This window comes from Frigidibacter oleivorans (assembly GCF_003993775.1).
Lineage (GTDB): Bacteria > Pseudomonadota > Alphaproteobacteria > Rhodobacterales > Rhodobacteraceae > Frigidibacter > Frigidibacter oleivorans.
On sequence record NZ_RJRZ01000003.1, the window covers coordinates 106,923 to 163,796 of the forward strand.

The following is a 56,874-nucleotide window of genomic DNA, read 5'->3' on the forward strand; positions in this document are numbered from 1 at the left end:
GTGCCGCAGGTCGATTGCCCGCCCCGTGTCACGATGTCCACGATCTCGGTCATCGTCGCCCCGGCGGGGATCAGATAGCTGCCGAATTTCAGCTGGCTGGCCCGGCCGGTATAGTCGGCCCCGACCCGGAAGATATAGCCCGACGAGATCGCGCCCTGCTCCTCCAGCCGGTCCGAGACGCGGCGCAGGCTGGATCCCTGATCCACCCGCAGGCAGATCGCCTGCGACAGCGGCCCCTGCCCGGTGAATTCCCGCTTGCCCCAGGCGATGACGCCCGCCACCGCGATCAGCAGCACGATGGCCAGCGTCAGGAAGTTCGAGGCGATGGAGCGCCACATCAGGCCGACACCTTGCCGAGCACCAGCGAGGCATTGGTCCCGCCGAAGCCGAAGCTGTTGGACAGCGCCACGTCGATCTTGCGATGCACCGCCGTGTTCGGGGCGAGGTCGAGCCTCGGTTCCACCGCCGGATTGTCGAGGTTGATCGTCGGCGGCGCGACCTGGTCGCGGATGGCGAGGATGCAGAAGATCGCCTCCACCGCCCCGGCCGCGCCCAGCAGATGCCCGATGGCGGATTTGGTCGAGGACATGGTCGCGCTCGCCGCGGCATTGCCCATCAGCCGCTCGACCGCGCCCAGCTCGATCGTGTCGGCCATGGTCGAGGTGCCATGCGCGTTGATATAGTCGATATCCGACGGCTGCAGCCCGGCCCGGGCCAGCGCCGCCTGCATGCTGCGGAACCCGCCCTCGCCATCCTCGCTGGGCGCGGTGATGTGATAGGCGTCGCCCGACAGGCCGTAGCCCAGCACCTCGGCATAGATCTTCGCGCCGCGCGCCTTCGCGTGCTCGTATTCCTCCAGCACCACGACCCCCGCGCCCTCGCCCATCACGAACCCGTCGCGGTCGGCGTCATAGGGGCGGCTGGCCTTCTGCGGCTCGTCCGCGCGCTTGGTGGACAGCGCCTTGCAGGCATTGAACCCCGCCACGCCGATTTCCGAGATCGGGCTTTCGGTGCCGCCGGCCACCATCACATCGGCATCGCCGAAACCGATCAGCCGCGCCGCATCGCCGATGGCATGGGCGCCGGTCGAACAGGCGGTGACCACCGCATGGTTCGGCCCCTTGAAGCCGTATTTGATGCTGACCTGGCCCGAAACGAGGTTGATCAGCGCACCCGGAATGAAGAAGGGCGAGACGCGTTTCGGCCCCTTCTCCTTGATCAGCAGCGCCGTCTCGGCGATCGAGGTCAGCCCGCCGATCCCCGACCCGATCATCACGCCGGTGCGCCGCCGATCCTCCTCGGTCGCGGGCACCCAGCCCGAATCCGTCACCGCCTGCGTCGCCGCCGCGATCCCGTACAGGATGAAGTCGTCCACCTTGCGGCGGTCCTTCGGCTCCATCCAGTCGTCGGGGTTGAAGGTCCCGTCCATGCCGTCGCCGAACGGGATCTCGCAGGCGTATTTCGTGACCACGTTCGTGGCATCGAAGCGCGTGATCGGCCCCGCCCCGGACTGCCCGGCGATCAGCCGCTTCCAGGTTTCCTCGACCCCAGAGGCCAGCGGCGTGACCATGCCCAAGCCCGTGACGACCACCCGACGCATGCGGCTTCTCCGTATATATCCTGCCTCTGGCGCCCTGATACTAGGCTTGCCCCTGCCGCGCAACAATGCCCAGGACCGTGGCCAGCAGTTGCGCGGCGGTCAGCGCGCCCTGCCCGTCGATGTCGCGGGCCGGCATGAATTCCACCATGTCGAAGGCCACGATGCGGCCGCGCGCCGCGGCGCCCGCGACCAGATCGACCACGTCCCAATAGCCCAGCCCCCCGGCGGTGCGGCCGATGACGGCGGGCATGATCGCGGGATCGAGCGCGTCGCAATCGAGGCAGACCGCGATCTCCGCCCCTTCGGGGATCGCGGCCAGCGCGCGGGCGATGCCGTCCCGCACCACCGCGCGCGCCGGCACGAAGGTGACGCCCCAGTCCTCGGCATCCTTGCGGTCGCCCGGCCGGGCCGAGCCGATGCCGCGCTGGCCCACCTGCACGATGCCGCGCACATGCGGCAGTTCCGAGGCGCGGCGCATGGTCGAGGACAGGCCCAGCCTCTCGCCCTCCACCGCGTCGCGCCAGTCCACATGCGCGTCGATCTGCAGGATCCAGATCTCGCGCCCCGTCAGCGCCTCGAGCATCGGCAGCGGCACGGAATCGTCGCCGCCCAGCAGGACGGGCACCCCGCCCCGCGCCAGCACCGCCGCCACCGCGTCGCGGATGCGGGCGCGGTTAGCCTCGCCCTCGCCATCCACCTGCGGCAGGTCGCCCAGGTCGGTGACGCGGGCGCCTGCGGGCAGCACCGGCCCGCCGAGGTCGAAATTCTCGTGCCCGAGGCTGGCCGCATAGGCCGCGCCCCCGGCCCGGATCGCCGCGGGGCCGTCCATGCAATAGGCGCCGACGCTGGCATAGCTGGTGCAGGCCCCGGCGCCGATCAGCGCGACGCCGCCCGCGAAGCCGTCGAGATCGCCCTGCGGCAGGCCCATGAAGCCGCCGCCCGCCCTCGCCCCGAACATCCGCCCCAGATCGGGTCCCCTACCGGCCATCCTGCCCTCCATCCGTCATCCGGCGGCAGGATGGGGGCGGCGGGGCGGAAATGTCTAGCCGGGCGAGCGGCGGGCGAGCGCGGCGGGGGCCGTCTGCCCCCCTCTTGGCCTTGCGGCCAATTCACCCCCCGAGGATATTTTCGAACAGAAGATGGGCAGGCGGCGCGGCGGCGGCGGGGCCGCCCTTGCGCGGGCGGCGGCGAGGCATTATCGGCTTGCCATGACCCAGCACCAGCGCCTCCTCATCGTCGATTTCGGCTCTCAGGTCACCCAGCTCATCGCGCGGCGGCTGCGCGAGCTGAACGTGTTCTGCGAGATCCGGCCCTTCAACAAGGTGACCGATGCCGCCCTCCGGGCGGACCCGCCGCGCGCGGTGATCCTGTCGGGCGGGCCCGCCTCGGTGACCGAGGCGGACAGCCCCCGCGCCCCCCAGGCGGTGTTCGAGATCGGGGTGCCGGTGCTCGGCATCTGCTATGGCCAGCAGACGATGATGCAACAGCTGGGCGGTCACGTCGAAAGCGGCCATCACCGCGAATTCGGCCGCGCCTTCGTGCAGCCGGCCGAGGGCCATCGCCGCGAGGGCCTGTTCCGGGGCCTGTTCGAGACCGGCCGCGAAGAGGTCTGGATGAGCCATGGCGACCGCGTCACCCGGCTCGCCCCCGGCTTCGAGGTGATCGGCACCTCGGCCAACGCGCCCTTCGCCATCGTCGGCGATGCCGCGCGCCACTTCTATGCAGTGCAGTTCCACCCCGAGGTGCATCACACCCCGAACGGCCGTATCCTGCTGGAGAATTTCGTGCGCCTCGCGGGCTTCGCCGGCGACTGGACCATGGCCTCCTACCGCGACGAGGCGGTGGCGAAGATCCGGGCGCAGGTGGGCGACCGCAGGGTGATCTGCGGCCTGTCGGGCGGCGTCGATTCCTCGGTCGCGGCGGTACTGATCCACGAGGCGATCGGCGACCAGCTGACCTGCGTCTTCGTCGATCACGGCCTGCTGCGGCTGAACGAGGCGGAAGAGGTCGTGACGATGTTCCGCGACCACTACAACATCCCGCTGATCCATGCCGATGAAAGCGAGCTGTTCCTCGGCGCGCTGGAAGGCGTGTCGGACCCCGAGGTCAAGCGCAAGACCATCGGCCGGCTGTTCATCGACGTCTTCCAGCGCGAGGCCGCCCGGATCGAGGGCGCCGAATTCCTCGCCCAGGGCACGCTCTATCCCGACGTGATCGAAAGCGTCAGCTTCTCGGGCGGGCCCTCGGTCACGATCAAGAGCCATCACAATGTCGGCGGCCTGCCGGAAAAGATGGGGCTGAAGCTGGTGGAGCCGCTGCGCGAGCTGTTCAAGGACGAGGTGCGCGCGCTCGGCCGGGAACTGGGCCTGCCCGACAGCTTCATCGGCCGCCACCCCTTCCCCGGCCCCGGGCTCGCCATCCGCTGCCCCGGCGAGATCACCCGCGAAAAGCTGGAGATCCTGCGCCGCGCCGATGCCGTCTATATCGACCAGATCCGCAAGCACGGCCTCTATGACGAGATCTGGCAGGCCTTCGTGGCGATCCTGCCCGTCCGCACCGTGGGCGTGATGGGCGACGGGCGCACCTATGACTTCGCCTGTTCGCTGCGCGCGGTGACCAGCGTCGACGGGATGACCGCCGACTACTATCCCTTCACCCACGACTTCCTGGGCGAGACCGCGACCCGCATCATCAACGAGGTGCGCGGCATCAACCGGGTGATGTACGACATCACCTCGAAGCCGCCGGGCACGATCGAGATGGAATGATTTTGGCCGATCCGGCAGTTCGGTCAGCCCGAGCCGTGTGCCGACATTGCCAGCTATAGGGCCGGGACAGTCACGCACGCCGCTGACGCTTCAGGAACCCTCGTCGTCCGCGTAACGCCATTCGCGGGCCGCCTCCTCCAATCCTCGCAGCAGCGACCGGATCCGCGCGGGGGTATGCTGTCGTTCCAGACGAACCGCATGGATCGCCGTCTCGCCAACGCGCCACGCGCGCAACAGCTCGACCACGCGTCCCTCGCGCAGCGGCCCCAGCCCAATCCAAGCCGGCACCCAGGCCAGCCCGAGGCCCAGCCGCATCATCGCCCAGATCGCGCTCAGATCCTCGACGACGATGCGCGGGCGGGGCAGCAATTGCACCGGCGCGCCGTCGGCCGGATTCACGAATTGCCATGCCTGCAAACGACCGGATCCGGGGTCGCGATACCCGATCTGATGATGCGCGGCCAGGTCGGCCGGCGATCCCGGCGCGCCCATCAGTTCCACATAACGCGGTGTCGCGCACAGCACCCAGGGGAAGCTGCTCAGCCGCGTCGCGATCAGGTTCGGCTGACCTGCGAGCGAGCCGAGGCGGATCGCGATGTCGATCCCCTCCGCGGCAAGGTCGAGCGTGCCGTTGTCGACCTTGAGTTCAAGCTCGATGTCCGGGTTCGCCCGCAGCAGCGCCGGGATCTGCGGCGCCAGCCTGGCGCGGATCAGGGGCGCGGGCGCGCTGAGCCGGATGCGCCCGCCCGCGCCGCTCGCGGAGGCGTGGTCCAGCACCGCCTCAAGCCGCTCCGCTTCCCGAAGAAGCTCCCGTGCGCCCTCCAGCAGTCGCTCGCCTTCCGGCGTCAGCGAAATCGCATGCGTGGTGCGGTTGAGAAGGCGTATGCCCTGCGCCTGCTCGAAGCGCGAGACGGCTTTAGACATGGCAGAGGTCGTCGTGCCGGCGCGCCGCGCGGCCTCGGCGAATGATCCCGCGTCGGCCACGCGCGCAAAGTGCAGCAGGTTGATCAGTCGCTGGAAATTCGGCGGTGTGGACACGATGGCAACACAGTCCTGCTTGAGCTCTGGCTACCACTATCCGCAAACCGCATGATATTCCACAGCGGCAACAAGGAGCATGACATGCCGCAAGGACTTGAACTCGATGACACCGCGCTGGACGAGGCGGAACAGGCGATCGGCGACGGGCCGGTCGTCATGGTCAATCTCCTGCGCTTCCGGGATGTGCCCGATTATCCTGCCGGATTTGCCGACGCCAAGGAGAGCGCGCAGAGCGGCTATTACGAGGGCTATGTCGGCGGCTTTCGCAAGACCTGCGAGGAACTTGGCATAACGCCGCAGCTCCTCTTCGCCGGCCCGCGCGTTCACAGCCTGCTTGCCGGTCCCGACGACAACTGGGACGAGATCGCCGTTGTCCGCTACGAGCGGTTCGGCGATCTCAGGAAGATCCTGGAAAGCAGCACCTACGCCCGTCTGGCCAAGCCGCACCGGTTTGCCGTTCTCGCTGACTGGCGCTTCATCGCCACGCGGGCCCGCTGAAACGGCATTGGCCGTGTTTCGAAACGGGTGCCGCGAGTCGTGGCGCCCTCGCACTCGGGCGGGAACGCCAACTCCCGTCTGTCCCCACCCGCATCGCCGACCATTCGGCGGGCGGGTTTACCGCGGACCGCGTCGGGGCCTGTCCTGACGGAGGCCCGCCATGCCTCGCGCCGGATTACATCAACCCCTCCTCCGCCGCCTGATGGACGGTCCGCACGACGGGCCGGAAACCCAGACTGCGGGCCAGCGAGACGTCCATATGCAGGCGCCACGGATCCTCGAGCGGGGCGGAGGATGCGTCCATCGTGCCACCGACCAGACCGACCAGTTCGTAGATCGACGTCGGTGCCTCATCGGCGATGTTGACGATCCGTCCGTCCATCGCGCCTGTCAGCGCCAGGGTCATGGCGGTGGCGATATCGCGATGATGGACCAGGCTCATCCGCTGCGCGGGATGCATCTTGAAGCCGGTCGCTAGGCGCGGCAGGTCTTCCAGATGCCCGTCCTTGTCGCCGTAGACGAAGCCGAACCTCTGGATGTTCCACCTCAGCCCGCTGTCGCGCAGCGCCTTCTCGGCGGCCAGCTTGCTGGCGGGATAGGCCTGCTGCGGATCGGCGGCATCGTCCTCGCGCCCCGGATGGGGGCTGGTGGCGTCGTAGATATTGGATGTGCTCGACAGGATGAAGCGCGCTTGGGGTGCCCGCGCCCTTGCCGCGGCAATGAGGTTGCGCGTTCCGTCGAGGTTGCTCTTCCAGATCAGGTCGGTGTCCGGCGTCCGGAACACCGCTGCGAGATGGATGATGGCCGATACGCCCTCCATTGCCGCATGGAGCGAGTCGGGATCGAAGAGATCCGCCTCGACCGTGCTGACGCCGGCCGGCGCCTCTTTCCCGCCCCGCATCAGAGCGCGGCAATCTGCACCCGCCCGGACCAAGCGCGGAAGGAGACGGGTTCCGACGAGACCGGCTGCACCGGTGACGAGGACGGTCATGGGTATGTTCCTTTCTGGAGAAGGGTTTCGAGCCTCTGCGTCGCGGTCTGGAGAACCTCGATTGCCGTGGCGATCCGGGCGTCGTCGATGCCGTCAAAGGCCGCCGCGCGGATGAAGGTCAGATCGGGCAACTCACCCCAGAGCTTCGCGCCCGCGGCTGTCAGGCGCAGCAGCTTCTGCCGCTGGTCGGCCTGGTCGGTCTCTTGCTCCACGAGGCCCTTGCGCAGGAGCGTGGCGACGATGCCGGTCATTGTTGCCCGCTCGATCGCCAGCAGCCGCACGAGATCGCGCTGCAGGGTCGGGCCCTCGGTTGCAAGCTGGTACAGCACGTACCACTGGACCGACCCGAGATCGTAAGGGCGCAGGACGGTATCCATGACCGCCCGGCCGGCAAAGTAGCAGCGTTTGGCCCATGCTCCCACGAGCGCGCGGCCAGAGTCTTCCGGAACGTCGGCCACTGTGGCGCCTTTCTGTTTGTTTGGTAGCTAGCAAATACGCTAGGCACCAAACAAATGTCAATGGCGCGATGTTCGGGCGCGACGATGGCCCCCCTGTCCCGGCATCGGATCGCGTCCGGCGCGTTGCGGACCGGTCAGGCGGGCAGCGCCCGCGTCGCCGTTTGCAGGTGATCCAGGAAGGCGCGCACGGCCGGATTGCTCCGCCGGCTTTCCGGCCACAGCGCACTGATCCCGTGCCTCTCGACGGCGCAGTCCTCGAGGACGGGCACCAATGCGCCGCGGGCGACATGGGGGGCGGCGATGAAGCTGGCGATGATGCCGATGCCGCCGCCCGCGATGACGGTCGCGATCACCGCTTCGCTGGCATCGACGATCACGCCGGAAGACGGGACGATCTCGATCTCGCGGCCGCCGGTCCGGAAGGGCCAGCGGAACAGTTGCCCCGTGCTCTGGAAGCGCAGGTTGACGGTATCGTGCGCCGCGATCTCGTCGGGGTGCCGCGGGACCCCGCGCGCGGCAAGATAGGAGGGCGCGGCAAAGGCGCACAGCCGCAACGGCGCCAGCCGGCGGGACAGCAGCCGGGAATCGGCCAGGTCGCCCAGCCGGACGGCGATGTCGATCCCCTGCCCGACGATGTCGACGAGATGGTCGTCCAGCCGAAGGTCGATGGCGACCCGCGGATGGGCTGCCCGGAACGCGGGCAGGCCGGGGGCGATGAGGTGCAGCCCGATCGGCAGCGAGGCGGCGATCCGCAGGGTTCCCGACGGTTCGGCACGGGCGGCGGTGGCGACCTGCTCGATCTCTTCGGCATCGCGCAGCAGCCTGAGCGCGCGCTGATGCAGGTCGCGGCCTTCCGCCGTCAGCGTCAGCGAACGGGTCGTGCGGGTGAACAGCGCCAGGCCGAGCTGCTGTTCCAGCCGCTGGATGCTCTTGCTGACGGCAGAGGGCGACACGCCGAGCGATTGTGCCGCGGCAGTGTAGCTGCCGAGCGAGCCCGCCCGCGCGAAGGCGAAGAGACCGGTGAGCCGGTCGATGGCAATTCGTTCCGTCATGGCACAAGTGAAGCGAATATAAGGCTGACTATCAATCCTCTTCCCGCAGTTTACCTCCGGCACAACGTGAAACGCCCGAAGGAGCTTGAGATGGATGAGATGATGAAGGCGGTCCGGCTGCATGATTTCGGCGGCCCAGAGGTTCTGGTCTACGAGGTTGCGCCGAAGCCTGTCCCCGGGCCGGGCGAGGTTCTGGTCCGGGTCCGTGCCGCCGGGGTCAACCCGCCCGACTGGTATCTGCGCGAGGGTTACCGGATGCTGCCGCCGGACTGGCAGCCGAAGATGACATTCCCCATCATCCCCGGCACCGACATTTCCGGCGTGGTGGAGGCGGTGGCCGACGACGTCACCGGTTTCGTCGCCGGAGACGAGGTCTATGCGATGGTCCGCTTCCCGAGCGGGCTGAACGGGGACAGCCGCGGCTATGCGCAATATGTGGCGGTGCCGGCGTCCGAGCTGGCGGCAAAGCCCGCGGGCATCGACCATGTCCATGCGGCCGCCGCACCGATGTCGCTGCTGACGGCATGGCAGTTCATCATCGAGCAGGGGCACGAAGTTCCCAATCCGCTGCAGCCGCACCCGCATGTGCCGGTGCCGCTGAAGGGCCGGACGGTGCTGGTCAACGGGGCCGGCGGCGGGGTGGGCCATCTTCTGGTGCAGCTTGCCCGGTGGAAGGGCGCCCGGGTGATCGCCGTCGCATCGGGCAAGCACGAAGGGATGCTGCGCGACCTCGGCGCCGACGAATTCCACGACTACACCCGCACCGCGGCCGACGAGGTGCTGCGGGATCTGGACCTGGTCGTCGATGCGGTGGGCGGGCCGCAAAGCCGCCGTTTCCTGCGCACGCTGAAACCCGGAGGCGCGCTGTTTCCGGTCTTCGGCCTCGGCTATGACGATGGCGGCGAGGCCGGGCGGCTCGGGGTGCAGGTGTCGACGACGCAGGTGAACTCGAGCGGGGCGCAGCTGGCCGAAATCGCCCCGCTGCTGGAGGACGGCACCATCCGCGTGGTCATCGACAGCACCTTCCCGCTGGCCGAGGCGCGCCGCGCGCATGAACACGCGGCGAAGGGCGGCCTGCAGGGCAAGATCGTGCTGACCGTGGACTGACGGCGGCGGAGCAGGCCCCGCCGCCCGTACCAGGGCCGGCAAGCGCAGGGCCGGGCTGTGCCGCCCGGCCCCCTGCCCGCTCAGTTGCCCTCGCGGGCCTTGCGGGCGAAGTCGTTGAGCGCGGCCAGCGTCGCGTCGAACCGGCCCTCGGCCTCGGCCCGGCGCTGGAAGCCCACACGCTCCACCAGGATTTCGGCGGGCGTCGGCTGCCGGGCGAACAGGGCCATCACCTCGTCGATGAACGCGGTCAGCGGCAGATAGCCCTCGCGGTTCGACTGGCCGGGGGTCAGGTCGGTCTGCACCGCCGGCGGCACCAGCTCGATCACCTCGACCCGCCCCGCCAGCGCCGCGCGCAGCGCCACGGTATAGCTGTGGATCGCGGCCTTGGTGGCGGAATAGGTGGGCGCCGCCACCAGCGGCACAAAGGCCAGCCCGGAACTGACATTGACGATGGCCGCGTCCGGCCGCGCCGCCAGATGGTCCACCAGCGCGTCGATCATCCGGATCGGCCCCAGCAGGTTGGTGGTCACCGTCGCCTCGGCATCGGTGAGGTCGCGTTTGCTGTCCAGCGGCTCGAACCGCATGATGCCCGCGTTGTTCACCAGCACGTTCAGCGCCGGAAACTCTGCCGTCACCCGGGCCGCGAACTCCGCCACGCCATCGGCGCTGTCGGTGTCGAGCGTCATCGCATGGATGCGCGGCCGGTCGCCCCGGGCCGCCTGCAACGCCTCCATCCGCCGGCCGGCGATGATGACGGTATTGCCCGCGTCGTGAAAGCGATGTGCCAGCGCCGCGCCGATGCCGGAACCGCCGCCGGTGATCAGCATGGTGTTTCCCGATGTCTTCATGGTCATGGCCTCCTGTGCCGGTTGCGTCTTGTCGGGGCAGGAGGTAACGCCCATACTCTCCAATGCGAAGTAGGCACCCGAAAGATTTGTACTTACCGAAAGGAGAGTGTCATGCGCAAGGCAGCGGCCGACCCGGCGATCGAGGCGCGGCGGAACGGCGCGATCCCGGACGAGGTCGACCCCGCGCTGCAGGCGCTGGTGGAGGAGATCATCGGCAAGGTCGCCGACAAATGGACGATGCTGGTGCTGGAGACGCTGGAGGAACATGGCACGCAGCGTTTCACCCAGCTGGCGCGGCAGGTGACCGGCATCAGCCAGAAGATGCTGACCCAGACCCTGCGGCAGATGGAACGCGACGGGCTGGTGCGGCGCACCGTGCATCCGGTGATTCCGCCGCATGTGGACTATGCGCTGACGCCGCTCGGCGCGGGGCTCAGCGCCGCCTTCTGCGGGGTCTGGATCTGGGCCGAGACCCATCGCGAGGATATCCGGCAGGCGCGCGAGGCGTTCGACGCCACACAGGCCGGGGCGGCGACACGGGCCTCGCGCTGAGAAAGGCCGCAACCGCCGGATCGGGCCGGGGCGGGACACAGTGCCGCCATAGTCTTGACCCGGCCGCTCAGGTAGAGTGCACTGCGGTCGAACACCCGCAGCGCGCGAGGCTGGTCGAGGGGTCATCCATGACGGATGTTGCACGGCACCTGCAGGTCCTGGCCGATCGGACCGATGTCCTGATCGCGCTTTATGACGGCTTCGACCGTCTGCGCTATGCCAATGCCGCCTTCCGGCTGGCGATCGGGATCGAACCCGACGAGGAACCCACCTGGGCCGAAATCGTGCGCCGCAACCACGCCCAACGCTGCGGCGTGGTCATCGACACCGACGATATCGACGGCTGGGTGACGGCGGCCCAGTCCCGCCGCGGCAAGACGCCCTTCCGCTCGTTCGAGACCGACCTGCAGGACGGGCGCTGGCTGCTGATGACGGAAACGGTGCAGCCCGATGGCTGGATGCTGTGCATCGCCAGCGATATCAGCAGCCTGCGCACCGACGAGGGCAAGATCCGCCAGGATCGCGACCGCGCGCTGCGGGCGGCGCATACGGACGAGCTGACCGGGATCGCCAACCGCCGCTTCGTCACCCAGCGGCTGGAGGATCTGCTGCAGCGCGCGCCCGCGGATCCCGCCGCGCCCGGCTGCGTCTGCATCCTCGACATCGACCATTTCAAGTCGATCAACGACCGGTTCGGCCATCCGGGCGGCGACATCGTGCTGCGGGATTTCGCCCGCCAGATCCATGCGCTGGTGCGGCGCAGCGACTGTTTCGGCCGGATCGGCGGCGAGGAATTCATGCTGCTGCTGCCCGAGACCGGCCTGTCCGAGGCGGAACTGATCGTCGAGCGGATGATGTCCGCCGTGCGCCGGTCGCAGCCCTTCGGGCCGGGCAAGCCGCTGAGCTATACCTTCTCGGCCGGGATCACCGAAGCCCGGCAGGGAAAGTCGGCGGGGCAGATCTATTCCCGCGCCGACCGCGCGCTGTACGAGGCGAAGATGGGCGGGCGCAACCGTATCGCGCTGGACCAGCGCTGGCCGCAGCGGCGGATGCCAGGCGCCTGAGCGGCGGCATCCGCACCGGGCCCCTCTTGCGGCCCGTCAGATGTCGAAGACCACGCCCTGCGCCAGCGGCAGTTCGCGGCTGTAGTTCACCGTGTTGGTGGCGCGGCGCATATAGCCCTTCCAGGCGTCCGAGCCGCTTTCGCGGCCGCCGCCGGTTTCCTTCTCGCCGCCGAAGGCGCCGCCGATCTCGGCCCCCGAGGTGCCGATGTTCACGTTGGCGATGCCGCAATCCGACCCGGCGGCGGACAGGAACGTCTCCATCTCGCGCAGGTCGGTGGTGAAGATCGAGGAGGACAGGCCGGCCCCGACTTCGTTATGTGCGTGAAGAACGGCGTCGAAGTCGCTGTATTTCATCACGTAAAGGATCGGCGCGAAGGTCTCTTCCAGCACCGGGCCGGTCTGCGCCGGCATCTCGACCAGCGCGGGGCGGACATAGAAGGCGGTGTCGGGGCCGATGCTGACCCGCTCGCCGCCATGCACGGTGCCGCCCGCCGCCCGGGCCGCCGCCAGCGCCGCCTGCATGCCGTCGAAGGCGGCGCGGTCGATCAGCGGGCCGACCAGCGCCGTGCTCTCCAGCGGGTTGCCGATGCTGACGCTGGCATAGGCCTTCACCAGCCGCGGCACCAGCGCGTCATGGACGCTGTCATGCACGAACAGCCGGCGCATCGTGGTGCAACGCTGGCCCGCCGTGCCCATCGCGCCGAAGGCGATGGCCCGCAGCGCCATGTCCAGATCGGCCGAGGGGCAGACGATGCCGGCATTGTTGCCGCCGAGTTCGAGGATGCTGCGCCCGAAGCGCGCCGCGACCTTCGGCCCCACCGCCCGGCCCATCCGGGTGGAGCCGGTGGCCGAGACCAGCGCCACCTTCGGGTGATCGACCAGCGCGCCGCCGACATCGGCCCCGCCGATCAGCACCTGCGACAGGTCCGCGGGCGCGGCGCCGAAGCGGGCCGCCGCCCGGTCGAAGATCGCCTGGCAGGCCAGCGCCGTCAGCGGCGTCTTTTCCGAGGGCTTCCACACCACCGGATCGCCGCAGACCAGCGCCAGCGCCGCGTTCCAGGACCAGACCGCCACGGGGAAGTTGAAGGCCGAGATCACGCCGACCACGCCCAGCGGATGCCACGTCTCCATCATCCGGTGGCCGGGGCGTTCGGTGGCGATGGTCAGCCCGTAGAGCTGCCGCGACAGGCCGACGGCAAAGTCGCAGATGTCGATCATCTCCTGCACCTCGCCCAGACCTTCGGAGGGCACCTTGCCCGCCTCGATCGACACGAGCCGCCCCAGATCGGCCTTGGCGGCACGCAATTCCTCGCCCAGCAGGCGGATCAGCTCGCCCCGCTTCGGCGCGGGCACCAGCCGCCAGTGCAGGAAGGCGGCGTGGGCGCGCTCGATGGCAGCGGCGGTGCTGTCGGCGGTGTCGGGCACCAGCGCCGCCACCTGTTCGCCGGTGACGGGCGAGAAGCTGGCCATGCTGCCGCCCCGGTGGCGCGCGCCGTCCACCCCCAGCCGGTCCAGCAGGCGGGCCGTCTCTTCGGGCAGGGGCAGGGAATGTCCGTCTTTCATCGCGTCACCTCGGTCTGTCGCGGCGGGTCCGGCCCCGCGCTCGGTCGGGTGGCAACCTGCGCCATCCGGGCGGGCGGGTCAAACGCTTCGCGCCGCCGCCTCGGGTGCAGCGGCTCCATCCGCCTCCTGCTCCGCCGCCCGCAGCCGGTCGAACCAGCGCCGCAGGCAGGCCAGTGCCTCGGGCTCGTCGAGAAAGGGGATATGGCCCCGATCCGGCACCTCGGCGAACTCCATGTCGGGGCGCCGGCGGCACATCTCCTCGGCCGTCGCCCGGCTCAGCACGTCGGAATTCGCGCCGCGGATCAGCGCCAGCGGCAGGCCGGCGCAGGCGTCGAACAGCGGCCAGGCATCGGCCGGGGGCGCGGCCATCGCGGTGTCGAAGGACTGGCGCAGCGCCGGGTCATAGGTCAGCCCGACCTGCCCGTCGAGCTGGCGGTAATGGCGCACCGTCTCCTCCTGCCAGCGCAGCGCCGGCACCCGGGCGAAGCCGGGCATCGCCGCCCCCATCCTGTCGGCCACCTCGTCCAGCGTCTGCACCGTCGGCAGCACCCCCAGATAGGCACCGATCCGCATCAGCCCGTCGCGTTCCAGCACCGGCCCCACATCGTTCAGCGCGAGGCCCGACAGCCGGGCGCGCGCCATGGCCGCGATCACCATGCCGATCAGCCCGCCGCGCGACGAGCCGATCACCGCCACCCGGTCCAGCCCCAGATGGTCGATCAGCGCCAGCGCGTCGCGGGTTTCCTGCGGCAGGTTGTAGCTCTCGGCCCCGGTCCAGTCCGATCCGCCCCGGCCCCGGCTGTCCAGCCGGATCAGCCGGATGTCGCGCGGCAGGTGGCGGGCCATGTAGTCGAAATCGCGCCCGTCCCGGGTCAGCCCGGCCAGCGCCAGAACCGGCATCCCCTCGCCCTCGTCGCGATAGGCGAGGCTCGCGCCATCCTCGGCCCGGAACGTCTGCATCCCGCCTTCCTCCCTGCAGGACCGTCCGGCCGGTCGTCTCAGGCCAGTTCCATCTCCGGCACCGCATCGGGGACGACCAGCGCCGCCTCGGTCGCGGCGCGGATATCGTCCACCGTCACCCCCGGCGCGCGTTCGCGCAGCACCAACCCCCCCTCGCCCGGTTCGATCACCGCGAGGTCCGTCACCACCAGATCGACGCGCCGGCGCGCCGTCAACGGCAGGCTGCAGCGGGGAACGATCTTCGACTGGCCCCTGGCGGCATGCTGCATGGCGACGATCACCCGCGCCGCGCCGGTGACGAGGTCCATCGCCCCGCCCATGCCCGGCACCATCTTGCCCGGCACCTTCCAGTTGGCCAGATGCCCGGCCTCGTCCACCTGCAGCCCGCCCAGCACCGTCATGTCCAGATGCCCGCCGCGGATCAGGCCGAAGCTCATCGCGCTGTCGATCGAGGCCGCGCCCGGCACGGCCGAGACGAAGCCGCCGCCCGCATCGGTCAGGTGCGGATCCTCCATCCCCTCGGGCGGCCGCATCCCCAGCCCGATCACGCCGTTTTCGGCCTGGAAGAACACCCCCAGCGTGGCAGGCACGTAATTGGCCACCAGCGAGGGCAGGCCGATCCCCAGATTGACCAGCATCCCGGTGCGGATCTCGCGCGCGACGCGGCGGGCGATCAGTTCCTTGGCATCCATCCTCGCCCCCTCCTCAGCAGCCGGCACGGATCAGCAGATGATCGACCAGCACCCCCGGCGTCTTCACCGCATCGGGGGCGATCACCCCCACCGGCACGATCGCCTCGGGCTCGGCGATCACCGTCCGCCCCGCCAGCGCCATCACCGGGTTGAAGTTGTGGGCGGTCAGCAGATAGCTGAGATTGCCCACGTAATCCGCCTGCCAGGCCGCCAGCAGGGCGAAATCCGCCGTCAGCGGCTTTTCCAGCAGGAAGGGCTTGCCGTCCACCTCGACGACCTGCTTGCCCTCCTCGACCTCGGTGGACAGGCCCGTGGGCGTCAGCACCCCGCCCAGCCCCATGCCGCCGGCGCGGATGCGTTCGACCAGCGTGCCCTGCGGCACCAGTTCCACCGCGATCTCGCCCGCGATCATCTTCGCCTGGGTTTCCGGGTTCAGCCCGATATGCGAGGTGACGACCCGCGCCACCAGCCCGGCCGAGACCAGCTTGCCGATGCCCTTGCCGGGCATGGCGGTGTCGTTGGCGATGATCGTCAGCCCCCGGGGCGCGCGGGCCACCAGCGCGTCGATCATCCGTTCCGGCGTGCCCACGGCCATGAAGCCGCCGATCATCAGGCTCGCCCCGTCAGGGATCAGCTCGGCCGCCGCCTCCGGCCTCAGCACGCCCTTCATGCCGCATCCCTTTCCGTCAGGCCGGCCGCGGCACGGGCCGCGCGCGCGATCACCAGTTCCTCGTCGGTGGGCACCACCATCACCGTGGTCCGCGCCAGTTCGGACGAGATGACCAGCGCGTTTTCGGTGTTGCGGGCATGGTCGATCTCGATCCCCATCCAGCCCAGCCTTTCGCAGATGCGGGCCCGGATCAGCCGCGAATTCTCGCCGATGCCGCCGCAGAAGACCAGCGCGTCGATGCCGCCCATCGCGGCGGCCAGCCCGCCGACCTCGCGCTGGCAGCGGAAGACGAAATAGTCGATGGCCTGCGCCGCCTCGGGCGTGGCCGCCGCCTCGAGCGTGCGCATGTCGTTCGACAGGCCCGACAGGCCCAGCAGGCCCGACTGGCGGTAGAGCAGGTCGGAAATCTCGGCCGCGCTCATCCCCCGCTGGTCCATGAGGTACAGCAGCACGCCCGGGTCCACCTGCCCGCAGCGCGTGCCCATCGGCAGCCCGTCCAGCGCCGAAAAGCCCATGGTCGAGGCGACGGAGCGGCCGCCCTGCACCGCACACATCGAGGCGCCGTTGCCCAGATGGGCGATGACCACCCGCCCCTCGGCCAGATGCGGGGCCAGATCCCCCAGCGTGCCGGTGACATAGTCGTAGCTGAGCCCGTGGAAGCCATAGCGCCGCACGCCCGCGTCATAGAGCGCGCGGGGCAGCGCGAAGGTATCGTTGACCCAGGGGTGGCTGCGGTGGAAGGCGGTGTCGAAACAGGCCACCTGCGCCACGCCGGGGAAGGCCTCCATTGCCGCGCGGATGCCGGCGAGGTTGTGGGGCTGGTGCAGCGGCGCGAAGGGTTGCAGCCGGGCCAGCGTCTCCATCACCTCGGGGGTGACGGTCACCGGCGCGTCGAAGGCGTCGCCCCCGTGCACCACCCGGTGCCCGGCGGCGAGGATGTCGAGATCGGGGAATTCCAGCCGGAAACTGTCCAGCACCATGCGCATGGCGCCGGCATGGCTGGTCAGGTCGCCCGGCGCGGCCTCCAGCGGCTGGCCGAAGGCACCCTTCAGCCGCAGCGTGCCCTCGGGTCCGATCCGGTCGGCCAGCGCCGAGGCCATGGGCCGGTCGCCCCGGCCCGGAAACAGCGCCACCTTCAGCGAGGACGACCCCGCGTTCAGCGTCAGGATGCCTTGCGTCATTTCCCCTGCCCCTTCGCATGATGCAGCGCCGCCACCGCGCAGGAGGCGAGCCGCGACATCGGGCTGTCCGACCGCGAGTTGAGGATCACCGGCACCCGCGCCCCCAGCACCAGCCCCGCCCCTTCGGCATGGCTGATGAAGGCCAGCTGCTTGGCCAGCATGTTGCCCGCGTCGAGCCCCGGCACCACCAGGATATTGGCGCGGCCCGCGACGCCGCCCTTCAGCCCCTTGGTCCGCGCGGCGGCCAGGTCCACGGCATTGTCCATCGCCAGCGGGCCCTCGACCAGCCCGCCGCGGATCTGGCCGCGATCGGCCATCTTCGACAACAGCGCCGCGTCGATCGAGGACTGGATGGCGGGATTGACCGTCTCCACCGCCGACAGCACGCCCACGCGCGGCTCCATGTCCAGCGACAGCGCCAGGTCGATGGCGTTCTGGCAGATGTCCACCTTGGTGGCGAGGTCGGGGGCGATGTTGATCGCCGCGTCGGTGACGAGGATCGGTTCCGGCTGGCCCGGCACGTCCATGACGAAGACATGGGTGAAGCGCCGCCCGACCCGCAGGCCGGCGGCCTTGTCCAGCATCGGCTTCAGCAGGTCGTCGGTATGCAGGTGCCCCTTCATCACCGCCGCCGCCCGGCCCTCATGCACCAGCGCGCAGGCCCGTGCCGCCGCCGCCGCATCGCCCGCGATGTCGATCACCTCGATCCCGGCAAGGTCCAGCGCCTCGGCGGCGGCCGCGGCGCGGATCGCCTCTTCCCGGCCGATCAGGATCGGGGTGATGATGCCCTCGCGCGCGGCCAGCATCGCGCCGCCCAGCGAATTGGGATCGTCGGGGCAGACCACCGCGGTGGGCAGCGCCGGCAGCGGGCGGGCGCGGTCCAGCAGCGCCTCGAAATGGCGGTGGCGCTGCACCACCAGCCCCGGCACCTCGATATCGCTGCGATCGAACTTCACGGTCGGAGCCAGAACCTCGGCCTCGCCGGTGACGATGGCCGCGCCGTCGGCGACCCGGTGGACCGAGGTGGCGAGCCGCACCACGCCATCGGCCAGCCGTTCCGTCACCTCGACCCGGCAGACGAGTTCCTCGCCCGCATGGGCGCGGTCGTGGAAATCCAGCACCTGCCGGCGATAGAGCGTCCCCGCCCCCGGCAGCTGCGTCCCCAGCACCGCCGAGATCAGCGAGGCCACGAACATGCCGGGCGCGATGCGTTCCGGCCGGCCGTCGCCGTCCACGTCGCTGTCGGGCAGGTGCATCGGGTTGTAGTTCCCCGAGGAGGCCGCGAAGATGTACAGGTCGTCGGGCGTGACCAGCCGGTGCAGCTCGGCATGGTCGCCGGGCTGCAGCTCGTCATAGGTCCGGTTCACCAGCCGCATCAGTTCTGACCCTCTGCCGGGGGGGCGGGGCGGCGGCGCGCAGTGCCCCGCCCCTTGCCGTTGGTGCCGTTCGCGCCGCCGTTCAGGACCTCGCCGTTCGGGACGTCGCCGTTCGGGACATCATCGCCCGCCCCGGCCGGTGCCGGAACCGCCATTTCGGGGGCGGTTTCCGGCAGGGGCGCGGGTTCGGTCGCGGGGTCCGACGGTCCGGACGCAGTCTCGGCCGTCCCGGGCGCGGGCGCAACGGCGCCGGTCGTCGCAGGCCGGTCCGCGGCGGCGGGCGCCTCGGTGCCGTGCAGCGGGTCGTCGGTCACGTCGGCGGTCAGCGGCGGCAGGCCCAGCACCTCGCGGAAGCGCTGCAGCATGGCCAGCGTCCGGGGCGACATCTCCTCGATCTCGCCGGGGATGTATTGCACCACCTGCAGCGCCAGTTCGCGGTCCGCCGGGTCGGGCAGCAGGGCGGGCAGCGTCTCGATCGCGCGGTCGGGTTCATAGGTGGCGATCAGCGTCTGCTGGTGGATGATCATCGCCCGCCGTTCCGCCCCGAGCGAGCGGAAGGGTTCGTCCTGGGTCAGCACCCGGCTGGACCGTTCCAGCCGGTCGCGCCGCACCTGCCCGCGGTTTTCGGCCAGCAGCACCAGCATCCGGATCACCGCCTCGGGGAAGCCGCCCTGTTCGATGGCGAACAGCGCCTGCGCCACCTCGGGCAGGCCGCGCAGCTCGCCCAGGCTCTTCAGCGTGCGCCGCGCCTCATGCGTGCGGCCGAAGGCGCGGGCCCAGGGCGTGCCCCAGACCGAATGGAAGATCAGCTCGTAGCTCATGTCGCGGCTGTCGCGCCAGAAGTCGATGACCTGTTCCGTCGCCTGCACCCACAGCGCCTCGGCCGCGAGGAAGGGATTGTCGGCCGCGGCCCTGGCGCGGTTCTCGCGCAGGGTGGCCGCCGCCGTCTCGACGGTCTTCATCGCCGGGTTGCGCGAGGACATCAGCGCCCGGCTCAGCCGTTGCGGATGCAGCGCGCGCGACATCTCGGCGGCGGTGTTGGTGACGGCGGCACGGATGAAGGGGCGCACCATCGCGTCATACATCTGCGCCTGCACCTCGGCGGCGCGGGCCACCGCGGCGAAGGGCCGTTCGTCATGATGCCCGTCGTCCAGCAGGGCCAGATCGGCCAGCGTCCGTTCTGCGAAGCCCACGGTGAAATGCTTGCGGCCGTCCTTTTCGGTGATGTCCTCGATCCGCATCTCGTACAGGCCCGGGGCCAGCGCCTCGATCGTCTTCAGGGTCGAGGCGACCTCGGAATGTTCCTTGTTGGCGATCTGCGAGGACACGAAGATGCCGAGGTGGCCGACCTGTTCGTGCACCATGTAGACGATGCGCTGGCCGCGGATGCGGATCTCGTTCACATCGGCATAGGTTTCCGCGATCCAGTTCAGCGCCTGCTGCGGCGGGGTGATGTTGTCGCCGTGGCTGGCGAAGACGATGATCGGCGCGCGGATCGTCTTCAGGTCCACCGGGCGGCCCGGCTCGATCCGGGCCTCGTTCTTCACCAGCCGGTTGCCGACGAAGAGCTGTTCGACGATCCAGCGGATCTCGGCCTCGGTCAGCAGGAAGAAGCCGCCCCACCATTTCTCGAACTCGAGGAAGGTGGCGTCGCCCTTGTCCACATCGCGGAAGAGGTCGGTGTATTTGCGGAACAGGGTCCGGCCGGGGTTCAGCAGCTCGAAGTTCTGCACCAGATGCGCGCCGTCGAAGATGCCGCCGCCGAGATCCGACAGGAACATCGGGATCCAGGTCCCGCCGAGCACGCCCGCATTGTAGCGCATCGGGTTTTCGCCGACCTTGCCCGACCAGGGCGCGACCGGGGCGCCGTTGACGACGACCGGCCCGGTCAGGTCCGGGTTGGTCGCGGCGAGGAGCAGCGTCGCCCATCCGCCCTGGCAGTTGCCGATGACCACCGGCCGCGAGGCCTGCGGATGGCGGCGCATCACCTCGCGCACGAAGGCGGCCTCGGCCCGGGTGACATAGGACAGGAACTGCCCGGGTTCCGGTTCGCGGCGGAACGAGACGAAATAGACCTGATGGCCCTCGCGCAGCGCCACGCCCACCTGGCTGTCGGTCTTGAAGCCGCCGATGCCGGGCCCGTGGCCGGCGCGCGGGTCGATGATGATATAGGGGCGGCGCGTGTCGTCGATGGTCACGCCTTCGGGCGGCAGGATGCGCAGCAGCACATAGTTCGACGGGAAGGGCAGGTCGCGCCCGTCCATCACCACCTCGTAGTCGTAGACCAGCACCGGCGGGCAGCCCGCGGCCTCGTGTTCCAGGAAGATGTCGCCGCGCTTGCGCAGCACGTCGGTGGCCAGCACCATGCGTTCGGCGGCGTCGCGCAGGTATTCGGACCAGGCCTGCGGCAGCCCGCCCTCGCCCTGCACCCGGCGCAGCGCCGCGACCAGCGCCTCGGCCCGTTCGACGACCTCGTGCGCGCGCTGCGAATGCACCTCGGTGATGCGCTGCGCATGGCGCGAGGCGGCGGTGGTCAGGATGCCCGAGGTGGCGGCGCCGGCCTCGAGTTCCGCCTCCGCCGCCTGCATCACCCGGCGCAGACCGTCCAGCAGGTCCGCCTCGGGCCGGGGCACCGAAGGCTGGGCCGCGGGGTCGAAGAGTTCGAAGACATTGGCCATGGCGATACCTCAGGCAGTGATGGAAAAGCCGCCGTCGATGTCGTGCACACCGCCGGTCAGGTTGCGCGCCTCGGGCGCGGCGAGGAAGGCGGCCATCGCGCCAACATCCTCGATCGTGGCAAGCTGGTGGGTGGGGGCGCGGTCGGTCGCCGCCGCCAGCAGCTCGTCGAAATGGTCGATGCCGCTGGCGGCGCGGGTGGCCAGCGGCCCCGGCGACAGCGCATGGACGCGGATCCCCGCCTCGCCCAGTTCGGCGGCGGCATAGCGCACGGCGCTTTCCAGCGCCGCCTTCACCGGACCCATGATGTTGTAGTGGCGCACGACCCGCGACGAGCCGAAGAAGCTGACCGACAGGCAGCAGCCGCCCTGCGGCATCAGCGGCTCGGCCAGCCGGATCATCCGCAGGAAGGAATGGACCGAGATGTCCATCGCCTGCGCGAAGCCCTCGGCCGAACAATCGACAACCCGGCCATGCAGGTCGGCCTTCGGCGCGAAGGCGATGGAATGGACCAGCGTGTCGAGCCGGCCCCAGCGGCTGGCGATCTCGTCGAACACGGCCTCGGTCGCGCCCGGCTGCGAGACGTCCAGCGGCAGCGCGATCTCTGCCCCCAGCTGCTCGGCCAGCGGACGCACATGTGGCTCGGCCCGGGCGTTCAGCCATGTGACCGCCAGATCCGCCCCCTGGGCGCGCAAGGCCCGCGCGATCCCCCAGGCGATCGACTGGTCGTTGGCGATGCCGACCACCAGCGCCTTTTGCCCCTGCAACGAGAACATCCTACCCCCGCACCATCCGCGACCGTCGAGGCCGCAACCGACCCGGCCACTCCGCCGCCCGGCGACCCGTGGCCTGCCATTCCCGTCCATTCTGCGCCACCGATTGTTGTGTTCTTGTGTCAGTCGCCCGGCAGAGCCGGCCTTCGGCGGACCATTTCGCATCTGCGGCATGCCGCGCCCGCCACGCGCCACCCGGACGGGCACGATTCGCGGCTCGATTCGCCGCGGCGCACTCCTTCGGCCGCCGAATCGCCGCACCGGCGCGGGAATCGCGGTTCCCCCGCAGCCCAGCGGACAGGCGCGGGCCGGCGCAGGGCGGTGAACGTTTATGCGCCGGGGGAAAGCGGCCTTGCGGCCCCTGCCCCGCACCGCGGCCCCGGCGGCGGCGCCAAGGTCGCTTTGCGCGCCGCGATTGCCGTTTCCCGGCGCGCCGCCCCGCCCGCGAAAGCGACGCCGGCCGCCCCGGCGCCGCATCCGAAAGCATCTGTTGAAATGCCGGGGGCGATTTGCTTTCGTCAGGACAACGGGACCAACGACAAAAGAACCAGGGGAGCCCCGATTTGACCGCACAACCGGCCGCAGCATCCGCTGACGGCGCCTTTGTCGAATTCGACAGGGTGCAGAAAAGCTATGACGGCGAGACGCTCGTCGTGAAGGATCTGAACCTGCAGATCGGCAAGGGCGAGTTCCTGACGATGCTCGGCCCCTCGGGTTCGGGCAAGACCACCTGCCTGATGATGCTCGCGGGGTTCGAGACGGCGACGCATGGCGAGATCCGGCTGGGCGGGCGGCCGATCAACTCGGTGCCCCCCCACAAGCGCGGCATCGGCATGGTGTTCCAGAACTACGCGCTGTTCCCCCACATGTCGGTGGCCGAAAACCTGGCCTTCCCGCTGGAGGTGCGCGGCCTCGGCAAGGCCGAGCGCGAGGCCAAGATCCTGCGCGCGCTCGACATGGTGCAGATGGGCCGCTTCGCCAGCCGCCGCCCCAGCCAGCTGTCGGGCGGCCAGCAGCAGCGGATCGCGCTGGCCCGGGCGCTGGTCTTCGACCCGGAACTGGTACTGATGGACGAACCGCTGGGCGCGCTGGACAAGCAGCTGCGCGAACACATGCAGTTCGAGATCAAGCGCCTGCACGACCAGCTGGGCATCACCGTGGTCTATGTCACCCATGACCAGGGCGAGGCGCTGACCATGTCGGACCGGGTGGCGGTGTTCAACGACGGCCGCATCCAGCAGCTGGCACCGCCGGCCGAGCTGTACGAGCGGCCGAAGAACAGCTTCGTCGCCCAGTTCATCGGCGAGAACAACAAGCTGCCCGGCACCGTCGAGGAATTCGGCGAGGATCGCGCGGTGGTGCGGCTGGCCTCGGGCGAGGTCATCGACGCGACGCCCGTCAACATCCGCAGCAAGGGCCAGCAGACGCTGGTCTCGATCCGCCCGGAACGGGTGGAGTTCAAGCCCGAGATGATGCCCGCGGGCGCCCATACGCTCGATGCCGAGGTGGTCGAGGTCATCTACATGGGCGACATCTTCCGCACCCGGCTCAAGGTGGCCGGCAGCGACGATTTCGTGATGAAATGCCGCAACACGCTGGGCCAGACCCGGCTGGTGCCGGGCCAGCATGTGCGCATCGGCTGGCACCCGCAGGACGCGCGGGCGCTGGACCCGCTGTAACAGGCGCGGCCCCAGGGGCAGGCGCGACGGACAACCGCGGAAAAAACGCGGACTCAAGACGACAGATCCAACCGGGAGTGATCCAATGAAGAAACTTCTCATCCTGTCCACCGCCCTGACCGGGCTGGCGGCCACCGCGCAGGCGGATATCACCGTCCTGTCCTGGGGCGGCGCCTACGAGAAGAGCCAGGTCGAGGCCTATAACAAACCCTTCACCGCCGAGACGGGCATCGCCATCAACATGACCGCCGCCGACAACCCCGCCACGCCGATCAAGGCGCAGGTCGAGGCCGGCAACGTCACCGTCGACGTGGCCGATGTGGAATATGCCGATGCGATCCGGCTGTGCGACGAGGGTCTGCTGGAAGAGATCGACCCCGCGATCCTGCCCGCCGCGCCCGACGGCACCCCCGCGACCGAGGATTTCCTGCCGGGCGCGCTGACCGACTGTGCCGTGGCCTCGATCGTGTTCTCGACGGTCTTCGCCTATGACGCATCGAAATTCCCCGACGCGCCGCCCGCCACCATCGCGGATTTCTTCGACACCGAGAAATTCCCCGGCAAGCGCGGCATGCGCAAGGGCGCGAAGGTCAACCTCGAGATGGCGCTGATGGCCGATGGCGTGCCGGCGGACGAGGTCTATGCGATGCTGGAAACCGACGAGGGCATCGACCGCGCCTTCGCCAAGCTCGACACGATCAAGAACGACGTGGTCTGGTGGGAGGCCGGCGCGCAGCCGCCGCAGCTGCTGGCCGATGGCGAGGTGGCGATGACCACCGCCTATAACGGCCGGATCTTCGCCGCCGCCGTGGCCGAGAGCAAACCCTTCGAGGTGGTCTGGGACGGTCAGGTCTATGAATACGACCTGTTCGTGATCCCGAAGGGCGCGCCGAACCTCGACGAGGCGCTGGAATACGTGAAATTCGCGACCGACACCCAGCGTCTGGCCGATCAGGCCAAGTGGATCAGCTACGGTCCGGCGCGCAAATCCTCGGGCCCGCTCGTCGGCCTCTACGAGGACGGCAAGACCGAGATGGCGCCGCATATGCCCACCTCGGCCGAGAACCTGACCAATGCCCTGCCCTCCTCCTACGAATTCTGGGTGGACCGGGATTCGGAGCTGAACGAGCGCTTCAACGCCTGGCTCGCCGGCTGATCCGCGCCACCGGCGCCGCCCGCCCCTGCCCCGCAACGGACGGGCGGGCGGCGCCCCCTCTTCGCGACCCGAACGGCAGGACCAGATGGCCGACATCACCGCTGACATCGCCCCCGGCCCGACCGCCGGCAGTTCCGACCCCGCCGCCGGCCGTCTGACCACGGCCGACGGCCAGCCGCTGGCCCGGGCGCTGGCGCGGGCGCAGGCGCGGTCTCGACGACGGGCGCTGCTGCTGGTGGCGCCGCTGCTGCTGTTCGTGCTGATCACCTTCGTGGTGCCGATCGGGCAGATGCTGTACCGGTCGGTGCACAACGACGCCTTCGCCCGCAACATGCCGAACCTCGCCATCTGGTTCGCCGACCATCCGGCCGGGACCGAACCCGACGAGGCCGCCTTCGCGGCGCTGGCCGCCGACCTGCAGAAGGCCCGCGCCGACAAGACGGCGGGCGAGGTCGGCACGCGGATCAACTATGAAATCTCCGGCACCCGCTCGCTCTTCACCTCCTCGGCCCGCAATGCCGACGACCTGCAGCCGCCCTATCGCGAGTCGGTGCTCGCCCTAGACGAGGACTGGGGCGACCCGCGGCTGTGGCAGGTGATGCGCGGCGCCTCCACGGCCTATACCGCCAGCTTCTACCTCGCCGCGCTGGACCTGACCCGCGACGAGACCGGCGCCATCGCCCGGGTCGAGGAAAACCGCCGCGTCTATGTCCGGCTCTTCGTCAAGACGCTCGCGCTGTCGGCGCTGATCACTGGCATCTGCCTGATGCTGGGCTTTCCGGTGGCGCATCTGCTGGCGGTGCTGCCGCTGGCGCGGTCGAACCTGCTGATGATCCTCGTGCTGCTGCCGTTCTGGACCTCGCTGCTGGTGCGCACGACCAGCTGGATGGTGCTGCTGCAGGAACAGGGCGTCATCAACAACATGCTGGTGGCGGGCGGCGTCATCGACGACGGCAGCCGCATCCGGATGATGTACAACCAGGCCGGCACGATCATCGCCATGGTGCATATCCTGCTGCCCTTCATGATCCTGCCGCTCTATTCGGTGATGCGGCCGATCAATCCCAGCTATGTCCGCGCCGCCCGCAGCCTGGGCGCCACCAGCTGGACCGCCTTCCGCAGGGTCTACCTGCCGCAGACCCTGCCGGGGATCGGGGCGGGCTCGCTGCTCGTCTTCATCCTCGCGGTGGGCTACTACATCACCCCCGCGCTGGTCGGCGGCGCCAGCGGGCAGCTGATTTCCAACCTCATCGCCTATCACATGCAGGACAGCCTGAACTGGTCGATGGCCGCGGCGCTGGCGGCGATCCTGCTGGCCATCGTGCTGATGCTCTACTGGCTCTACGACCGGCTGATCGGCATCGACAACATGAAGCTGGGCTAAGGTTCTGCCGGGGCGCGCGCGGCCCGCCGCCCCCCTGCAGCTGACCGAAATATCCCGGGGGTCCGGGGGCAGCGCCCCCGGCCGCCGGCCAAGGGAGACGACGAATGGCCCTACCGATCTACGCCTCGCCGCTGGAACGCGTCTGGCACTGGACCTATCGCGTCCTCTGCGCGCTGATCTTCCTGTTCCTGATCGCGCCGATCCTGATCGTGATCCCGCTCAGCTTCAACGCCGAGCCCTATTTCACCTTCACCGAAAAGATGCTGTCGCTGGATCCCACCGGCTATTCGCTGCGCTGGTACGACCTGCTGCTGACCTTCGGGATGCAGGCACCGGACGCGGCGCGCGACGGCGGCTGGTGGGGCGATGTCTGGCGCAACGCGACCTGGGTGCAGGTGGCGAAGAACTCGGTGGTGATCGGCTTCTTCTCGACCCTTCTCGCCACCGCACTCGGCACGCTGGCGGCGCTCGGCCTCAGCCGGCCCGAGATGCCGTTCCGCCGCTCGATCATGGCGATCCTGATCTCGCCGATGATCGTGCCGATCATCATCACCGCGACGGGGCTGTTCTTCTTCTACTCCTCGATCGGCATCCGCAACTGGGGCGTGCCCTATCTGGGCGTGATCCTCGCCCATGCGACGCTGGGCATTCCCTTCGTCATCATCACCGTCACCGCCACGCTGGTGGGATTCGACCATTCGCTGACCCGGGCCGCCGCCTCGCTGGGGGCGGCACCGGCGACGATCTTCCGCAAGATCACCCTGCCGCTGATCCTGCCCGGCATGGTGTCGGGCGCGCTCTTCGCCTTCGTCACCTCCTTCGACGAGGTGGTGGTGGTGATGTTCATCGCCGCGCCCGACGAACAGACGATCCCGCGGCAGATGTGGAACGGCATCCGCGAACAGATCAGCCCGGCGATCCTGTCGGTGGCGACGATCCTGGTGGTGGTGTCGGTCCTGCTGCTGGCCACGATCGAGATCCTGCGCCGCCGGGGCGAACGGCTGCGCGGCGTCACCCCGGCGTAAGCGCCTTTGCCAGAGAGTCTCCGCTCTCCCCTCGGCTGAGCGCCCCCGGCGGCGATACCCCCTGACGTGCAGCGCGGCACGCCCGCGAATTTCCGTTAGGGAATATGAAAATTGAACCGTATAGTCAGGCCATATTTTCGTTGATCCCGGGCCGTCGCGGCCCGCGACAGGTCATTGGTTTCGGAGGGTGTTGTGCAGTCACAACGCCGGTTTCCACCACGCTCCGACCTTGCCGCCGCCGCGGCGGAGCCGGGGTCCGTCCGGCTGATGCCGCTGCCCGGCGGCCGGGCCGGCGTCCAGCCGGGCCAGGCCCAGCCGGGGATCGGCTTTCCCGGCATCGGCCAGCTGATCCGGCGCTATGCGCTGATGATCCTCGCCATCGCCGTCCTCGGGCTGACGATCACCTACCTCTCGGTCCGCGCGCAGGAGCCGCGCTTCGAGACGGTGGCGCGGATCGTGCTGGACCCGGTCGCGACCCAGCTCGATCCCGGCGCGGCCGAGGTGCACCGGACCACCGTGTCCGATGCCGAGGTGGCGACGGAACTCGACGTGATGCGCTCGCGCGATTTCCTGCTGAAGGTCGCCGAGGCGCTGCGGCTGTTCGAGGACCCGGATTTCAACCCGGACTGGCAGCCGCCGCCCGCGGATGCCGACCCCGCCGCAGATGCGCCCGCCGACCCCGCTGCCGGCCCGCCCGCAGACCCGCCCCCCCCGCCCTCGGCCGAGGCCGAGGAGGCGGTCGTGACCAAGCTGCTGTCGACCTTCTGGCTGAACAGCACCCCCGGCTCGCTGACCATCGATATCCATGTCGCCGATACCCGCGCCGAACGCGCCGCCGCCATCGCCAATGCGCTGGCCCAGACCTTCATCGCGCAGTCGCTGGACGTGCAGCAGGGCGGGCTGCGGCAGATGGTGGAATTCCTCGAGGAACGGCTGACCGGCCTGCGGACCAACCTCGCCGAGGCGGAACTCGAATCCGCCACCTGGATCCGCTTCAACGAACTCGACAACCCCGATGTCCGGCTGGGCCTGCTGACCGATCTGGAACGCGTCACCGCGCAGATCGCCATCGCCGGCGACGACGCCGAGGTCCAGGCCGGGCTTCAGGCGGAACGGGCAAGGATCGACGCGGCGCTGCGCGACCGGTCGCAGGCCGAATTGCGGCGGGTGCGGATGGACCGCTATCTGGAAACGCTGCGCACCCGCGAGGGGCTGTTCGCCAACCGTTATGACGCGCTGCTGGCGCAGCTGTCGATCCTCGCGCCCTCGGCCCGGCAGGTATCCTACGCGCATGTGCCGCTGTCGCCCTCGGCCCCGAACCTCAACACGGCGATGGCGGGGGCGCTGGTGGGCTCGCTCGCCATCGGCTTCGTCGCGGCGATGTTCCGCGCCTCGATCGACGACCGGGCCTGGGCGGGGCGGCCGGTGGCCGAGGCGGCGGGACTGGTGCCGCTCGGCCGCCTGCCCCGGATCGGGCGGCGGCAGGCGGCGCGCCCCGGCGCCGGGGCGGCGGGGGTGCCGCTGGCACTGCGCGAGGCGGCGCGGCCGATCCTGACGCAGATCCGGCTGCAGGTGGAACGGCAGGGCGGCCGGCAGACGCCGCTGGTGCTGCTGGTCGGTTCGACCCGGCGCGGCGAGGGCCGCACGACGCTGGCGCTGGCGCTGGCCGCCGCGGCGGCGGCCGAGGGCGAACGGGCGCTGGTCATCGACCTCGACAGCCCCGGCCATGGCGCCGCCGACATGCTGGGGCTGTCGCGGTCGGCGGTCGCCTTTGCCACCGGCCCGGCCGAGGCGGCGCGGCTGATGCGCGAGATCCGGCACCACGCGGCGCCCGGGGGGCTGTCGCTGCTGGCGCCGGCGGCGGGCCGGGCGCTGCCCCGGCAACTGTTCGCGCCGCGCGCGGGGGCGGAGGGTGGAGCGGCGGCGCTGGCGGAGGCCGGCAACCCCGCCGGGCTGTTCGACCTGCTGCGCGCGGAAACGGACCTGATCGTGATCGACGCGCCGCCGGCGCTGGAAGGCGATGCCTGCCTGCGGCTCGCGGGGCTTGCCGATGCGGTGGTGCTGGCCTGCCGGACCGCCGGCACCCCCACCGCCCGCCTGCGCGAGGCGGCGGCGCTGTTGCGGCGCAACGGCTCCGATCCCTGCGGCGTGGTCGAGAACCATGGCTGACCCGCGCCCCGCCCGATCCGAAGGGGGCGCCTGATGCTGCGCCGCATCGCCCGGAACGCCAGCTGGTCGCTGTCGGCCGAGGTGATCGGCGCCGGGCTCGGCATCGTGTCGCTGGGGATCGCGGCCCATGCGCTCGGCCCCGCCGGGCTGGGGGTGTTGGCGCTGGTGCAGGCCTGGACGCGGATCGTGGACCGGCTGTGCCGGCTGGAACCGTGGCAGGCGGTGATCAAGAACGGGATCGCGGCGCTGGACGCGGGCGAGGCCGACCGCCTGCGCCGGCTGGTCAAGTTCTCGCTGCTGGTGGACCTCGCGGGCAGCGCGCTGTCGGGAACGGTGACGCTGCTGCTGGCGGCATTCGCGGCGGGGCTTTTGTCCCTGCCCGAGGGCGGGGGCACCTATCTGGCGGTGCTGGCCATCGGCCTTTTCGCCAGTTTCCGCCCCACCGGGCTCGCCATCCTGCGCATCCATGACCGGTTCGACCTGCTGGCCAAGCTGGACGTGTCGGTGGCGACGGGGCGGCTGCTGCTGTCGCTGGCCGTGCTGGCGGCGGGGGGCGGGATCTGGGCCTTCGTGCTGATCGCGCTGGCCGAAAGCCTGGGCAACGGCATCGGGCCCCTGGTGCTGGGCTGGCGGCAGCTGGCCCGGCGCGGGCATGGCCATGCGCTGCGCCTGCCGCTGCGGGGGCTGCTGCGGGAAAATCCCGGGCTGCTGCGGCTGCTGTGGAACTCCAACTTCAACGTCATCCTGCGCCAGACCGCGCAGCGGCTGGACATCGTGATCCTGTCGCAGCTGGTCGGGCCGGTGCAGATCGGCTGGTTCCATGTCGCGCGGCGGGTGTCGGACGTGTCGCTGAAATTCTCGCGCCCGCTGATCCAGGCGATCTTCCCGGAACTGTCGCGGCTGTGGGCGGCGGGCCAGCGCGACCGCTTCCTGCATGTGATCCGGCTGGCCAGCGGCATCATCGCCGGGATCTGCATCGTGGCGCTGGTTCCGGCCGCGCTGATGATGCCGCAGCTTCTGTCGCTGGCGCTCGGGCCCGAGTTCCGCGGCGCGAGCCAGATCGTCACCGTGCAGATGTTCGCGGTGCTGATCTACATGTCGGCCTCGGTGCTGAATGCGGGGCTGCTGTCGATGGGCCGCGACCGCGAACTGGTGCGGGTGACGACGCTGGGCAGCGCCGTCTTCCTCGCCGCGATCGCGCCCTTGGTGCTGGTCTTCGGCACGGTCGGCGCCTCGGTCGCGCACGTGCTGTTCAACGGCATCCTCGCCCTGGGCTTCCTGGCGGTGCTGCGGGCGGGGCTGCGCGCGGGCGGCGGGCGGATGGCCCCCCCGGGCGCGGAAGGGGGCCTCGCATGATCGCCGCGGGCGCCCCCGGCTGGCGGCCCCGGGCGGGGATGCCGCCCGGCGTGCGGGCGGTGCAGCCCGCGCGCGCGCCCTCGGAACGGCTGGAATTCGCGCTGGTGGCGCTGGCGGTCCTGTTCTCGCCGGTCAATTACCTGCGGCTCGACGCGGTCTATTTCACGCTGGCCGACGGGTTCATGCTGATCGCGCTGCCGGTGCTGATCGCCAATCGCCGGTTCAGCCTGCAACCGCTCGGCCCCTCCTCGCCGCTGTGGCTGGGCGCGACGCTGATGATCGCCACCGGGCTGATGCTGGGCTCGATGATCAACGGCGATCCGGTGGCGGGGGTGACGGGGGTCGCGCAATACATCTTCTCGCTGGTGCTGGTGCCGTTGCTGCTGGTGAACCGACCGCGGGACGAGGTGGTGCAGCTGATCGCGGTCTTCGTGCTGTCGATGGTGCTGGTGGCGCTGCATGGCGCCTGGCTGGTGAATTTCCACGAGGGGCCGACCCCCTTCATCGCCGGCAACGGCCGCCTGCGGTCGCTGGTCGAGCGCAGCAACGAATGCGCAAGCCTGATGGCGCTGGCGATCGTGTTCCTGCTGTGGCTGCGCTTCACCCGCTGGCTGCCGGTCTGGGCCTTCGCCATCGCGCTGCCGGTGCTGGGTTACGGGCTGCTGCTGACCGGGTCCAACACCGGGCTGCTGCTGACCATCGCCGGGTCGCTGGCGCTGGCCTTCCTCAGCGGGTCGATGCGGATCGGGCTGATCCTGCTGCTGTCGGGGGCAGCGGCGCTGGCGGTGACGATCCTGTGGGGCGAGCTGTTCCTGCCCGATGTCTTCGTCCGCCGGGTGCTGGGGGCGCTGCAATCGGGCGACATCGCCGAGGCGGGCACCTTCGAGGGCCGGCTGCTGCTGATGCGCGAGGCCGAGCGGATCGCCAACGACACGATCCTGATCGGGCTGGGGGTGGACGAATACCGGACCGTCAGCGCCTATAACAACCCGGTGCACAACGTCTATCTGCTGGTCCTGGCCGAAGGCGGGCTGATGGCGCTGATGGGGCTGGGGGGGCTGCTGCTGGCGGGCCTGCACGCGGGCTGGCTGGCGATGCGGCAGCCGGACAGCCGCTGGTCGGCGACGCTGACCCTGACCGTGGTGGTGATGGTGGCGCTGTGCCTGACCGGCATCCCGCATTTCTATGCCCGGTTCTGGGCCGTGCCCTGGATCCTTGCCATCGCCGCCAGCACGGCAGGCATCGGTACGGGCACCGGGGCGGGCGGGCGCGCGCTGCAACCGCAGGTTTAACGGCGCCGCTTCGGCGGGCAGACATCCCGTGCAAGTTCCTGAATTCTTTCCCGCTTGACTTTTTTGGAATGCGATTCGGCCGCGCTGTGTTACGCTAGGCCCATGTTTTAGATGACGACTTGTTTGAATGGGGTTCACGGTGATCTGGTTTCGCCCCTTGCTTTCCGTCCTTGCCATGGCCTGGCTGGCGGCCGGTGCCGCCGCAGCCGACCCCTATGCCTTTGCGGGCGGCGAGCGGATCGTGCTGCGCGTCGGCGAATGGAACAGCGTCGCGCGCAACTTCACCTCGTGGGAGGGGTTGAGCGGCGAATTCGGCGTGGCCCCCGACGGCACCATCCTGCTGCCGCTCGCCGGACCGGTCGCCGTGACCGGCAAGACGGCCGAGATGCTGTCCGACGAGATCGCCGATCTGCTGCAGCGCCGCATCGGCCTATCGCAGCGACCCGCGGTCTCGCTGGAAATTGCCGCCTACAAGCCGATCTATGTGGGCGGTTCGGTGTCGGACCCGGGCAGCTATCCCTTCGACTATGACATGACGGTGGAACAGGCCGTCGCCGTGGCGGGTGGGCTGTTCCGGCCGGCGGCGACGCTGGACCAGGGCGCGTCGCAGCGGCTGGTGCAGATGCGCAGCGAACTGGACCGGATGCAGGGCCGGATCCTGGAACTGGAGACGGCCGAGGCGCGGCTTCAGGCGGAACTCGCCGCCTATGAGGGCGACAACCTGTCGGGCCCCGTCACCTTTGCCGGGGCCGACACCCGCCACGGGCTGCTGCAGATGGACATCCTGCAGGCCAACCGCGCCGCGCTGCTGAAGCGCCGCGCCAGCCTCGCCGATCTCGAGGCGCTGCTGCGCGAGCAGATCACCACGATGACCACCGAGATCGGCCTGCGCGACCGGCAACTCGCCTCGGCGAAAGAGAACCTGCAAAGCGCCGAGTCGCTGGCCGAACGCGGGCTGACGGTGAATTCGCGGGTGAACGACGTGATGTTCACCGTCAACGATTTCGAGGCCAAGCGGCTGCAGCTGGAACTGGGCAAGCTGACCGCCGAACAGCAGCTGAACGGCGCGCTGCGGGATCAGGCCTCGCTGCTGGCCGATGCGCGGGCGAAGCGGCTGGAGGAACTGGCCGCGGTGCGCAGCGAACTGGGCGACACGCGGATCCGGCTGGCGGGCCAGCGCGACCTTTATGCGCAGGCCTCGCTGGCGGCGGGGGCGGTCATCGCCGACGCCCCGGCCCCGGTCGCGCGCTATGCGGTGTCGCGCGCCGCGGGCGGGCAGATCGAGACGCTGGAGCTTGGCCCGACCGACCGGCTGAAGCCGGGCGATACCTTGACCGTCGAGGTCGTGCTGAAGACGGGCGTGTCGAACTGACGCCGCGCGACCGGAAACCTTGGGCCAGCAAGGGGTGGCCACGAATGCAGCCAGTGAAGGTCCTGTTCCCGTTCGCCGGCGACACCGTGCTGGGCGGCAGCCATATCTCGGCGATGCAGCTGGCCGCCGGGCTGGACCGCGCCCGCTATCGGCCGCTGGTGCTGCTGCATTTCCGCGACGGCGTGGTGGGGGATCATGCGCGGTCGCTGGGGCTGGAGGTCGAGGTGCTGGCGGACATTCCGCTGCTGGGGGCGCGGGGGGGCGCGGGCAGCACGGCGACGGGCACGGCGACGGGCACGGCGACCGGAACGGGCCTTGCCGGCTATCTGTGGCGCAGCCTGCCGGCGCTGGTCCGGACGATCCGGGCCAGCGGCGCGGGGATCGTGCACACGCAGGACGGCCGGATGCATGCCAACTGGGCGCCGGCGACGCGGCTGGCCCGGCGCCGCCATGTCTGGCACCACCGGCAGGATCCCGGCGCCTTCGGGGTGAACCGGATCGCGCCGCTGCTGGCGGACCGCATCATCTCGGTCTCGGAATTCTCGCGCCCCTCGCACCCGCTGCGCCCGCTCGGCGACCGGCTGCAGGTGGTGCGCAGCCCCTTCGACACCGGCATCGCCCGGCCCGACCGCGCCGCCTGCCATGCCGAACTCGCGGCCGAGATCGGGGCGCCGGCGGATGCGGTACTGCTGGGGTATTTCGGGCTGCTGAACGCCCGCAAGCGCCCGGTGCATTTTGTCGAGGCGGTGGCGGCGATCCGCGACGCGCTGCCCGGCCGGGCGGTGCACGGGCTGATCTTCGGCCAGCCGGAACGCGCCGGGGACGGGCTGGACGCGGCCTGCCGGCAGCGGGCGCGGGATCTGGGGCTGGCGGACCGGCTGCACCTGATGGGCTTTCGCGCGCCCATCGACCGCGCGATGGCCGGGGTCGACGCGACGCTGGTCACGGCACTTGGCGAACCCTTCGGCCGCACGCTGATCGAGGCGATGTGCCTTGGCACGCCGGTGGTGGCGACGCGGCATGGCGGCAATCCCGAGGCGATCGAGGACGGGGTGACGGGCTTCCTGGTCGATCCGGCCGACCCCGCGGCCTTCGTGGCGCCGGTGCTGCGGCTGCTGTCGGACCCGGACGGGACCGCGCGGCTGACCGCGGCGGCGCGCGCGGCGGTGATCGGCACCTTCGGCACCGAGGCGCATGTCACGCGGATCATGGAGATCTATGACAGCCTGCGCCCGGCGGCCGGCATCGCGGGACCCGGCGGACGGGAAGGTGCCTATGCGTGATCCCGACTTCCTGATCATCGGCGCGGCGAAATGCGCCACGACCTGGCTGCAACGCTCGCTGCAGCGCAGCCCGGCCTTCGCCATGCCGGACCCGGAGCTGCACTACTTCTCGGAACAGTTCGACCGGGGGCCGGGATGGTATCGCGACCAGTTCGCGTCCCTGCCCGGGGCGGCGCGGCCGGGGGCGGTGCTGGGCGAGAAATCCAATTCCTACCTGACCCATCCCGAGGCCGCCGCCCGCATCCGCGCGGCCCTGCCCGAGGCGCGGCTGATCGTGCAGATGCGCGATCCGGTGGCGCGGGCCTATTCCGACTATTGCATGCTGCTGCGCCGGGGCAGCGTCGGGCGGGACATCGCCGCCCATCTCGACCCGCGGCTGGCGGCGGACGGGCGTTTCGTCGATCACGGGCGCTATGCCCATCACCTGCGCCGCTTCCTCGACCTCTTTCCGCGCGACCGGCTGCTGCTGCTGTTCTACGAGGACATCGCCCGCGATCCGGCGACGCAGCTGGAGCGGCTGGCACGGCATGTCCGCCACGACGGACGGCTGGAACCGCCGGTGATCGAGAAGGTCAAGGACAGCGGCGCGGCGGTGGTGCCCCTGCCCCTGCGCCGGATGCTGCGCCCGTTGCGGCCGCTGCTGGACCCGTTCCGCGACACGACGGGGATGCGCAACCTGCGCGGGCTGCTGGCGCGGCCCGTCAGCTATCCGCCCTTGACCCCCGACCTCGCGGCGCGGTTGCGCGACCACTATGCCGATGACATCGCCGCGCTGGCCGCGTTGACCGGGCGCGACCTGACGGCCTGGCTGGGGGGCGCGGCCATGCGGCCGGCGGAGGGGCCGGCGGAGGGGCCGGCTTCGGGACCGTGGCGGGCGGCGGGATGACGATGCATGTCATCACCAACTTCGCCGCCAGCGGCGGGGCGGAAACGATGCTGGCCCGGCTGCTGTCGGTGGCGGAGGGGCCGCAGACAGTGGTCTCGCTGATTGAATCGTCCGATCGCAACACCGGCCTCGCCGCCAATCCCCGGGCGCGCTTCGTCGATCTGGGGGCGCGGCATGCGGCGCAGATGCCGGGGGCGGCGCTGCGCCTCGCGCGGCTGATCCGCGAGGACGGGGCCGACACGATCATGTGCTGGATGTATCACGGCCAGATCATCGGCACGCTGGCCGCGCGGCTGTCGCGCCGGCCGGTGCGGGTGATCTGGAACGTGCGGCAGGCGCTGGACGATCCGGCCGCGCTCAGCCGCAGCACCCGCCTTGCCGTCCGGCTGGCGCGGCTGCTGTCGCCGCAGGCGGCCTGCATCGTCTACAACTCGGACCGCGCGCGGATCCAGCACCGCGCCGCGGGCTTCGCCGCCGGGCGCGACATGGTGATCCCGAACGGGGTGGTGGTGCCGCCGCCGCGGCAGGAACCGCCCCGGCCCGCGCGCCGCTTCGGCATCGCCGCCCGCTTTCACCCGCAGAAGGATTTCGACACCTTCTTCGCCGCCGCCGCGCAGGCGGCGCAGCGCCGGCCCGACCTGCATTTCGTCGCGGCGGGCCACGGGCTGGACCCGTCGAACCCCGCCATCGCCGAGATGATGCGCCGCCACGCCCTGCCCGCCGACCGGATCGAGCTGCGGGGCGAACAGCGGGACATGGACGGTTTCTATGCCGGGATCGACGCGCTGGTGCTGTCGTCGCGGACCGAGGGGTTTCCGAATGTGGTGGCCGAGGCGATGGCCTGGGGCCGGCCGGTCGTGGCGACGGCGGTGGGCGATACCGCCGCCATCATCGGCGACAGCGGCGTCGTGGTGCCGCCCCGGCGGCCCGACCTGCTGGCCGGCGGCATCTGCGACCTTGCCGCCCGCCCGGCGGCCGAGATCGCGCAACTGGGCCGCACCGCCCGCGCGCGGATCGAGGCCGACTTTTCGCTGGGGATGATCGCGGAACGGTATGACAGGCTGCTGCGTCAGGGGGGCCCCGCGCCCCTGACCGGGGCCGCCATGTGCGGAGACGGCGGATGATCGGAGCGCGGACCTATTTCGACAGCGAGGCGGACCAGCTCACGCCCCGGGCCGAAGCCGAGTTCTACGGCTGGCTGAAGATGCGCAACGCCACCTTCAAGACTACCTGCCAGAACCGGTTCCGCGAACTGGATGCCGAGATCGCGGCGCTGGTCGCGGCCGAGCGGACCGGCCCGGTCGAGGTGCTGGACGTGGCGGTATCGGCCGGCACCAGCACGCTGGAGCTGAAAGAGGCGCTGACGGCGGCGGGACTGGCGCCGCGCATCTGCGCCACCGACCTCTTCCTCGAAGGGCGGCTGTTCGATCTGGCGCCGGGGCTGACGGTGCTGACCGACCGCAGCGGCTGGCCGCTGCAATATCAGCTGGGCCGCCGCGCGATCCGGCCCTGGGTGCGGCGGCTGGACCTGCTGACGCTGACCGCGCCCCTGCGGCTGGCGGCGGCGCGGATGATCGCGCCCCGGCTGGGCCGGATGGTGGCCGAGGGCAAGGGCCGGCGGGTGACGCTGGCCTCGCGCCGGGTGGCGGACTGCCCCGACATCGAGCTGATAGAGGATGACATCCTGCAGCCGAGGGGCGCCTTCGCCGGCCGGTTCGACCTGATCCGCGCCGCCAATATCCTGAACCGCAACTATTTTCCCGAGGCACAGCTGCGGGGCGCGGTGCGGAACCTCGCAGGCTACCTGCGCGGGCCGGGCAGCCTGCTGCTGGTCACCCGCACCGACGAGGCGACGGCGCGCAACGATGCCACGCTGTTCCGCCGCACCGATGCCGGGCGGCTGGCCGAGGTGCGGGGCTTCGGCAAGGGGTCCGAGATCCGGGAGCTGGTGCTCGATGCGCTGTAGAAGGATGTGGGCGGCCGGTCTGGCGGCGCTCTGCGCCACGGGCCCCGGGCTGGCGACGGTCGCCGCGGACGAGCTGGCCTTCCCCGGGGCCATCGGCTTCGGCCGCAGCGCGACGGGCTGGCAGGGGGGCGAGGTGGTGGCCGTCACCACCCTGGCCGACGAGGGCTCGGGCAGCCTGCGCGCCTGCGCCGAAAACGGCGGCACCCCCCGGATCTGCGTCTTCGACGTCAGCGGCACGATCACGCTGGACCGGCCGATCCTGCCCGGGTCCAACCTCTACATCGCCGGGCAGACCGCGCCGGGCGCGGGCATCCAGCTGCGCAACGGCCAGTCCGGGCAGGCGCCGCTGGTGCTGGTCAACGTGCATGACATCGTGATCCGCTTCCTGAAGCTGCGCCCCGGCCCCAGCGTGGAGCCCTCGCCCGTGGTCGATGCGCTGTCGATCGAGAACGGCTCGCGGCTGTATTTCGGCAACCTGTCGCTGATGTTCGCGACGGACGAGAATTTCAGCCTGCAGGTCACCCGCTCGACCGTCGCCGACATCACGCTGGAACGCAGCATCGTGGCCTTCGGGCTGAACCACTCGACCCATCCCGAGGGCGGCCATTCCAAGGGCGCGCTGATCTGTTCCCGGGACGGGCTGGAAAACGACTGCGGGCGGATCACGCTGTGGGGCAACCTCTTCGCCCATAACCGCGACCGCAACCCGGATGTGAACGGCACCGGCATCGGGCCGGTCGAGGTGGTCAACAACATCTTCTACAACCCGATCAGCCAGTTCACCGAGCTGTACGACATCACCGGCAACCTCGACCTGATCTATGCCGGCAACCTTGCCATCGCGGGGCCGAGCACGACGCAGAATGCCGCGACCGCGATCGAGGTGTTCGATTTCTCGCCGGAGAACCGTGTCGCGCTCAGCGTGCAGGACAGCCTTGCGATGCGCCGCCCGCATTGCAGCGACACCGCGCCCCTGCCGATCCTGGCCGAGGCGGTGACGGGCGAGGTGCTGGACCCGCCGCGCGCGCCCGTCTCGGTCGCCATGCGGCCGGTGGGCGACGTGCTGGACCTCGTGCCGGGGATCGCGGGCGACCGGATCGCGGGCAGGCGCGCGCCCGACCGGCTGGACGCCCAGGTCATCGCCGACCTGCGGACCTGCCGGGGCCATGTCATCGACAGCGTCGATCAGGTCGGGGGCTGGACCGATCTTCCCCCCGTCCCCGCCCGCGCCGACCGCGACCGCGACGGGCTGGAGGACGGGTGGGAGGCCGGGCGCAGCCCGGGCGGGCCGGAGGTGGCGGACGACGTGCAGGCGGCGGATCCGCAAAGCGGCCTGCCGCTGATCGAGGCCTATCTCGCCGAGGCGGCGGGCGACCTGCCCGCAGACTGACGGCCCGGGATGAGCCGCTTCTCGCCGGCGCCGAATCACCCGCCGCCATCCCCCGGCGAGATTTCGCGAAGCAACCGGCGGGATCGCGCCCGCATCACGGAGAACTGAAGGGGCGCCCGGCCGAGACCGGAACCGAAAGAGCCTGCCATATATCCGGTTCGGCCTTCCCCGAACCACCACATGTCGTCGATAAAAGCTGCAAATTCGACACCAAAAAGCCGCATTCAACCCAGGCGCGATTCGGCTAAATGCCTGACAGGCCCGAATATCTTTGATTACCAGAGTATTAATGCTAAACTGCTTTTGTGGATGGGCTGCTGAGGCCAATTAAATCCAGGTGAAAACCAGGCGCTGGTCATTTCCAGCGCGGTTCCCGGGTCCGTCCTGAATTTGACAGGCAATAGTCTATTCGCGCCCGTTCGGGCGTGACAGCCGCGCCATGCCGTTTTCGCCAACGCGGCAATCCGAAACTGGATTTTTAGAACCCGCGCAGAACGGGGCGGTGGCTTATTTGGTGCGGCGGCGCTTGACGCGAGGGTTCCGACGAATGGCTTTTATCAATTTCCCTTTGCTGGCCGAAACCCGGACAGCCCTTCTATTCAAAACACTCGCCCCGTCTGTTTCCCGCCTGAAGCTCGAACTCTGGGCAAACCGGCGGCTGGTCGTCGCCGATGCGGCGGCCACCTCCGGCTCTGTCGTGCTGTCGGTGCTGGTGCACCGGGCCGGTGGAACCGCCGTCGCCGCCGGGCAGGACCTGATGACGCTCGCGGCCCTCGCCATGCCGGTCGGCGTGGCGGTCTATGCGCTGAGCGGCTTCTATCGCAAGCGCTCGGTCACCACCTCGGCACCCGACACGCTGCGCCTGGCCCGGGGGGCCGGGATCGCGGCGGTGCTGCTGTGGCTCTGCGCGATGCTGTTGCCCGGCCTGTCGCAACTGCCCCCCAGCGTCCATGTGATGCAGGCGCTGATGGCCATGCCCGCGATGGCGGCGCTGCGCCTGACCGCCCGTCACCGCGAGGCCGTGCGTCGCGCCCGGCGGGCGCAGGGCCGTGACGGGTCCTATCCGCGCCACGGGCCGCGGGGCGACAGCCGGGGGCCCTGGCGCGGGCCGGCCGAGGCCGGCGAGCCGCGCAGCCCGGTGCTGCTGGTCGGGACCGGCCCGAATGCCGATCTCTTCGTCCGCTCGCTGCGCAATCCGGGCGCGAAACATGCGCTGATGGGCATCATCGACGATATCAGCGGCACGCGCGGGCTCTATTTCCACGATGTCGAGATCCTCGGCTCCGTGCTCGAACCCGACCGGGTGATCGCGGGCCTGCGCGCCGCCAACACCTTGCCGCGCCGTGTCTTTCTGTCAGAACCCCTGTCGCATTTCGACAGCGCCGGCATCGGCAAGATCGTGGCCTGGGCCGAGGCGCATGGCATCCCCGTCGCGCAGCTGCCGCGGATCAGCGATACCGAACCGCTGGGCCCCGCCGCCGCCGGCCAGCCGCGCACCGTGGACCCCGAGGACATCCTCGACCGCCCGCAAAAGGCGGTGGAACGCTCGATGCTGCGGTCGCTGATCAAGGGGCGGCGGGTGCTGGTCACCGGCGCGGGCGGGTCCATCGGCAGCGAGCTGACCCGGCAGATCGCCTCGTTCGACCCGTCGGAATTCATCCTGGTCGAGAACAGCGAGCTGAATGCCTACACGATCGACATGGACCTCGCCCGCCACTTCCCCGGCGTGCGGCGGCGGATCTATGTGGCCTGCATCCGCGATGCGGCCCGGATCAACGACATCTTCACCCGCCATCAGCCGGAACTGGTGTTCAACGCCGCCGCGCTGAAACATGTGCCGATGGTCGAGGCCAACCCCTGCGAGGGCGTGCTGACCAATGTGATCGGCACCCGCAACGTCGCCGATGCCGCGCGCCGGGTGGGCGCCATCGCGATGGTGCAGATTTCCAGCGACAAGGCGGTGAACGCGACCAGCGTGATGGGCGCGACCAAGCGCGTGGCGGAATTCTACGTGCAGGCGCAGGACCGCATCACGCTGGAAACCGACGAACGCACCCGCTTCTTCTCGGTCCGGTTCGGCAATGTGCTGGGCTCCTCGGGCTCGCTGATCCCGCTGTTCCAGACCCAGATCCGGCATGGCGGGCCGCTGACCGTCACCGACCCGCGGATGACCCGCTATTTCATGACCATCCGCGAGGCGGTGCAACTGTCGCTGGTGGCGGCGGCCAAGGGGCTGGCCAACCGCGCCGGGCATGGCGAGATCTTCGTCTTCGACATGGGCGAGCCGGTGAAAATCATCGACCTAGCGCGGCGGATGATCGCCCTGGCCGGGCTGGAACCGGACCGCGACATCGAGATCAAGGTGATCGGCATCCGTCCCGGCGAGAAACTGTTCGAGGAACTGTTCGACCGCGCCGAGGAACGCAAGGACAGCGGCATTCCCGGCGTGCAGTCGGCGGTGCCGGCCGGCGTGCCGATGCCCCGGCTGCGGGCCGCGATCTGGCGGATCGAGGCGGCGGCGCGGAGCGGCGACGAGGCGGCGGTGAAGGCGGCGCTGCGCGATCTGGTGCCGGGCTACCTGGCCGACCGCGCAGGGACCGGAACGGCCAGCGAGAATGCCAAGGAAACCGGCCGCGCCCGGCTGGACCGCACCCTGCGCGAGGGCGGCGCCCGGACGGGGGCGGACCGTGCCGTCCCCGCGCTGGCCGGGGCGGATGCGGACATGGAGGCGAACCTGCCGGCGATGCAGGTCGCGGCACAGATGGCCGGACGCAAGGCCGCGCCGGCCGCAAGCAAGGTGCTGGCGGAGGCGGGCCGCGGGGGCGTGAGGCCGTCATGACCAGCCTCGCCCCTTCCGGCCCGGCGCTGGCGCGGCTGCCGGCGCGCGCCCCCGGCGACACCGCGTGCGCCGCGGGCGGCACCGGCCCCCGCAAGGTCATGGTGATCGGCAGCCTCGCTTGGTCGCTGGTCAATTTCCGGCTGGACCTGATGCGGCGGATGGTGGCGCAGGGACACCGGGTGCTGGCGGTGGCGCCCGACATCGACCCCGCCACCCGCGACCGGCTGGCGGCCGAGGGCATCGCCTGCGCGGCGGTCCCGATGGACCGCACGGGGATGAACCCGCTGCGCGACCTCGCCACGCTCGACGCGCTGACCCGGCTGATGCGGGCCGAACGGCCGGACCTGGTGCTGTCCTACACGATGAAGCCCATCCTCTATGGCAGCCTCGCCGCGCGGCGGGCGGGGGTGCCGGGCGTCCATGCCCTGTTCACCGGGCTCGGCTATGCCTTCACCGATGAGGCGCCCGAGGAGGCCCCCGCGCCCCTCGCCGCCCGGCTGAAGCGGCGGGCGGTGCGGACGGTGGTGGTGGGGCTGCACCGGGTGGCGCTGACCGGCGTCACCTCGGCCTTCTGCTACAACGACCAGGAACGGCGCGACATCCGGCGGCACCGGCTGATCCCGGCGCGGGTGCCCCTGCATGACGTCCCCGGCTCGGGGGTGGACACCGCCCGCTTCGCCGCGAGCCCCCCGCCCGAGGGCGCGGTGCGGTTCCTCTTCGTCGGCAGGCTGCTGCGCAGCAAGGGGCTGGAGGTGCTGGCCCGCGCCACCGCCGAGCTGCGCGCCCGCGGCCATGCGGTGACGGTGGACCTGCTGGGACCCGAGGATACCAACCCCGACGCGATCGACCCTGCGACGCTGGCCCGCTGGCAGGCGGAGGGCCTGTTCCGCCATCTGGGCCAGACCCGCGACGTGGCGCCCTACTTCCGCGCCTGCAGCGTCTTCGTGCTGCCGAGCCTGCTGCGCGAGGGCGTGCCGCGCACGATCCTCGAGGCGATGGCCTCGGGTCGCGCCGTCATCACCAGCGACGCCCCCGGCTGCGGCGAGACGATCCGCGACGGCGTGCAGGGCCATGTGGTGCCGCGCGGCGATGCCCGGGCGCTGGCCGCGGCGATGGAACGGTACCTGACCGATCCCGACCTCGCCCGCCGGATGGGCGCCGCCGCCCGGGCGCTGGCCTGCGCCCGGCATGACGTGCATGCGGTGAACCGGCTGCTGCTGACGCATATGGGGCTCGAATCCGCCACGCCCCCCGCAGACAGGGAGGCATCGGCCGCGTGATGACGACGCCCCGCGCCCCCCACCTGCCCCCCCGCCTGCGCCGGCCGCTGGCCTTCCTCGCCGTGGGTCTGCTGAACACCGCCGTGGGCTATGCGATCTTCGCCGCCGCGCTGGCCGCGGGCGCCCCTCCGCGCCGGGCTGTGGCGGTGCAGTTCCTGCTGGGGGTGCTGTGGAACTTCGCCACCCATCGCAGCCTCGTCTTCGGCACCGGCGGCCTGGCGCGCCTGCCGCTCTATGCCGCGGGCTACCTGCTGATCTACGGCGTGAACATCGCCGCGCTCGAGGCGCTGATGCGCGCGGGCTTCGGCCCGCTCGCCGCGCAGGCGCTGGCGATGCCGGGGATCGTGGTGCTGTCCTATGTCATCGTGGCCCGGGCGCTCGGCGCCGCGCCGCCCCAAAGGGAAAGGGCCGCGACATGAGTCTCGCCGATCCCTTCGCACCGGCGCGCCGCGCCCTGCCGCGGCCATGGTTGCTGCGCCTTGCCGCCATCGCGGGCGGGCTGGTGCTGGTGGCGCTGATCCTCGGCCGCATCCTCGATTTCGGCATCCGGCGGGACGAGATGATGTTCGTGGCGCCCGCCGCGCTGGCGGGCGAGATGCCGCTCTATTCCGGACTGTTCTTCAACCATGTGCCGCTGTCGCCCTGGGCCTTTGCCGCCGCGCATTGGCTGGCCCCGGGGCTGGGGCTGCTGATGGTGGCGCGGCTGACGGTCTTTGCCGCATGGCTGCTGCTGCTGGCGGCGACGGGGCTGCTGGTGCAGCGGATCTCGCGTTCCCTGCCGCTCGCGCTGCTGGCGGCGGTGGCGCTGGCGACCAGCGACACGCTGCTGGACCAGGCGGGCATGGCCGCCACCAACAACCTGCTGCCGCTGCCCTTCGCGATGATCGGCCTCGGGCTGGTGCTGGTCGCGCTGCTGGAGGACCCCCGCCCCGGCGTCCTGCCCGCGACGGGCTTCGCCGCCGGCCTCGCGCTGGCGCTGGCCGTGGGGCTGAAGGTCAGCGCCGTGGCCTTCCTGCCGCCGGTGCTGCTGGCCGCGCTGCTGCTGCCGCGCCGCCGGACGTTCGGCGACCGGTTGCGGGGGCTGGCGCTGCCGGGTCTGCTGGGCGGCCTCGTCGGGGCGGCGCCGATCCTGTGGTATCTGGCGACGGCGCCGGACCTGTTCCTCGCCCATGTGCTGGGCTTTCACACCGGCCCGCATGTCGCCTACTGGCAGGCCAATGCGGCCAGCGAGCCGGGGCTGGCCATGGACCCGCGCGGCAAGCTGATCCTGGCCTATGGCGCCTGGCTGGGCGGCAGCACGCTGCTGCTGGCCGGGGTGGCGCTGGCGGCGCTGTGGGCGGGCGCGTCCCCGGCCTCGACCTCGACCTCGGCCTCGACCTTGGCCCCGGCCGATGCCGCCGGAAGCAACCTTCTCCGCCCCCGCCCCGCCCTCCGCCGGCCGCAGGGCGCCGATGGCTGGGCCGATGCGCTGGCGCTGGCGCTTGGCGCGCTGGCGGTGACGGCGGCGATGGCCTTCCTGCCGACGCCCGGCTTCCCGCAATATTACGTGCAGCCGCTGGTCTGCCTGCCGCTGGTCGCCGCCGTGGCGATGCGCCGGCTGACGGCGGCGCAGGCCCGGGCGCTGACGCCCGCCATCGCTGCGGCGCTGGTGCTGATGGTGCTGGTGGCGCTGCCGCGCCTGTCCGCCGGGGCCGCGGGCCTTGCCGCCCCCGGCCGGACCGAGGCCGCGCGCTTTGCCGAGGGCGGGCGGCGGCTGGCCGAGGCGCTGGACGCGGCCGGCGCGCCCGCGGGCCGCATCGCCACGCTGATGCCGCTCTACCCGCTGGAGGCGGGGCTGCCGGTCTATCCCGAATTCGCCACCGGCCCCTTCGCCTTCCGCATCGCGGGCCACACCGCCCCCGATCTGGCGGCGCGCTATGTGATGACCGGCCCCGATGGCCTCGCCGCGCTGTTCGCGGCCGATCCGCCGGCGGCGGTCCTGCTGGGATACGAGCCGGAACTGGAGGCGCCCCTGGCCGACTGGGCGCGGGCGGCGGGCTATCGGCCCGTGCCGGTGGAGGGGCTGACGAACCGCTATGGCGCGGGGGTGCTCATGGTGCGGGGTCCTGCCGGCTGAGAGGGGACCGGAACGACGGGCCGGACAGACGCCAACGAGACGACGCGAACGAGACGGAACGGATACCAGGCCGCAAAGGCCGCAGAGGAACGTGAAGGAGGACGCGGAAATGCAGACTGTACTTCTTGCCGGCGGGCTCGGGTCGCGGCTTGCCGAGGAAACGGTGACGATCCCGAAACCGATGGTCGAGGTCGGCGGCCGTCCGATCATTGCCCGGGTGATGGACATCTACAGCCATTTCGGGCACCGCGACTTTATCGTGTCGGCGGGCTACAAGGCGCTGATGCTGAAGCAGTTCTTCGCGAACTACCACCTGATCGCCAACAACATCAACGTGTCGGTCGACACCGGCAAGGTGAAGCTGTTCCCCTCGAGCCCCGGCGGCTGGAACGTTTCGGTCGTCGATACCGGCACCCATACCATGACCAGCGGCCGTATCCGCCGCCTGAAGGACTGGCTGAAGAACGAGACCTTCATGGTCACCTATTCCGACGGGCTGGGGAACATCGACATCGACGCGCTGCTGGCCTTCCACCGCTCGCACGGGCGGCTGGCGACGGTGACGGCGGTGCAGCCGCCGGCGCGCTTCGGGGCGATCAACCTCGTCGGCAACCGGGTGGGGTCGTTCAGCGAGAAGATCAAGCCTGCCGACAGCTGGATCAACGGCGGCTTCTTCGTCTTCGAGCCGGGGGTGATGGATTATTTCATCGACGATGCCGAACCGCTGGAACAGTCGCCGCTGATCAACATGACCCGCGACGGCGAGCTGATGGCCTATCGGCACAGCGGCTTCTGGCATCCGATGGACACGGTGCGCGACCGCAACTCGCTGAATTCGATGTGCGACGAGGGCACGCCGCCCTGGCTGCGCTTTGCCGAGGACGGGGCGGAAACCGAGGCGGCCCCCCTGCCCGCCATCGCGATCTGAGGGCGGCGCCGATGCATCCCCTGCCCGAAACGGAGTTCGGCGGCGCCTTCGCCGGCCGGCGCGTGCTGCTGACCGGCCATACCGGCTTCAAGGGCGGCTGGCTGGCGCTGTGGCTGGCGCGGATGGGGGCGCGGGTCACGGGGCTCGCGCTGCCGCCCGAACCCGGGCCGTCGCTGTTCGAGGCGGCGGGGGTCGGCGCCCATGTGGACAGCCGCATCGCCGACATCCGCGACCCGGCGGCGCTGGCCGCGGCGCTGGCGGGGGTGGATGCCGAGCTGGTGGTGCATATGGCGGCGCAGCCGCTGGTGCGGCTGTCCTATGCGCAGCCGGTGGAGACCTTCGCCACCAATGTCATGGGCACGGCGCATGTGCTGGACCTGGCGCGGCGGATGCCGTCGCTGCGGGCGGTCGTCGTGGTGACCAGCGACAAATGCTATGACAACCGCGAATGGGTCTGGGGCTATCGCGAAACCGATCCGCTCGGCGGGGCCGATCCCTACAGCGCCTCGAAGGGCTGCACGGAAATCCTCGCCCATTCCTGGCGCCGGTCCTTCTTCGCCGATCCGGCGGGGCCGCAGCTGGCCACGGTGCGGGCGGGCAATGTCTTCGGCGGCGGGGACTGGGCGGCGGACCGGCTGGTGCCCGACATCATGCGCGCCGCCGCCGCCGGCCGGGCGATCGAGATCCGCAACCCGGCCAGCGTGCGCCCCTGGCAGCATGTGCTGGAACCGCTGGCGGGGTATCTGACGCTGGCCGCCCGCCTGCTCGGCCCCGGTGCGGCGGCCCATGCGGGGGCCTGGAATTTCGGACCCGACCCGTCCTCGACGGTGACGGTCGAGGTGTTGGCGCAGTCGATCTGCGCCGCCTGGGGCTGCGGAGGGCCGCGCATCGACTACCATGCGCCTCCGCAGCCCGACGAACACGCGCCGCGCGCGCCCCTGCTGCACGAGGCGGGGCTGCTGCGGCTCGACAGCAGCAAGGCGCGCGCGGGGCTCGGCTGGATGCCGCGCCTGACGCTGGAACAGGCGGTGGGCCTGACGGTCGAGTGGTACCGCGCCCATGCAGAGGGTGCGGGGACGGCCGCGGCGATGGAGGCCGCGACCCTGCGCCAGATCGACAGCTACAGCCAGATGATGTGCCGGCAGCCGCCGGCGACGACGGCCATCGCGGCGCAATGACGGCGGCCGCACAGGGAAGGACAGGGTCATGAGGGTGAACTACGGCCAGACGGTGCATGGCGAGGCCGAGATCGCGGCGGTGGTCGAGGTGCTGCGGACCTCGACCCAGATGGGCCGCCATGTGCGCGAGATGGAGCGGCGGGTGGCCGCGCTCTTCGCCAAGCCGCACGGGATCATGGTCAATTCCGGCTCGTCCGCGAATTACCTCGCGGTGGAACTCCTCGACCTGCCCGAGGGCAGCGAGGTCATCACCCCGGCCCTGACCTTCGCCACCACCGTGGCGCCCCTGGTCCGCCGCCGGCTGGTCCCAGCCTTCGTCGATGCCGCGCCCGGCACCTACAACATCGACGCCACCCAGATCGAGGCGATGATCGGCCCGAAGACCCGCGCGATCATGGTGCCCTCGCTGATCGGCAACCTGCCCGACTGGGCGCTGATCCGCGAGATCGCCGACCGCCACGGGCTGACGGTGATCGAGGACAGCGCCGACACGCTGGGCGCGACCGTCGGCGGCACCAGCACCGGGCGCTTCTCCGACATCTCGACCACCAGCTTCTACGGCTCGCATGTCATCAACGGCGCGGGCAATGGCGGGATGCTCTGCGTCCGCGACCCGGAACTGGCGCGCCGGGCGATCCTGCTGCGGTCCTGGGGGCGGACCTCGTCGCTGTTCGTGGAAAGCGAGACGATCGAGAACCGCTTCAACGTCGAGTTGGACGGCATCCCCTACGATTCCAAGTTCGTGTTCGAGGCGCTCGGCTTCAACCTCGAACCGTCCGAGATCAGCGCCGCCTTCGGTCTGGTGCAGCTCGACAAGCTGGACCACAACATCCGCGAGCGGGAACGTAACTTCGCCCGGCATCTGGAATTCTTCCGCCGCTACGAGGACTGGTTCATCCTGCCCCGCCAGTTCGAGGGCGCGCGCACCGGCTGGCTGGCCTTCGCGCTGACGCTGAAGCCCGGCGCGCCCTTCACCCGGCGCGACCTGCAGATCCGGCTGGAAAAGGCCGATATCCAGACCCGCCCGGTCTTTACCGGCAATATCCTGCGCCAGCCCGCGATGAAGGGCGTCGCCTGCCGGACCAGCGCGCAGGGCTATCCGGTCGCCGATGCGGTGATGCGCGGCGGCATCCTGCTGGCCTGCCATCACGGCCTGACCGAGGCGCAGATGGACTACATGCACGACACCTTCGACACCTTCGCCTCAACCCTTCAGCACGCGGTGGCATCATGAGCGACCCTTCCCCGGCAGCCGATACCCTCAGCCATTGCCGCTGCTGCGGCTCGGACCGGCTGACCCTGTTCCTGCCCATGGGCGCGCATCCGCCCGCGAACATGTTCGTCCGGCCCGAGGACCGCGACCGTCCGCAACCGGCCTTCCTGCTGAACGCGCAGGCCTGCCTCGACTGCGGGCTGATCCAGGTGGCGGACCAGATCCCCGCGGGCTTCTTCGAGGATTACCTCTATGTCCCCTCGGGCGCGGTGACGATGCACACGCATTTCGCCGGGCTCGCCCGGGTGCTGGAGGATCATGCCCGCGGCGGGCTGATCGTCGATATCGGCTGCAATGACGGGCTGATGCTGGGACAGGCGGCGCGGAACGGGTCGCGCGTGCTGGGGATCGACCCGGCGGCGAACCTGTCGGGTCTGGCGCAGGCGCAGGGGGTGGAGGTGCATGTCGCCTATTTCACCCCCGCCACCGCCCGCAGCGTGCGCGAGGCCCATGGCCCGGCGGCGGTGATTTCCACGACCAACACCTTCAACCATATCGGCGACCTGCACGCCTTCATGACCGGGATCGACATCCTGCTGGACGAACAGGGCGTCTTCGTCATCGAGGTGCCCTGGGCGAAAGAGATCCTCGCCACCGACGAGTTCGACAACATCTATCACGAGCACATGTCGGAACTGAGCCTGCTGTCCATCGTCCGGCTGGGCGAGGCGACCGGCTTCGCGGTGGTGGACGTGACCAAGATCCCGGTGCATGGCGGGTCGATGCGGGTCTTCCTGCGCCGCGAACGACTGGGCGACACCCCGGCCCCGATCGTGGCCGAGATGATCGAGGAGGAACGCGCCGCCGGCCTGACCGATGCCGAGGCCTATCGCGCCTTCGCCGAACGGGTGGAGCGCATCCGCCAGAGGCTGCGGGCGCGGCTGGCGCTGATGAAGGCGCAGGGCATGACCATCGCGGGCTATGGCGCGCCGGCCAAGGGGAACACGCTGCTGAACTATTTCGGCATCGGGCCGGACATGCTCGACTATCTGGTGGACCGCAACCCGCTGAAGCAGGGGCTGCTGAGCCCGGGCCAGCTGATCCCGGTGCTGCCGCCCTCGGCGCTGGAGGAGCGGCGGCCCGACTGCCTGCTGGTGCTGGCCTGGAACTTCTTCGACGAGATCCGCGAACAGCTGGCGGGCTACGAGGCGGCGGGGGGCATGTTCCTGCTGCCGCTGAAGCCCGAGGTCACCATCGGCGGGCCGGCCCCGGTCTCCAACGGGCCGGGGGCGCCCCAGTCCAGCGCGGCGGCGCGATGACCGGCGGGACGATGACCGCCTCGCTGACGGGCGCCGGGTTCAACCCCGGCGTCCACGGCCTGCGCGGCATCGCGGCGCTGGCCGTGGCGGTCGAACCCGACAGCCTGACCGCGCGGCTGCTGTCGGCCCGCCCGGCGCAATTTCTCGGCACGATCAGCTGCAGCCTCTATCTGGTGCATCCCTATTTCTACCTGCCGGCGCGGCTCGCCTTCGAGCGCTGGCCGCAGCGGCAGGTCTTCGGCGGGCGGCGGGCGCGCGGGACACGGGACGCGGCGGACCTTGCCGGCAGCGGGGCCTGACCGATGGCGCGGGTGCTGATCACCGGGGGGACGGGCTTCATCGGGTCGCATCTGGCCCGCGCCTGCGTGGCGCGGGGGGATGCGGTCACGGTGCTGGCCCGCCCGGGATCGGACCCCTGGCGGCTGGCCGACATCCGACCCCGGCTGCGGCTGGTCGAGGCCGCGCCCGACGATGCCGCGGCGATCGCCGCCTGCCTGACGAGCGCCCGGCCCGAGGCGATCTTCCACCTGGGCGCCACCAGCCGCTTTCCCGCCGCCGGGCCGGATGCGCTGCGCGAGGCCTGCCGGGTAAACCTGCTGCCGCTGCTGGCGCTGGCCGGGGCGGCGGCGCGGCTGTCGAGCCCCCCTGCGATCCTCGTCCGCGCCGGGACCATCGCCGAATACGGCCGCGCCCCGCAGCCCTTTGCCGAGGACGGGCGCGAGGCGCCGGTCACGGCGCATGGCTGGTCGGCGCTGGCCGGCACCCAGGCCTTGGCCGCGATGTCGGCGGATCTGCCCTTCGCCACGGTCACCGCCCGGCTGGGGCTGACCTATGGCGCCACCCAATCCGGCGACTTCCTGATCCCGATGCTGGTCCGGGCCTGCCTGCGCTGCGAGATGTCGCGCATCCGCACCCCCGGCCAGCGCCGCGACCTTTTGAATGTCGACGATGCGGTCGCGGGGCTGCTGCGGATCGCGGACCTTCCGGGCACCGCGCCGCCGGTGGTCAACCTCTGTTCCGGCAACGCCCCGACGATGGCCGAGGTCGGGGCGGCGGTGCTGCGCGCGACGAACGCGCCCGCGGGCCTGATCGCCTGCGATCCGCCGACGGGGCCGGACGAACCCCGGCTCGACCTGCGGTCGGACCCGTCGCTGGCGGCGCGCACGCTGGGATGGCGCGCGCAGATCGGCCTCGAGGCGGGGCTGGCACAGATGGTGGCGGAGGAACGCGCGCCGGAATGGTCGCGGGACCGGCCACAGGACCGGCCGCACGAACGGCCACAGCACCGGTCGCAGGCGGATCGCCGCAGCCGCGACGAGGATCTGCAGGGAACCCGCGGCGAGCCCGGAAAGGCGGTGGCGACATGACGCTGGTTTCGATCCTGATCCCGGCCCTGAACGAGGAAGACAATGTCCGCACCGCCTATGAGCGGGTAAAGGCGGTCTTCGCCGGGTTGCCGGGGCACGAGTTCGAGCTGATCTTCACCGACAACCACTCGACCGACCGCACCTTCGACATCCTGACCGGCATCGCCCGGCAGGACCCCCGGGTGAAGGTCATCCGCTTTTCCCGCAACGTGGGCTACCAGCGGTCGGTCTTGACCGCCTATCGCGCCGCCGCGGGGGATTGCGCCATCCAGCTCGACTGCGACATGCAGGACCCGCCGGAACTGATCCCCGGCATGCTGGACCTGTGGCGGCAGGGGCATCAGGTCGTCTACGGCATCCGCCGCAGCCTGCCCGACGGACCGGCGGTCGCGGCGGCGCGCCGGCTGTTCTATGCGCTGATCGACTGGATGAGCGAGGACGACCTGCCCCGCAACGCGGGCGAGTTCCGCCTGACCGACCGGGTGATCCTGAACGAGCTGCGCCGGATCGAGGACCGCTCGCCCTATGTGCGCGGGCTGATCAGCGGCATGGGATTTTCGCAGACGGGCTTCGAATACGACCGGCGGGCGCGGGTGGCGGGCACATCCAAGTTCCCGTTCCGGGCGATGCTGTCGCTGGCCATCGACGGGATGATCAACCATTCGCTGCTGCCCCTGCGCATCGCGTCCTGGATCAGCCTGACGCTGGGGCTGCTGACCTTCCTGCTGATGATCGGCTATGTGCTGGGGCGGCTGATCCTCGGCCAGGACTGGCCCGCCGGTTTCGCCACGACCACGGTGCTGCTGCTGATGTCGATCACGCTCAACGCGATGTTCATGGGCATCCTCGGCGAATATGTGGGCCGGATCTTCCTGCAGTCGAAGGACCTGCACCGCCCGATCGTCGAGGCCGCGGTGAACGTCCCGGCACCGGCGGGCGCAGTCCCGCATCCGGCCGCGCCCGCGCCGACCTTCGCCGCCCCTATCCCCGAGCCGGTGACCAGTCCCGTCGCCGTGCAGGCGGCCGAGTAGCCATGCGGCTGGTGATCCTGCAGGTGGGGTTCGGGGCCGGCGGCGCCGAGAAGGTGGTGGCAATGCTGGCCGCGCACCGGGCCGCGGCGGGGGACGAGGTGCATGTCGCGGCGCTCGGCGCGGCGACGCCGGACAGCTATTTCCCCTATCCGCCCGGGGTGCGGCGCCACGCGCTGGCGGCGGCGGGACCGGTGGCGCGGCTGGCCGCGATCCGCCGGCTGCTGCGCGACCTGCGCCCCGACCTCGCCATCGCCTTCCTGACCAAGGTGAACGCCCTGACGCTGACGGCGGGGATCGGGCTGCCGGTGCCGGTGATCGTGTCGGAACGCAACAACCCCGCCCGGCAGGCGGCGCATCCGCTGTGGCGGCCGGCGCAGGCCTTGCTGATGCGGCGGGCGGCGGCGGCGGTGATGCAGACCGACCGCGCCCGGCAGGACCTGCCCCGGTCGGTGCGGGCGCGGGCCCATGTCATCGCCAATCCCTGCGAGCCGCTGCCGGGCCTCGCCCCCGCCGGGGCCGAGACCGGGGCGGCGGGGCCGGTGCGTCTGGTGGCGGTCGGGCGGCTGGACCGGCAGAAGGGGTTCGACCTGCTGATCGCGGCCTTCGCCCGGATGCATGCGGACCGGCCTGCCCGGCTGACCATCTTCGGCGAAGGGCCGGAGCGGGCACAGCTGACCGCCCTCGCCCACCGTCTGGGCGTCGCCGAGAAGGTGGAAATGCCGGGGGCGACCGACCGGCCCGGCGGCTGGATCGGCGCGGCGGACCTGCTGGTGGTGCCCTCGCGCTTCGAGGGGTTTCCGAACGTCATCGCCGAGGCGGTGGTCACCGGGCTGCCGGTGGTGGCCTTCGACTGCGACTATGGCCCGCGCGAACTGATCCGGCCGGGCGAGAACGGGCTGCTGGTCCCGCCCGAGGATGTGTCGGCACTGGCCGCGGCAATGACCCGGCTTGCGGGCGATCCGGCGCTGCGGCGGCGGATGGCGGCGGCGGCAGGCCCGTCGCGCGCCGCGCTGGACCCGGCGCGGATCCTGTCGGACTGGGACCGGCTGATCGCCTCGGTCCCCCGCCCCGCGCGGGCGGATCAGGCCGGCGCCCCGGCCAGCGCGCTGTCCAGCTGATCGAGATCCGCCAGCCGCAGATGCGCGGCATGGGCGGCATCGGGCGGCGCGGGATCGTGAACGCCGCCCGGCCGCGTCACCTGCACCGTCAGCCAGCCCCGCGCCTTCGGCGTGACGAAATCCTTGGCGGGGTTGTCGGCGACATAGACCATCCGCCCCGCCCCGCCCGCCTGTTCCATCAGCGCGAAGGCGGCGGGATGCGGCTTGCCCCGGCCCGGACCCAGCCAGTCCGTCACGCAGCGATGCGCGATGCGCGGGACGATCCCGAGCGCCGCGATCTTGTTCGCCTGCATCTGCCCCGGCCCGTCGGTGATCAGCCCGAAGGGGCCGGGATGGCTGTCCAGCCAGCGCGCCGCATCGGGGCAGAGCGCGATCCGCGGCGGATGGGCACGATAGGCGGCGACCAGTTCCGGCACCAGCGCCGCGCCCTCGGCCCAGCCGAGACGCGCACAGGCGAGGTCGAAGATCCGCCGCCGCTCGCCCGCCTCGAACAGCGCCCGGCAGGCCGGCCCGAAGCCTGCCACGCCATGCAGCGCCTGCACCCGTTCGCCCAGATGGTCATAGCCGCTGAAGGCGAAGTCGCGTTCCAGATAGAGCGTGTCGTCGAGGTCGAAGACGATCATCGCCGTCAGCCCCGGAACACCGCCGCGTCATAGCGCAGCATCTCGACCCCGTCGCGCCAGGCGTCATGGGCGGTGCAGGGACGGCCCGTCGCCTCTTCCAGCAGCCATTGCGCGAAGGTCGCGCCCGCATGGTCGGCCAGGGGATAGCCGCCGCCGAAGCGGGCGTTGATCTCGATCACCCGGGGTCCCTGCGCGGCATCCTCGATCACCTGGAAACAGGCGGCGCCGCGCAGGCCGGGCAGCGCCGCCGCCACCCCTTCGGCAATCGCGCGCAGCACCGGCAGGCGTTCGGTCCGGCCCTTTTCCACCTCGCCCGCCCGGATCTGCAGGCGGCGATGCGGGATCACGCAGCGCAGGGTGCCGCCGGCATCGACGAAAAGGTTGACGGTGAATTCCGGCCCCGACAGCCGCGGCTGGCAGATCATCGGCTCGTCGAAGGCCGGGGGCAGGTCTTCGGGCCGGTCGATCACCGCAAGGCCGCGGCTGGCGCTGCCGCCGCGCGGCTTCACGAAGACGGGCCAGGGCAGCGCGGCGGGATCGTCGCGCAGCGCCTCGGGCGGCAGGGTCGGCGGCACCGGCACCCCGGACGCGCCCAGAACCTCGGCGGTGCGCTGCTTGTCGCGGGCGATGTCGATCACGCCGGGGGCCGAAACATGGAGGCGGCAGCCGAGGTCTGCGAAGGCCGGATGCGCGGCGGCGAGCGGCGCCAGTTCCGGGTCGATGGTCGGCACCACCAGCGCGATCCCGTGGCGGCGCACGAGGTCCAGCACCGCATCGGCATAGCCGGGGTCGGTGGCGCGGGGCACCGGCGCGGCGCGGTCGGCCATCGCGCAGGCGGCGCTGAGGCCGGGCGTCAGGTCGCAGGCCAGAACCTCCAGCCTCTGGCCCAGACGGTCGGCGGCGGCGCGGAAACAGTTCAGCAGCTCCACCCGCCGCCCGGCCGAGGTCAGCAGGACACGGAGCAGGCCGGTCGTCATCCGGCCACCGCCACGGTCCGCGATCCGCCCCCGCCGGTCGCGTCGCCGCCCACACCGCCACCCGCGGCCCGGTCGCAGATCGCGCGCACCGTCGCCGCCAGCGCCGCGATCCGGTCCGCGTCCCAGGTGGGATCGACGAGGAAGGCAAGGCTCGTCTCGCCCAGTTCCCGCGCCACCGGCAGCGGCGCGCCGGGACCGATCCCGCGCGCGGCGAAGGTGCGTTCGCGGTAGATCTCGGAACAGCTGCCGACGAAGGCGGGCTGGCCCGCCGCCGCGATCTCGGCCAGGATGCGGTCGCGGCTCCAGCCCGGGGCCAGCGCCTCGGGCCGCACGAAGGCGTAGAAGCGGTAGAAGGCATGGGCGATCCCCGGCCCCGGCATCGGCACCCGCAGCGCCGGGCAGCCGGCGAAGGCCTCGGCCAGGATCGCGGCATTTGCGGCGCGCGCGGCCCGCCAGCCCGCCAGTCGCGCCAGCTGCACCCGCCCGAGGGCCGCCTGCAGGCAGGTCATCCGCAGGTTGGTGCCCGGCCCCTCGGCATGCAGCCAGCGAAAGCCGGGCGGCGCATCGCTGGCATGGACCAGGTCGTGGCTCTTGCCATGGTCCTTGAAGCTCCAGGCCCGGGACCAGAGGTCGCGGTCGCTGGTGACCAGCATCCCGCCCTCGCCCCCGGTCGAGATGATCTTGTCCTGGCAGAAGGAAAACGAGGCCATGGTGCCGAAGGTGCCCACCGGCCGGTCGCCGATCGTCGCGCCATGCGCCTGCGCGCAATCCTCCAGCACCCACAGCCCGTGTTCCGCCGCCAGCGCCATGATCGCCGGCATGTCGCAGGGCCAGCCGGCGAGGTGCACGGGGATGATGCCCCGCGTCCGGGGCCCGATCAGCGGGGCGATGGTGGCGGCGGTGATGTTCTGGCTGTCGGGGTCGATATCGGCGAAGACCGGCACGCCCCCCGCCAGCAGCACGCAGCTGGCCGAGGCGACGAAGCTGCGCGGCGTCACGATCACCTCGTCGCCGGGCTGCAGGCCCAGCACCCGCAAGGCAGTGTCCATCGTGACCGAGCCGTTGGCCATGGCGATGGCGTGCTCGATGCCCAGATGGGCGCGGTAGTCGTCCTCGAAGGCCGCGACATCCGGCCCCGTCCAGGCATTCACCCGGCCCGAGCGCAGCACCCGCGCCGCCGCCTCGATCTGTTCGTCGTCATAGACCGGCCAGCCCTGCATGGCATCCTCCTCAGATCACCGAACGGACAAGGTAGAAGGCTTCCGCCGCCGCCCGGTGCACCGTCGCCCCCCGCAGCGTGGCCAGCGCGCGCAGCGTCTCGACCGAGCGCTCATGCGGGGCCGGGCGCACCTGGCTGGCAAACAGGCGGAAGGCGGCGAGCTTGACCTCCAGCGTCGCGGTGATGTCGACATGAAGGTTCGGCAGGAAGGCCGGCGTCAGATGCGGCGCGTTCCAGTTGGTTTCCGACAGCGTCTCGTAGGTGGCGATGGCGGCGGGATAGTCGGCCTGATGCGGGCGGCTGGCGACCAGCGTGGACAGGAAGGTCAGCTGGTGGTCCATGTGGATGTCGCCCGGATGCGGCGCCAGCACCAGCGCGGGCGCGAGCCGGCGCATCAGCTCGCCCAGTCCCGCGTTCAGGTCGGCATGGGGATGTTCGGCCAGTTCGGCGGCGGGAAATCCCAGCCAGTGGGTTGCCGCCACCCCGAGCGCCGCATGGGCCTGCGCCGCCTCCTCGCGCACCCGCGCCACGCCCGCCGCGTCGAAGCGGGGCGGCCGGCCCGAGGTGACGACGGCCACATGCACCGGATGCCCGGCCCGGGCCAGCCGGGCGATGGTGCCGCCCGCGCCCAGCACCTCGTCATCCGGGTGCGGCGCCACCACCAGCACCGGGCTGCCGGGGGGACCGGCGAGGGGGAAGGCAGCGGGCAGGTCGGGCGCATCGGTCATCTGGCGTCTCCGGCCGGTCGGCCCAGCATGTCGTGAAGGCGGGGGTTCGCGCTGGCCCCGGCATCGGCGGGATGCCAGTCCAGCACGTCGATGCAGGCGCCGTCGCCGCA

51 protein-coding genes (2 of these 51 running past the window's edge) are annotated in these 56,874 nt (G+C 70.9%); 30 read left to right on the forward strand and 21 right to left on the reverse strand.

The features are described 5' to 3' along the window. The 3 genes in view from mltG to EEY80_RS05805 are tightly spaced (at most 40 nt apart) and all read right to left on the reverse strand, a layout consistent with a single transcriptional unit that may run on beyond the window. Positions 1–338 carry the beginning of an endolytic transglycosylase MltG gene (gene mltG / locus EEY80_RS05795; protein WP_126975638.1) on the reverse strand. The gene continues 841 nt to the left of window position 1, outside the view, so 338 of the gene's 1,179 nt are visible here — the first part of the coding sequence; it begins with the start codon at positions 336–338; its stop codon lies beyond the left edge, outside the window. Further along, on the reverse strand, positions 338–1,600 hold the full coding sequence (gene fabF / locus EEY80_RS05800) for a beta-ketoacyl-ACP synthase II (RefSeq protein WP_126975639.1): 1,263 nt from the start codon (positions 1,598–1,600) through the stop codon (positions 338–340). The genes mltG and fabF overlap by 1 nt, the downstream gene beginning before the upstream one ends. A gap of 40 nt (positions 1,601–1,640) precedes the next feature. Further along, a complete protein-coding gene (locus EEY80_RS05805; RefSeq protein ID WP_126975640.1) occupies positions 1,641–2,588 on the reverse strand; it encodes an arginase family protein in 948 nt (315 codons plus the stop codon). Between the two features lie 220 nt (positions 2,589–2,808). Between EEY80_RS05805 and guaA the strand changes: the two genes are divergently transcribed. After that, the gene (gene guaA, locus EEY80_RS05810; RefSeq protein ID WP_126975641.1) at positions 2,809–4,368 is read left to right on the forward strand and encodes a glutamine-hydrolyzing GMP synthase; all 1,560 of its coding nucleotides are present in this window, start codon (positions 2,809–2,811) and stop codon (positions 4,366–4,368) included. A 90-nt stretch (positions 4,369–4,458) separates the two neighbouring features. On the opposite strand, the gene EEY80_RS05815 is transcribed toward guaA, so the two are convergent. Beyond that, positions 4,459–5,406: a LysR family transcriptional regulator gene (locus tag EEY80_RS05815; RefSeq protein WP_126975642.1), complete on the reverse strand. Its 948-nt coding sequence runs from the start codon at positions 5,404–5,406 to the stop codon at positions 4,459–4,461. Positions 5,407–5,490: 84 nt separating this feature from the next. Between EEY80_RS05815 and EEY80_RS05820 the strand changes: the two genes are divergently transcribed. After that, positions 5,491–5,907 (forward strand): hypothetical protein, encoded by a 417-nt coding sequence (locus EEY80_RS05820; RefSeq protein ID WP_126975643.1) that lies wholly within the window; start codon positions 5,491–5,493, stop codon positions 5,905–5,907. A gap of 175 nt (positions 5,908–6,082) precedes the next feature. Here EEY80_RS05820 and EEY80_RS05825 read toward each other — a convergent pair whose 3' ends face one another. The 3 genes from EEY80_RS05825 to EEY80_RS05835 all read right to left on the reverse strand — a co-directional run bounded on the left by EEY80_RS05825 (position 6,083) and on the right by EEY80_RS05835 (position 8,531). Beyond that, positions 6,083–6,898, reverse strand: a complete 816-nt coding sequence (locus EEY80_RS05825; RefSeq protein ID WP_126975644.1) for an NAD-dependent epimerase/dehydratase family protein — start codon at positions 6,896–6,898, stop codon at positions 6,083–6,085. Continuing rightward, positions 6,895–7,356 carry a MarR family winged helix-turn-helix transcriptional regulator gene (locus EEY80_RS05830; RefSeq protein WP_205749034.1) on the reverse strand — a complete coding sequence of 154 codons (462 nt, stop codon included), beginning with the start codon at positions 7,354–7,356 and terminating at the stop codon, positions 6,895–6,897. The genes EEY80_RS05825 and EEY80_RS05830 overlap by 4 nt, the downstream gene beginning before the upstream one ends. A 134-nt stretch (positions 7,357–7,490) precedes the next feature. Next, the gene (locus EEY80_RS05835; RefSeq protein ID WP_235829726.1) at positions 7,491–8,531 is read right to left on the reverse strand and encodes a LysR family transcriptional regulator; all 1,041 of its coding nucleotides are present in this window, start codon (positions 8,529–8,531) and stop codon (positions 7,491–7,493) included. Between EEY80_RS05835 and EEY80_RS05840 the strand changes: the two genes are divergently transcribed. After that, positions 8,499–9,515: an NADP-dependent oxidoreductase gene (locus EEY80_RS05840; protein WP_205749035.1), complete on the forward strand. Its 1,017-nt coding sequence runs from the start codon at positions 8,499–8,501 to the stop codon at positions 9,513–9,515. The two genes, EEY80_RS05835 and EEY80_RS05840, sit on opposite strands and share 33 nt — an antisense overlap. Before the next feature lie 80 nt (positions 9,516–9,595). On the opposite strand, the gene EEY80_RS05845 is transcribed toward EEY80_RS05840, so the two are convergent. Further along, positions 9,596–10,369 (reverse strand): SDR family oxidoreductase, encoded by a 774-nt coding sequence (locus tag EEY80_RS05845; protein ID WP_205749036.1) that lies wholly within the window; start codon positions 10,367–10,369, stop codon positions 9,596–9,598. A 105-nt stretch (positions 10,370–10,474) separates the two neighbouring features. On the opposite strand from EEY80_RS05845, the gene EEY80_RS05850 reads away from it, so the two are divergent. Beyond that, positions 10,475–10,915, forward strand: a complete 441-nt coding sequence (locus EEY80_RS05850; protein ID WP_126975646.1) for a winged helix-turn-helix transcriptional regulator — start codon at positions 10,475–10,477, stop codon at positions 10,913–10,915. Positions 10,916–11,043: 128 nt separating this feature from the next. After that, positions 11,044–11,979 (forward strand): GGDEF domain-containing protein, encoded by a 936-nt coding sequence (locus tag EEY80_RS05855; protein WP_126975647.1) that lies wholly within the window; start codon positions 11,044–11,046, stop codon positions 11,977–11,979. Positions 11,980–12,015: 36 nt separating this feature from the next. Here EEY80_RS05855 and amaB read toward each other — a convergent pair whose 3' ends face one another. The 8 genes from amaB to fabI form a co-directional block, all read right to left on the reverse strand. Beyond that, positions 12,016–13,542: an L-piperidine-6-carboxylate dehydrogenase gene (amaB, locus tag EEY80_RS05860; protein WP_126975648.1), complete on the reverse strand. Its 1,527-nt coding sequence runs from the start codon at positions 13,540–13,542 to the stop codon at positions 12,016–12,018. Between the two features lie 78 nt (positions 13,543–13,620). Then, a complete protein-coding gene (locus EEY80_RS05865) occupies positions 13,621–14,502 on the reverse strand; it encodes an alpha/beta fold hydrolase (RefSeq protein WP_126975649.1) in 882 nt (293 codons plus the stop codon). 38 nt (positions 14,503–14,540) lie between these two features. Next, positions 14,541–15,194, reverse strand: a complete 654-nt coding sequence (locus tag EEY80_RS05870) for a 3-oxoacid CoA-transferase subunit B (protein ID WP_126975650.1) — start codon at positions 15,192–15,194, stop codon at positions 14,541–14,543. Between the two features lie 13 nt (positions 15,195–15,207). Then, positions 15,208–15,864, reverse strand: coding sequence for a CoA transferase subunit A (locus EEY80_RS05875; RefSeq protein WP_126975651.1), 657 nt, complete (start codon positions 15,862–15,864; stop codon positions 15,208–15,210). Further along, on the reverse strand, positions 15,861–17,045 hold the full coding sequence (locus EEY80_RS05880) for an acetate/propionate family kinase (RefSeq protein WP_126975652.1): 1,185 nt from the start codon (positions 17,043–17,045) through the stop codon (positions 15,861–15,863). Before EEY80_RS05880 ends, EEY80_RS05875 begins: the two co-directional genes overlap by 4 nt. Beyond that, complete coding sequence (locus tag EEY80_RS05885; protein ID WP_126975653.1) at positions 17,042–18,421, reverse strand: bifunctional enoyl-CoA hydratase/phosphate acetyltransferase; 1,380 nt, start codon at positions 18,419–18,421, stop codon at positions 17,042–17,044. The genes EEY80_RS05880 and EEY80_RS05885 overlap by 4 nt, the downstream gene beginning before the upstream one ends. Continuing rightward, complete coding sequence (locus tag EEY80_RS05890) at positions 18,421–21,099, reverse strand: DUF3141 domain-containing protein (protein WP_235829727.1); 2,679 nt, start codon at positions 21,097–21,099, stop codon at positions 18,421–18,423. The genes EEY80_RS05885 and EEY80_RS05890 overlap by 1 nt, the downstream gene beginning before the upstream one ends. Positions 21,100–21,108: 9 nt before the next feature. After that, complete coding sequence (fabI, locus tag EEY80_RS05895; protein WP_126975654.1) at positions 21,109–21,873, reverse strand: enoyl-ACP reductase FabI; 765 nt, start codon at positions 21,871–21,873, stop codon at positions 21,109–21,111. Positions 21,874–22,433: 560 nt separating this feature from the next. Here fabI and EEY80_RS05900 point away from each other — a divergent pair. The 25 genes from EEY80_RS05900 to EEY80_RS06020 all read left to right on the forward strand — a co-directional run bounded on the left by EEY80_RS05900 (position 22,434) and on the right by EEY80_RS06020 (position 53,217). Next, a complete protein-coding gene (locus EEY80_RS05900; RefSeq protein WP_126975655.1) occupies positions 22,434–23,549 on the forward strand; it encodes an ABC transporter ATP-binding protein in 1,116 nt (371 codons plus the stop codon). A gap of 85 nt (positions 23,550–23,634) precedes the next feature. Then, positions 23,635–24,705, forward strand: a complete 1,071-nt coding sequence (locus EEY80_RS05905; protein WP_126975656.1) for an ABC transporter substrate-binding protein — start codon at positions 23,635–23,637, stop codon at positions 24,703–24,705. Between the two features lie 85 nt (positions 24,706–24,790). Next, the gene (locus EEY80_RS05910; RefSeq protein ID WP_126975657.1) at positions 24,791–26,089 is read left to right on the forward strand and encodes an ABC transporter permease; all 1,299 of its coding nucleotides are present in this window, start codon (positions 24,791–24,793) and stop codon (positions 26,087–26,089) included. Between the two features lie 104 nt (positions 26,090–26,193). Beyond that, the gene (locus EEY80_RS05915; protein ID WP_126975658.1) at positions 26,194–27,114 is read left to right on the forward strand and encodes an ABC transporter permease; all 921 of its coding nucleotides are present in this window, start codon (positions 26,194–26,196) and stop codon (positions 27,112–27,114) included. A gap of 192 nt (positions 27,115–27,306) precedes the next feature. Beyond that, positions 27,307–29,283 carry a GumC domain-containing protein gene (locus tag EEY80_RS05920; RefSeq protein WP_126975659.1) on the forward strand — a complete coding sequence of 659 codons (1,977 nt, stop codon included), beginning with the start codon at positions 27,307–27,309 and terminating at the stop codon, positions 29,281–29,283. 33 nt (positions 29,284–29,316) lie between these two features. After that, a complete protein-coding gene (locus EEY80_RS05925; protein WP_126975660.1) occupies positions 29,317–30,639 on the forward strand; it encodes a lipopolysaccharide biosynthesis protein in 1,323 nt (440 codons plus the stop codon). After that, positions 30,636–31,931 carry an O-antigen ligase family protein gene (locus tag EEY80_RS05930; RefSeq protein ID WP_126975661.1) on the forward strand — a complete coding sequence of 432 codons (1,296 nt, stop codon included), beginning with the start codon at positions 30,636–30,638 and terminating at the stop codon, positions 31,929–31,931. The genes EEY80_RS05925 and EEY80_RS05930 overlap by 4 nt, the downstream gene beginning before the upstream one ends. A gap of 139 nt (positions 31,932–32,070) precedes the next feature. Next, positions 32,071–33,303 carry a polysaccharide biosynthesis/export family protein gene (locus EEY80_RS05935; protein ID WP_205749037.1) on the forward strand — a complete coding sequence of 411 codons (1,233 nt, stop codon included), beginning with the start codon at positions 32,071–32,073 and terminating at the stop codon, positions 33,301–33,303. Between the two features lie 44 nt (positions 33,304–33,347). Further along, a complete protein-coding gene (locus tag EEY80_RS05940; protein WP_126975663.1) occupies positions 33,348–34,586 on the forward strand; it encodes a glycosyltransferase family 4 protein in 1,239 nt (412 codons plus the stop codon). Beyond that, positions 34,579–35,472, forward strand: a complete 894-nt coding sequence (locus tag EEY80_RS05945) for a sulfotransferase family protein (protein ID WP_205749038.1) — start codon at positions 34,579–34,581, stop codon at positions 35,470–35,472. Before EEY80_RS05940 ends, EEY80_RS05945 begins: the two co-directional genes overlap by 8 nt. After that, entirely contained in the window at positions 35,469–36,596 is a 1,128-nt protein-coding gene (locus EEY80_RS05950; RefSeq protein WP_126975665.1) for a glycosyltransferase, read from the forward strand. Before EEY80_RS05945 ends, EEY80_RS05950 begins: the two co-directional genes overlap by 4 nt. After that, a complete protein-coding gene (locus EEY80_RS05955) occupies positions 36,593–37,438 on the forward strand; it encodes an ATP-binding protein (RefSeq protein ID WP_126975666.1) in 846 nt (281 codons plus the stop codon). The genes EEY80_RS05950 and EEY80_RS05955 overlap by 4 nt, the downstream gene beginning before the upstream one ends. Next, positions 37,428–38,828 carry a pectate lyase family protein gene (locus tag EEY80_RS05960; RefSeq protein ID WP_126975667.1) on the forward strand — a complete coding sequence of 467 codons (1,401 nt, stop codon included), beginning with the start codon at positions 37,428–37,430 and terminating at the stop codon, positions 38,826–38,828. The genes EEY80_RS05955 and EEY80_RS05960 overlap by 11 nt, the downstream gene beginning before the upstream one ends. A gap of 547 nt (positions 38,829–39,375) precedes the next feature. Continuing rightward, a complete protein-coding gene (locus EEY80_RS05965; RefSeq protein ID WP_126975668.1) occupies positions 39,376–41,667 on the forward strand; it encodes a polysaccharide biosynthesis protein in 2,292 nt (763 codons plus the stop codon). After that, entirely contained in the window at positions 41,664–42,947 is a 1,284-nt protein-coding gene (locus EEY80_RS05970) for a glycosyltransferase family 4 protein (RefSeq protein ID WP_126975669.1), read from the forward strand. The genes EEY80_RS05965 and EEY80_RS05970 overlap by 4 nt, the downstream gene beginning before the upstream one ends. Further along, on the forward strand, positions 42,947–43,366 hold the full coding sequence (locus EEY80_RS05975; protein WP_235829734.1) for a GtrA family protein: 420 nt from the start codon (positions 42,947–42,949) through the stop codon (positions 43,364–43,366). Before EEY80_RS05970 ends, EEY80_RS05975 begins: the two co-directional genes overlap by 1 nt. After that, a complete protein-coding gene (locus EEY80_RS05980) occupies positions 43,363–45,063 on the forward strand; it encodes a hypothetical protein (protein WP_126975671.1) in 1,701 nt (566 codons plus the stop codon). Before EEY80_RS05975 ends, EEY80_RS05980 begins: the two co-directional genes overlap by 4 nt. 109 nt (positions 45,064–45,172) lie before the next feature. Next, positions 45,173–45,991, forward strand: coding sequence for a glucose-1-phosphate cytidylyltransferase (rfbF, locus tag EEY80_RS05985; RefSeq protein ID WP_126975672.1), 819 nt, complete (start codon positions 45,173–45,175; stop codon positions 45,989–45,991). An 11-nt stretch (positions 45,992–46,002) separates the two neighbouring features. After that, the gene (gene rfbG / locus EEY80_RS05990; protein ID WP_126975673.1) at positions 46,003–47,169 is read left to right on the forward strand and encodes a CDP-glucose 4,6-dehydratase; all 1,167 of its coding nucleotides are present in this window, start codon (positions 46,003–46,005) and stop codon (positions 47,167–47,169) included. 28 nt (positions 47,170–47,197) lie between these two features. Continuing rightward, positions 47,198–48,403 carry a DegT/DnrJ/EryC1/StrS family aminotransferase gene (locus tag EEY80_RS05995; protein WP_126975674.1) on the forward strand — a complete coding sequence of 402 codons (1,206 nt, stop codon included), beginning with the start codon at positions 47,198–47,200 and terminating at the stop codon, positions 48,401–48,403. Next, positions 48,400–49,701, forward strand: a complete 1,302-nt coding sequence (locus EEY80_RS06000) for a class I SAM-dependent methyltransferase (protein ID WP_126975675.1) — start codon at positions 48,400–48,402, stop codon at positions 49,699–49,701. The genes EEY80_RS05995 and EEY80_RS06000 overlap by 4 nt, the downstream gene beginning before the upstream one ends. Then, a complete protein-coding gene (locus EEY80_RS06005) occupies positions 49,698–50,000 on the forward strand; it encodes a hypothetical protein (RefSeq protein WP_126975676.1) in 303 nt (100 codons plus the stop codon). The genes EEY80_RS06000 and EEY80_RS06005 overlap by 4 nt, the downstream gene beginning before the upstream one ends. Positions 50,001–50,003: 3 nt before the next feature. Next, a complete protein-coding gene (locus EEY80_RS06010; RefSeq protein ID WP_126975677.1) occupies positions 50,004–51,068 on the forward strand; it encodes an NAD-dependent epimerase/dehydratase family protein in 1,065 nt (354 codons plus the stop codon). Next, positions 51,065–52,099, forward strand: a complete 1,035-nt coding sequence (locus tag EEY80_RS06015) for a glycosyltransferase family 2 protein (RefSeq protein WP_126975678.1) — start codon at positions 51,065–51,067, stop codon at positions 52,097–52,099. Before EEY80_RS06010 ends, EEY80_RS06015 begins: the two co-directional genes overlap by 4 nt. Positions 52,100–52,101: 2 nt before the next feature. Beyond that, positions 52,102–53,217 (forward strand): glycosyltransferase, encoded by a 1,116-nt coding sequence (locus EEY80_RS06020; protein ID WP_126975679.1) that lies wholly within the window; start codon positions 52,102–52,104, stop codon positions 53,215–53,217. Here the strand turns inward: EEY80_RS06020 and EEY80_RS06025 are convergent. The 5 genes in view from EEY80_RS06025 to EEY80_RS06045 are tightly spaced (at most 10 nt apart) and all read right to left on the reverse strand, a layout consistent with a single transcriptional unit that may run on beyond the window. After that, positions 53,181–53,840: an HAD family hydrolase gene (locus EEY80_RS06025; protein ID WP_126975680.1), complete on the reverse strand. Its 660-nt coding sequence runs from the start codon at positions 53,838–53,840 to the stop codon at positions 53,181–53,183. The two genes, EEY80_RS06020 and EEY80_RS06025, sit on opposite strands and share 37 nt — an antisense overlap. Positions 53,841–53,845: 5 nt before the next feature. After that, complete coding sequence (locus EEY80_RS06030) at positions 53,846–54,817, reverse strand: ATP-grasp domain-containing protein (RefSeq protein ID WP_164738162.1); 972 nt, start codon at positions 54,815–54,817, stop codon at positions 53,846–53,848. After that, positions 54,814–56,037, reverse strand: coding sequence for a DegT/DnrJ/EryC1/StrS family aminotransferase (locus EEY80_RS06035; RefSeq protein WP_126975681.1), 1,224 nt, complete (start codon positions 56,035–56,037; stop codon positions 54,814–54,816). The genes EEY80_RS06030 and EEY80_RS06035 overlap by 4 nt, the downstream gene beginning before the upstream one ends. A 10-nt stretch (positions 56,038–56,047) precedes the next feature. Beyond that, on the reverse strand, positions 56,048–56,764 hold the full coding sequence (locus tag EEY80_RS06040) for a PIG-L deacetylase family protein (RefSeq protein ID WP_126975682.1): 717 nt from the start codon (positions 56,762–56,764) through the stop codon (positions 56,048–56,050). Beyond that, positions 56,761–56,874: the final stretch of a methionyl-tRNA formyltransferase gene (locus EEY80_RS06045; RefSeq protein ID WP_126975683.1), read on the reverse strand. The gene runs 825 nt beyond the window's last position; only the last 114 of its 939 coding nucleotides appear in the window; its start codon lies beyond the right edge, outside the window; it ends in the stop codon at positions 56,761–56,763. Before EEY80_RS06045 ends, EEY80_RS06040 begins: the two co-directional genes overlap by 4 nt.

Coding starts and splice junctions, on each gene's coding strand:
- fabF (WP_126975639.1), bottom strand. CDS start 1,600: ATGCGTCGGGTGGTCGTCACGGGCTTGGGCATGGTCACGCCGCTGGCC.
- EEY80_RS05805 (WP_126975640.1), bottom strand. CDS start 2,588: ATGGCCGGTAGGGGACCCGATCTGGGGCGGATGTTCGGGGCGAGGGCG.
- guaA (WP_126975641.1), top strand. CDS start 2,809: ATGACCCAGCACCAGCGCCTCCTCATCGTCGATTTCGGCTCTCAGGTC.
- EEY80_RS05820 (WP_126975643.1), top strand. CDS start 5,491: ATGCCGCAAGGACTTGAACTCGATGACACCGCGCTGGACGAGGCGGAA.
- EEY80_RS05825 (WP_126975644.1), bottom strand. CDS start 6,898: ATGACCGTCCTCGTCACCGGTGCAGCCGGTCTCGTCGGAACCCGTCTC.
- EEY80_RS05840 (WP_205749035.1), top strand. CDS start 8,499: ATGGATGAGATGATGAAGGCGGTCCGGCTGCATGATTTCGGCGGCCCA.
- EEY80_RS05835 (WP_235829726.1), bottom strand. CDS start 8,531: ATGCAGCCGGACCGCCTTCATCATCTCATCCATCTCAAGCTCCTTCGG.
- EEY80_RS05845 (WP_205749036.1), bottom strand. CDS start 10,369: ATGACCATGAAGACATCGGGAAACACCATGCTGATCACCGGCGGCGGT.
- EEY80_RS05850 (WP_126975646.1), top strand. CDS start 10,475: ATGCGCAAGGCAGCGGCCGACCCGGCGATCGAGGCGCGGCGGAACGGC.
- EEY80_RS05855 (WP_126975647.1), top strand. CDS start 11,044: ATGACGGATGTTGCACGGCACCTGCAGGTCCTGGCCGATCGGACCGAT.
- amaB (WP_126975648.1), bottom strand. CDS start 13,542: ATGAAAGACGGACATTCCCTGCCCCTGCCCGAAGAGACGGCCCGCCTG.
- EEY80_RS05865 (WP_126975649.1), bottom strand. CDS start 14,502: ATGCAGACGTTCCGGGCCGAGGATGGCGCGAGCCTCGCCTATCGCGAC.
- EEY80_RS05870 (WP_126975650.1), bottom strand. CDS start 15,194: ATGGATGCCAAGGAACTGATCGCCCGCCGCGTCGCGCGCGAGATCCGC.
- EEY80_RS05875 (WP_126975651.1), bottom strand. CDS start 15,864: ATGAAGGGCGTGCTGAGGCCGGAGGCGGCGGCCGAGCTGATCCCTGAC.
- EEY80_RS05880 (WP_126975652.1), bottom strand. CDS start 17,045: ATGACGCAAGGCATCCTGACGCTGAACGCGGGGTCGTCCTCGCTGAAG.
- EEY80_RS05885 (WP_126975653.1), bottom strand. CDS start 18,421: ATGCGGCTGGTGAACCGGACCTATGACGAGCTGCAGCCCGGCGACCAT.
- EEY80_RS05890 (WP_235829727.1), bottom strand. CDS start 21,099: ATGGCCAATGTCTTCGAACTCTTCGACCCCGCGGCCCAGCCTTCGGTG.
- fabI (WP_126975654.1), bottom strand. CDS start 21,873: ATGTTCTCGTTGCAGGGGCAAAAGGCGCTGGTGGTCGGCATCGCCAAC.
- EEY80_RS05905 (WP_126975656.1), top strand. CDS start 23,635: ATGAAGAAACTTCTCATCCTGTCCACCGCCCTGACCGGGCTGGCGGCC.
- EEY80_RS05910 (WP_126975657.1), top strand. CDS start 24,791: ATGGCCGACATCACCGCTGACATCGCCCCCGGCCCGACCGCCGGCAGT.
- EEY80_RS05915 (WP_126975658.1), top strand. CDS start 26,194: ATGGCCCTACCGATCTACGCCTCGCCGCTGGAACGCGTCTGGCACTGG.
- EEY80_RS05925 (WP_126975660.1), top strand. CDS start 29,317: ATGCTGCGCCGCATCGCCCGGAACGCCAGCTGGTCGCTGTCGGCCGAG.
- EEY80_RS05930 (WP_126975661.1), top strand. CDS start 30,636: ATGATCGCCGCGGGCGCCCCCGGCTGGCGGCCCCGGGCGGGGATGCCG.
- EEY80_RS05940 (WP_126975663.1), top strand. CDS start 33,348: ATGCAGCCAGTGAAGGTCCTGTTCCCGTTCGCCGGCGACACCGTGCTG.
- EEY80_RS05945 (WP_205749038.1), top strand. CDS start 34,579: ATGCGTGATCCCGACTTCCTGATCATCGGCGCGGCGAAATGCGCCACG.
- EEY80_RS05950 (WP_126975665.1), top strand. CDS start 35,469: ATGACGATGCATGTCATCACCAACTTCGCCGCCAGCGGCGGGGCGGAA.
- EEY80_RS05955 (WP_126975666.1), top strand. CDS start 36,593: ATGATCGGAGCGCGGACCTATTTCGACAGCGAGGCGGACCAGCTCACG.
- EEY80_RS05960 (WP_126975667.1), top strand. CDS start 37,428: ATGCGCTGTAGAAGGATGTGGGCGGCCGGTCTGGCGGCGCTCTGCGCC.
- EEY80_RS05965 (WP_126975668.1), top strand. CDS start 39,376: ATGGCTTTTATCAATTTCCCTTTGCTGGCCGAAACCCGGACAGCCCTT.
- EEY80_RS05970 (WP_126975669.1), top strand. CDS start 41,664: ATGACCAGCCTCGCCCCTTCCGGCCCGGCGCTGGCGCGGCTGCCGGCG.
- EEY80_RS05975 (WP_235829734.1), top strand. CDS start 42,947: ATGACGACGCCCCGCGCCCCCCACCTGCCCCCCCGCCTGCGCCGGCCG.
- EEY80_RS05980 (WP_126975671.1), top strand. CDS start 43,363: ATGAGTCTCGCCGATCCCTTCGCACCGGCGCGCCGCGCCCTGCCGCGG.
- rfbF (WP_126975672.1), top strand. CDS start 45,173: ATGCAGACTGTACTTCTTGCCGGCGGGCTCGGGTCGCGGCTTGCCGAG.
- rfbG (WP_126975673.1), top strand. CDS start 46,003: ATGCATCCCCTGCCCGAAACGGAGTTCGGCGGCGCCTTCGCCGGCCGG.
- EEY80_RS05995 (WP_126975674.1), top strand. CDS start 47,198: ATGAGGGTGAACTACGGCCAGACGGTGCATGGCGAGGCCGAGATCGCG.
- EEY80_RS06000 (WP_126975675.1), top strand. CDS start 48,400: ATGAGCGACCCTTCCCCGGCAGCCGATACCCTCAGCCATTGCCGCTGC.
- EEY80_RS06005 (WP_126975676.1), top strand. CDS start 49,698: ATGACCGGCGGGACGATGACCGCCTCGCTGACGGGCGCCGGGTTCAAC.
- EEY80_RS06010 (WP_126975677.1), top strand. CDS start 50,004: ATGGCGCGGGTGCTGATCACCGGGGGGACGGGCTTCATCGGGTCGCAT.
- EEY80_RS06015 (WP_126975678.1), top strand. CDS start 51,065: ATGACGCTGGTTTCGATCCTGATCCCGGCCCTGAACGAGGAAGACAAT.
- EEY80_RS06020 (WP_126975679.1), top strand. CDS start 52,102: ATGCGGCTGGTGATCCTGCAGGTGGGGTTCGGGGCCGGCGGCGCCGAG.
- EEY80_RS06025 (WP_126975680.1), bottom strand. CDS start 53,840: ATGATCGTCTTCGACCTCGACGACACGCTCTATCTGGAACGCGACTTC.
- EEY80_RS06030 (WP_164738162.1), bottom strand. CDS start 54,817: ATGACGACCGGCCTGCTCCGTGTCCTGCTGACCTCGGCCGGGCGGCGG.
- EEY80_RS06035 (WP_126975681.1), bottom strand. CDS start 56,037: ATGCAGGGCTGGCCGGTCTATGACGACGAACAGATCGAGGCGGCGGCG.
- EEY80_RS06040 (WP_126975682.1), bottom strand. CDS start 56,764: ATGACCGATGCGCCCGACCTGCCCGCTGCCTTCCCCCTCGCCGGTCCC.